56 protein-coding genes, 1 tRNA gene and 1 rRNA gene (1 of these 58 only partly in view) are annotated in these 56,898 nt (G+C 62.6%); 19 read left to right on the forward strand and 39 right to left on the reverse strand.

Annotated elements, in window-relative coordinates; genetic code table 11:
* Both FQ755_RS15615 and FQ755_RS15620 read right to left on the reverse strand, forming a co-directional pair.
* Positions 1-65 (reverse strand): 16S ribosomal RNA (locus tag FQ755_RS15615); the annotation flags it as partial.
* Between the two features lie 481 nt (positions 66-546).
* Complete coding sequence (locus tag FQ755_RS15620; protein WP_144155730.1) at positions 547-1,662, reverse strand: AI-2E family transporter; 1,116 nt, start codon at positions 1,660-1,662, stop codon at positions 547-549.
* Positions 1,663-1,844: 182 nt separating this feature from the next.
* Between FQ755_RS15620 and FQ755_RS15625 the strand changes: the two genes are divergently transcribed.
* The 4 genes from FQ755_RS15625 (at position 1,845) to FQ755_RS15640 (ending at position 5,798) form a co-directional block, all read left to right on the forward strand.
* The gene (locus FQ755_RS15625) at positions 1,845-3,059 is read left to right on the forward strand and encodes a DUF2863 family protein (protein ID WP_144155733.1); all 1,215 of its coding nucleotides are present in this window, start codon (positions 1,845-1,847) and stop codon (positions 3,057-3,059) included.
* A gap of 271 nt (positions 3,060-3,330) precedes the next feature.
* Entirely contained in the window at positions 3,331-4,191 is an 861-nt protein-coding gene (locus FQ755_RS15630) for a response regulator transcription factor (RefSeq protein WP_144155735.1), read from the forward strand.
* Between the two features lie 169 nt (positions 4,192-4,360).
* Entirely contained in the window at positions 4,361-5,035 is a 675-nt protein-coding gene (locus FQ755_RS15635; protein ID WP_144155853.1) for an energy-coupling factor ABC transporter permease, read from the forward strand.
* A 115-nt stretch (positions 5,036-5,150) separates the two neighbouring features.
* Positions 5,151-5,798: a BspC domain-containing protein gene (locus tag FQ755_RS15640; RefSeq protein WP_144155737.1), complete on the forward strand. Its 648-nt coding sequence runs from the start codon at positions 5,151-5,153 to the stop codon at positions 5,796-5,798.
* 174 nt (positions 5,799-5,972) lie between these two features.
* On the opposite strand, the gene FQ755_RS15645 is transcribed toward FQ755_RS15640, so the two are convergent.
* Together FQ755_RS15645 and yaaA are read right to left on the reverse strand one after the other, a co-directional pair.
* A complete protein-coding gene (locus tag FQ755_RS15645) occupies positions 5,973-7,127 on the reverse strand; it encodes a carboxypeptidase family protein (protein ID WP_144155739.1) in 1,155 nt (384 codons plus the stop codon).
* A 5-nt stretch (positions 7,128-7,132) separates the two neighbouring features.
* The gene (gene yaaA, locus FQ755_RS15650) at positions 7,133-7,915 is read right to left on the reverse strand and encodes a peroxide stress protein YaaA (protein WP_144155741.1); all 783 of its coding nucleotides are present in this window, start codon (positions 7,913-7,915) and stop codon (positions 7,133-7,135) included.
* A gap of 56 nt (positions 7,916-7,971) precedes the next feature.
* Between yaaA and FQ755_RS15655 the strand changes: the two genes are divergently transcribed.
* Together FQ755_RS15655 and FQ755_RS15660 are read left to right on the forward strand one after the other, a co-directional pair.
* Entirely contained in the window at positions 7,972-8,499 is a 528-nt protein-coding gene (locus tag FQ755_RS15655) for a putative toxin-antitoxin system toxin component, PIN family (protein ID WP_144155743.1), read from the forward strand.
* A gap of 78 nt (positions 8,500-8,577) precedes the next feature.
* Entirely contained in the window at positions 8,578-9,750 is a 1,173-nt protein-coding gene (locus FQ755_RS15660) for a pyridoxal phosphate-dependent aminotransferase (RefSeq protein WP_144155745.1), read from the forward strand.
* 127 nt (positions 9,751-9,877) lie between these two features.
* Here the strand turns inward: FQ755_RS15660 and FQ755_RS15665 are convergent, their stop codons facing one another.
* Positions 9,878-10,531, reverse strand: a complete 654-nt coding sequence (locus FQ755_RS15665) for a glutathione S-transferase (RefSeq protein WP_144155747.1) — start codon at positions 10,529-10,531, stop codon at positions 9,878-9,880.
* Between the two features lie 132 nt (positions 10,532-10,663).
* Here FQ755_RS15665 and FQ755_RS15670 point away from each other — a divergent pair, with 132 nt between their 5' ends.
* The 5 genes from FQ755_RS15670 to FQ755_RS15690 are packed head-to-tail and all read left to right on the forward strand — an operon-like array spanning position 10,664 to position 16,205.
* On the forward strand, positions 10,664-12,241 hold the full coding sequence (locus FQ755_RS15670) for a 3-hydroxyacyl-CoA dehydrogenase (protein WP_144155749.1): 1,578 nt from the start codon (positions 10,664-10,666) through the stop codon (positions 12,239-12,241).
* Entirely contained in the window at positions 12,238-13,026 is a 789-nt protein-coding gene (locus FQ755_RS15675) for an oxepin-CoA hydrolase, alternative type (RefSeq protein ID WP_144155751.1), read from the forward strand. The genes FQ755_RS15670 and FQ755_RS15675 overlap by 4 nt, the downstream gene beginning before the upstream one ends.
* Before the next feature lie 39 nt (positions 13,027-13,065).
* The gene (locus FQ755_RS15680; RefSeq protein ID WP_144155753.1) at positions 13,066-13,785 is read left to right on the forward strand and encodes a histidine phosphatase family protein; all 720 of its coding nucleotides are present in this window, start codon (positions 13,066-13,068) and stop codon (positions 13,783-13,785) included.
* A gap of 22 nt (positions 13,786-13,807) precedes the next feature.
* Positions 13,808-14,914, forward strand: a complete 1,107-nt coding sequence (locus FQ755_RS15685) for a phosphotransferase (protein ID WP_144155755.1) — start codon at positions 13,808-13,810, stop codon at positions 14,912-14,914.
* Positions 14,915-14,945: 31 nt separating this feature from the next.
* A complete protein-coding gene (locus tag FQ755_RS15690; RefSeq protein ID WP_144155757.1) occupies positions 14,946-16,205 on the forward strand; it encodes an acyl-CoA dehydrogenase family protein in 1,260 nt (419 codons plus the stop codon).
* 51 nt (positions 16,206-16,256) lie between these two features.
* Here FQ755_RS15690 and FQ755_RS15695 read toward each other — a convergent pair whose 3' ends face one another.
* The 28 genes from FQ755_RS15695 to FQ755_RS15830 form a co-directional block, all read right to left on the reverse strand.
* Positions 16,257-16,721, reverse strand: a complete 465-nt coding sequence (locus FQ755_RS15695; protein ID WP_144155759.1) for a MaoC family dehydratase — start codon at positions 16,719-16,721, stop codon at positions 16,257-16,259.
* Positions 16,718-17,176 carry a MaoC family dehydratase gene (locus FQ755_RS15700; RefSeq protein ID WP_144155761.1) on the reverse strand — a complete coding sequence of 153 codons (459 nt, stop codon included), beginning with the start codon at positions 17,174-17,176 and terminating at the stop codon, positions 16,718-16,720. The genes FQ755_RS15695 and FQ755_RS15700 overlap by 4 nt, the downstream gene beginning before the upstream one ends.
* Positions 17,177-17,210: 34 nt before the next feature.
* The gene (locus FQ755_RS15705) at positions 17,211-18,341 is read right to left on the reverse strand and encodes an acyl-CoA dehydrogenase family protein (RefSeq protein ID WP_144155763.1); all 1,131 of its coding nucleotides are present in this window, start codon (positions 18,339-18,341) and stop codon (positions 17,211-17,213) included.
* Between the two features lie 10 nt (positions 18,342-18,351).
* Complete coding sequence (locus FQ755_RS15710) at positions 18,352-19,548, reverse strand: acyl-CoA dehydrogenase family protein (protein WP_144155765.1); 1,197 nt, start codon at positions 19,546-19,548, stop codon at positions 18,352-18,354.
* A 49-nt stretch (positions 19,549-19,597) separates the two neighbouring features.
* Entirely contained in the window at positions 19,598-20,023 is a 426-nt protein-coding gene (locus FQ755_RS15715; protein WP_144155767.1) for a DUF1178 family protein, read from the reverse strand.
* A 267-nt stretch (positions 20,024-20,290) separates the two neighbouring features.
* Positions 20,291-20,881: an NUDIX domain-containing protein gene (locus FQ755_RS15720; protein ID WP_144155769.1), complete on the reverse strand. Its 591-nt coding sequence runs from the start codon at positions 20,879-20,881 to the stop codon at positions 20,291-20,293.
* Between the two features lie 41 nt (positions 20,882-20,922).
* Positions 20,923-21,219, reverse strand: coding sequence for a DUF2818 family protein (locus tag FQ755_RS15725; RefSeq protein WP_144155771.1), 297 nt, complete (start codon positions 21,217-21,219; stop codon positions 20,923-20,925).
* Complete coding sequence (gene nuoN / locus FQ755_RS15730) at positions 21,219-22,700, reverse strand: NADH-quinone oxidoreductase subunit NuoN (protein WP_144155773.1); 1,482 nt, start codon at positions 22,698-22,700, stop codon at positions 21,219-21,221. The genes FQ755_RS15725 and nuoN overlap by 1 nt, the downstream gene beginning before the upstream one ends.
* A 25-nt stretch (positions 22,701-22,725) precedes the next feature.
* Positions 22,726-24,216 carry an NADH-quinone oxidoreductase subunit M gene (locus FQ755_RS15735; protein WP_144155775.1) on the reverse strand — a complete coding sequence of 497 codons (1,491 nt, stop codon included), beginning with the start codon at positions 24,214-24,216 and terminating at the stop codon, positions 22,726-22,728.
* Between the two features lie 17 nt (positions 24,217-24,233).
* Complete coding sequence (gene nuoL / locus FQ755_RS15740; protein WP_144155777.1) at positions 24,234-26,315, reverse strand: NADH-quinone oxidoreductase subunit L; 2,082 nt, start codon at positions 26,313-26,315, stop codon at positions 24,234-24,236.
* Positions 26,316-26,326: 11 nt separating this feature from the next.
* On the reverse strand, positions 26,327-26,632 hold the full coding sequence (gene nuoK / locus FQ755_RS15745) for an NADH-quinone oxidoreductase subunit NuoK (RefSeq protein WP_013339863.1): 306 nt from the start codon (positions 26,630-26,632) through the stop codon (positions 26,327-26,329).
* Between the two features lie 20 nt (positions 26,633-26,652).
* Positions 26,653-27,363 carry an NADH-quinone oxidoreductase subunit J gene (locus FQ755_RS15750; RefSeq protein ID WP_144155779.1) on the reverse strand — a complete coding sequence of 237 codons (711 nt, stop codon included), beginning with the start codon at positions 27,361-27,363 and terminating at the stop codon, positions 26,653-26,655.
* Between the two features lie 169 nt (positions 27,364-27,532).
* Positions 27,533-28,021: an NADH-quinone oxidoreductase subunit NuoI gene (gene nuoI / locus FQ755_RS15755; RefSeq protein WP_007588142.1), complete on the reverse strand. Its 489-nt coding sequence runs from the start codon at positions 28,019-28,021 to the stop codon at positions 27,533-27,535.
* Between the two features lie 15 nt (positions 28,022-28,036).
* Positions 28,037-29,095: an NADH-quinone oxidoreductase subunit NuoH gene (gene nuoH / locus FQ755_RS15760; RefSeq protein WP_144155781.1), complete on the reverse strand. Its 1,059-nt coding sequence runs from the start codon at positions 29,093-29,095 to the stop codon at positions 28,037-28,039.
* Complete coding sequence (gene nuoG, locus FQ755_RS15765) at positions 29,096-31,429, reverse strand: NADH-quinone oxidoreductase subunit NuoG (RefSeq protein WP_144155783.1); 2,334 nt, start codon at positions 31,427-31,429, stop codon at positions 29,096-29,098. It lies immediately after the preceding gene.
* Positions 31,430-31,532: 103 nt separating this feature from the next.
* Positions 31,533-32,861: an NADH-quinone oxidoreductase subunit NuoF gene (nuoF, locus tag FQ755_RS15770; protein ID WP_144155785.1), complete on the reverse strand. Its 1,329-nt coding sequence runs from the start codon at positions 32,859-32,861 to the stop codon at positions 31,533-31,535.
* Positions 32,858-33,343: an NADH-quinone oxidoreductase subunit NuoE gene (gene nuoE, locus FQ755_RS15775; RefSeq protein ID WP_074301868.1), complete on the reverse strand. Its 486-nt coding sequence runs from the start codon at positions 33,341-33,343 to the stop codon at positions 32,858-32,860. The genes nuoF and nuoE overlap by 4 nt, the downstream gene beginning before the upstream one ends.
* Before the next feature lie 134 nt (positions 33,344-33,477).
* Positions 33,478-34,731 carry an NADH-quinone oxidoreductase subunit D gene (locus FQ755_RS15780; RefSeq protein ID WP_144155787.1) on the reverse strand — a complete coding sequence of 418 codons (1,254 nt, stop codon included), beginning with the start codon at positions 34,729-34,731 and terminating at the stop codon, positions 33,478-33,480.
* A gap of 9 nt (positions 34,732-34,740) precedes the next feature.
* Entirely contained in the window at positions 34,741-35,343 is a 603-nt protein-coding gene (locus tag FQ755_RS15785; RefSeq protein ID WP_144155789.1) for an NADH-quinone oxidoreductase subunit C, read from the reverse strand.
* A 19-nt stretch (positions 35,344-35,362) separates the two neighbouring features.
* On the reverse strand, positions 35,363-35,842 hold the full coding sequence (locus FQ755_RS15790; RefSeq protein WP_006052903.1) for a NuoB/complex I 20 kDa subunit family protein: 480 nt from the start codon (positions 35,840-35,842) through the stop codon (positions 35,363-35,365).
* Positions 35,843-35,905: 63 nt separating this feature from the next.
* Positions 35,906-36,265, reverse strand: coding sequence for an NADH-quinone oxidoreductase subunit A (locus tag FQ755_RS15795; RefSeq protein WP_074265311.1), 360 nt, complete (start codon positions 36,263-36,265; stop codon positions 35,906-35,908).
* A 158-nt stretch (positions 36,266-36,423) separates the two neighbouring features.
* Positions 36,424-36,508: transfer RNA gene (locus FQ755_RS15800), tRNA-Leu, on the reverse strand.
* Positions 36,509-36,619: 111 nt separating this feature from the next.
* Positions 36,620-36,997 (reverse strand): preprotein translocase subunit SecG, encoded by a 378-nt coding sequence (gene secG, locus FQ755_RS15805; protein ID WP_144155791.1) that lies wholly within the window; start codon positions 36,995-36,997, stop codon positions 36,620-36,622.
* A gap of 81 nt (positions 36,998-37,078) precedes the next feature.
* Positions 37,079-37,852 (reverse strand): triose-phosphate isomerase, encoded by a 774-nt coding sequence (tpiA, locus tag FQ755_RS15810; protein WP_144155792.1) that lies wholly within the window; start codon positions 37,850-37,852, stop codon positions 37,079-37,081.
* A 217-nt stretch (positions 37,853-38,069) separates the two neighbouring features.
* Positions 38,070-39,083 (reverse strand): NAD(P)H-quinone oxidoreductase, encoded by a 1,014-nt coding sequence (locus FQ755_RS15815; protein ID WP_144155794.1) that lies wholly within the window; start codon positions 39,081-39,083, stop codon positions 38,070-38,072.
* A gap of 126 nt (positions 39,084-39,209) precedes the next feature.
* Positions 39,210-41,357, reverse strand: a complete 2,148-nt coding sequence (gene pnp / locus FQ755_RS15820; RefSeq protein WP_186308542.1) for a polyribonucleotide nucleotidyltransferase — start codon at positions 41,355-41,357, stop codon at positions 39,210-39,212.
* A 318-nt stretch (positions 41,358-41,675) separates the two neighbouring features.
* Positions 41,676-41,948 carry a 30S ribosomal protein S15 gene (gene rpsO, locus FQ755_RS15825; protein ID WP_074265315.1) on the reverse strand — a complete coding sequence of 91 codons (273 nt, stop codon included), beginning with the start codon at positions 41,946-41,948 and terminating at the stop codon, positions 41,676-41,678.
* 133 nt (positions 41,949-42,081) lie between these two features.
* The gene (locus tag FQ755_RS15830) at positions 42,082-43,386 is read right to left on the reverse strand and encodes a branched-chain amino acid ABC transporter substrate-binding protein (protein WP_144155796.1); all 1,305 of its coding nucleotides are present in this window, start codon (positions 43,384-43,386) and stop codon (positions 42,082-42,084) included.
* A 172-nt stretch (positions 43,387-43,558) separates the two neighbouring features.
* Between FQ755_RS15830 and FQ755_RS15835 the strand changes: the two genes are divergently transcribed.
* Entirely contained in the window at positions 43,559-44,128 is a 570-nt protein-coding gene (locus tag FQ755_RS15835) for a hypothetical protein (protein WP_260858617.1), read from the forward strand.
* 96 nt (positions 44,129-44,224) lie between these two features.
* On the opposite strand, the gene FQ755_RS15840 is transcribed toward FQ755_RS15835, so the two are convergent.
* From FQ755_RS15840 to FQ755_RS15865, 6 genes are all read right to left on the reverse strand, one after another.
* On the reverse strand, positions 44,225-45,778 hold the full coding sequence (locus FQ755_RS15840; RefSeq protein ID WP_144155797.1) for a 2-isopropylmalate synthase: 1,554 nt from the start codon (positions 45,776-45,778) through the stop codon (positions 44,225-44,227).
* Positions 45,779-46,144: 366 nt separating this feature from the next.
* Positions 46,145-47,014 (reverse strand): CDP-diacylglycerol--serine O-phosphatidyltransferase, encoded by an 870-nt coding sequence (gene pssA / locus FQ755_RS15845; protein WP_144155798.1) that lies wholly within the window; start codon positions 47,012-47,014, stop codon positions 46,145-46,147.
* 24 nt (positions 47,015-47,038) lie between these two features.
* Positions 47,039-47,683, reverse strand: coding sequence for a phosphatidylserine decarboxylase (locus FQ755_RS15850; protein ID WP_144155799.1), 645 nt, complete (start codon positions 47,681-47,683; stop codon positions 47,039-47,041).
* Positions 47,684-47,819: 136 nt separating this feature from the next.
* Positions 47,820-48,836 carry a ketol-acid reductoisomerase gene (ilvC, locus tag FQ755_RS15855; protein WP_144155800.1) on the reverse strand — a complete coding sequence of 339 codons (1,017 nt, stop codon included), beginning with the start codon at positions 48,834-48,836 and terminating at the stop codon, positions 47,820-47,822.
* 104 nt (positions 48,837-48,940) lie between these two features.
* Positions 48,941-49,432: an acetolactate synthase small subunit gene (ilvN, locus tag FQ755_RS15860; protein WP_144155801.1), complete on the reverse strand. Its 492-nt coding sequence runs from the start codon at positions 49,430-49,432 to the stop codon at positions 48,941-48,943.
* 122 nt (positions 49,433-49,554) lie between these two features.
* Entirely contained in the window at positions 49,555-51,318 is a 1,764-nt protein-coding gene (locus tag FQ755_RS15865; protein WP_144155802.1) for an acetolactate synthase 3 catalytic subunit, read from the reverse strand.
* 349 nt (positions 51,319-51,667) lie between these two features.
* Here FQ755_RS15865 and FQ755_RS15870 point away from each other — a divergent pair, with 349 nt between their 5' ends.
* The 7 genes from FQ755_RS15870 to FQ755_RS15900 all read left to right on the forward strand — a co-directional run.
* Positions 51,668-52,231 carry an RNA polymerase sigma factor gene (locus FQ755_RS15870; protein WP_144155856.1) on the forward strand — a complete coding sequence of 188 codons (564 nt, stop codon included), beginning with the start codon at positions 51,668-51,670 and terminating at the stop codon, positions 52,229-52,231.
* Positions 52,228-52,662, forward strand: coding sequence for a DUF3619 family protein (locus FQ755_RS15875; protein WP_144155803.1), 435 nt, complete (start codon positions 52,228-52,230; stop codon positions 52,660-52,662). The genes FQ755_RS15870 and FQ755_RS15875 overlap by 4 nt, the downstream gene beginning before the upstream one ends.
* Positions 52,663-52,678: 16 nt before the next feature.
* Positions 52,679-53,431, forward strand: a complete 753-nt coding sequence (locus FQ755_RS15880; RefSeq protein ID WP_144155804.1) for a DUF3106 domain-containing protein — start codon at positions 52,679-52,681, stop codon at positions 53,429-53,431.
* Positions 53,432-53,495: 64 nt separating this feature from the next.
* The gene (locus tag FQ755_RS15885; RefSeq protein WP_144155805.1) at positions 53,496-54,014 is read left to right on the forward strand and encodes an RDD family protein; all 519 of its coding nucleotides are present in this window, start codon (positions 53,496-53,498) and stop codon (positions 54,012-54,014) included.
* Between the two features lie 163 nt (positions 54,015-54,177).
* A complete protein-coding gene (locus FQ755_RS15890; protein WP_144155806.1) occupies positions 54,178-55,122 on the forward strand; it encodes a UDP-2,3-diacylglucosamine diphosphatase in 945 nt (314 codons plus the stop codon).
* Between the two features lie 62 nt (positions 55,123-55,184).
* A complete protein-coding gene (locus tag FQ755_RS15895; protein WP_144155807.1) occupies positions 55,185-56,219 on the forward strand; it encodes a glycosyltransferase family 4 protein in 1,035 nt (344 codons plus the stop codon).
* A 20-nt stretch (positions 56,220-56,239) separates the two neighbouring features.
* Positions 56,240-56,898 carry the 5' portion of a diacylglycerol kinase gene (locus FQ755_RS15900; protein WP_144155808.1) on the forward strand. Its footprint extends 10 nt past the window's final position, so 659 of the gene's 669 nt are visible here — the first part of the coding sequence; its start codon is at positions 56,240-56,242; its stop codon lies off the right edge, out of view.

Genomic DNA, 56,898 nt, shown 5'->3' on the forward strand with positions numbered 1-56,898 from the left:
TCGACTTGCATGTGTAAGGCATGCCGCCAGCGTTCAATCTGAGCCAGGATCAAACTCTTCAGTTCAATTCCTGTTACTGTTTTCTATTCTTCCGAATAGGTCGCTCACTCAACGTACTGACGAATGATTCTTCCATCTCTCGACAGAAAAACCTTCCTTTCATTACTGTGTGAGACTTGATACTTTCGCTTGTGCAGCAGGCCCCGAAGAGCCCGCCGCCGCGTCGCGCATCAAGCGCCCACACTTATCGGCTGTTAATTTTTAAAGATCGATTACGCATCCACCACCAAAACCGCACCAGGTTACCAACCTCACCACCCGGCACCGCTTCGTTCTGCGTCGCTGCATCAGCAGCAGAGAAACGAGATTATGAAGAACTTTCGCTACGTCGTCAACAGGTTTTTTATCACTGCCTGAGCCTGCCCACCCCGCCGAAAGCCTTGCCACTGCTGGCTCTCCCGTTCCTCGCGCCCCGTCATCCGGAACGCGAAAGAACGAGATTCTAGCGAGCCCAACCGGGGCGCGCAAGCGTTATCGGGATTTATTTCAAGGCGCCTTTTGAACCGGCCGCGTTTCGTCAATCGGTACAGGTTCGGACTTCGGCGCCAAGGCCGCTGCAGTCGAAGAACCAATCGTCCAGTCATGCAAAACGGTGTACGCGACCGCCAGCAGCGTGGGTCCAATAAACACGCCTAGAAAGCCGAACGCAAATGCCCCGCCGAGAATGCCCAGCATGACGAGGATCAATGGCATGTCGCTACTCTTGCCAATCAGGATCGGCTTGATGACGTTATCTGACATCCCCACTGCGACCACGCCCCAGATGACCAGAAAAATCGCCCATCCGGTCGCGCCGCCGTGGTAAAGCCAGATTGCGGCGGGCAGCCAGACAATCACCGGACCACCCGGGATGACGGATAGAAAGAAGGTCGCCAATCCAAGCAACGCAGGCGCCGGCACCCCGGCGATCCAGCAGCCAAAGCCCGCCAGAACGCCTTGCACGAGCGCCGTCCCGAGAATGCCGTAGACCACGCCGCGAATCGTGCTGCCCGCGAGTGCCAGCAGATAATCGGCACGTTCACCGGCGACGCGGCGCATCCCCGCATTCAACCAGGCCGCCGCACCCTCGCCGCCCGTATAGAAAAAGAACGCCAGCACGATACTCAGCGCGAGCAGTCCCAAACCATGCGTCACCGCAATGGCGGCGGTCAGAATCCATCTGCCGGCCGGCGCCGCGAGCGTTCTCATCTGCGCGATCAGCTCCGAATTGCCGCTGGTCAAATGCTCCCAGAACGCCTCAATATTGGGACCCACCAGCGGGATGCGCACAACCCAGGGCGGCAGATCAGGCAAGCCATCTTCAAAAAGCCTTTGCACGAGCGCGACAATTTCGTGCACATGCGCGCCGAATGCAAATCCGGCATACACAAACGGCCCCAGCACCACAATCAAAATAATCAGGACGATTAACAACGCCGCGAGCTTGCGACGACCGCCCACCACAACAGTCAGCCTGCGATACAGGCCCCACGAGCTATAGCTGAGAATGGCGCCCCACAGCAACGCCGTCGTGAACGGCGCCAGCACCAGCAACGAACCGCCTACCAGCACGATCAATGCAAATACGGCGGCGAGCCGTTCGATCAATTGGTCCGATTTCATTATGAATCCCCCTCGTTGTGTCAGACCACGGCGACGCTACGGCAAACGCCCGTCGGCACGGCGCTCCTTTCACCCGCCCACGCGCTTGCGCGCAGCCTTATTCACCCGCCATTACGCGTAAATGATAGGACGCCGCAGAAAAGACTAGAATATACGGTTCTGTGCACCCCACCCTTGGATTTATGCGCTCGCGAATCGCCAAACGTCTCCCTCCCGATGCCGACAAGCTCGTCGGTCTCTCGCTCGCGCTATTCGCGTCGGGCAGCCGCACCGAAGACCGCTTCTGGGAAGCGAAGCTCGACGCGCTGCTGACCAAGATCGTTCGCAACGCCAACCAGACCACACTGGATGCCGCGCTCGACCATCTTCAGCAGAATCATCCAGACGCCTACGGTGCGCTCGCCGACATGGCGGAAACGCATAGCGAGTCGTTCACCGTCGAGCACGAAGGTGTGCCGCATGAAGCCTTGCTGATCGCCGCGCCCGTGCTCGCCTGGACACGCTACGCAATCCCCTCGGGCCCGCTCAAGAACGACGCGGCCGACGCACTGCGCGCCCATCTGCAGGCCCACGTGCTCGCGGCCGGCACCCGGGTGGCAATGGCGCCGTTCCTGTACAGCATCGACCAGTTGCCGCGCCATCACGTCGAAACATGGCGTATCGCGCAACAGCTGACGCAGGCAGCGCTCGGCGGCGGCGCGGCGAAAATCAACTTCGGCGAACTGCCGGAAACCTCGCCGATTCTGGCCGATCCGCGCTTCCTGCTGGCCGTGGTCGCCGCGCCCGTCGGCGCGCCGGTGTTTCGCTGGCAGGAAGAGGAGCATGGCAACCGCATCGAACGCGGCCAGTGCCTCGAACAGTGGGCCACGCAAGGCGGCGCCAATCTGTCGCTGGCGTTGCCCGGCTGCGAATTCGAATGCCTGTTGCCGGACGCCTACTACTCGGCTTGCCGCGACGCCGACGAGCGCGTGCGCCCGCACACCGTCCGTACCGCCGTGCGCTATCTGTTCGACACCATCAGCGCGGCGCCGGGCGATCTGCGCGCCGTGGTCGCGGGCTTTGGCGAGCGCCGGATCGACGAATATCGCGTCGGGTTCACCCGCCGCGGCAGTAACGAAGTGATCTACGGCGTCGTCTGGCCGTTATACGGCCGCGAAAACGGCGAATCGGGCATCGACGAAGAGCCGCAGGAAGCATCCACCTCCGACGGCCCGCTCGAAGAAATCGTCGCGCTGCTGAAGGAAACCGGCATCACGGACATCCGTCGTCATGCGGGCCGCTTCGAGCCTGAATATTGCGATGACTGCGGCGTGCCGCTTTACGCTGATCCACTCGGTGAAATTGTGCATGCCGAAATGCCGGAAGACGCCGAACCCGCGCAACCGCATTTCCATTGAGGCCGACGCTGCAGTCCGCCGCCGGCCCCGCCGGCAGCGGACTGCAGCGAGTTGACCCGCCAGAACTGAACGGCCCAATCGGCTCATGCTGACTGGGCCGTTTCCTTTTTGGGATAGCGAACCATGCCAGTTGTCCTATGCCTTCTGGCCAGGCCGTCAAGACGCCTGGAATTTGTCATCATTAGGCGGTGGCGCATCGCACTGCAACTGGCCCCCTTCGCCGCCGGCTAGCATCGCGCCACTACTATTGATTGATCTGGAGGAGCAAGGCATGCGTATCTCGGTACTCAACGCCGACGCGGAACGACGCGACGGACTCAAGGCGCTACTGCGGCAAATCGACCGCCAGGCACGCTTTAACGAAGCACAGGACTGGCGCCAGGTGGACCGCGCCCTGCGTCGGCAACAACCCGATCTGCTTGTGATCGACTGGCAAGACTGGATGTCTCCGCTCGAAATTCGTCGGCTGCTGCTCGAACATCCCAGCCTGCGGATTGCCGTGCTGACCGACGATACCTCGCCCAAAGGCGTGCGCAATTTGATGGACAAAGGCGCGCTCGGGGTGGTCCGGCGCGACACGGACCCGCGTTTGATCGTGCGGGCGCTCGAAATCGTGCTGCTCGGCGGTTATTACGTGCCGGCGGGCGCGCTGAAGCTCCCGCCAGCGCCGCAGCCTCCCGAACCCGCGCCCGATCAACAGCCGGATGCGGCAGCCAAGCCGCCGGCCCGCCGCACGCGCTTCGCAATTGATCTCTCGCCGCGCCAGGAGCAGATCATGCGCTGCGTGCACATGGGCAGCACCAACAAGATGATTGCCCGCACGCTTGGGATCAGCGAGGGCACCGTCAAGATCCATCTGGCCAGCATCTTCCAGCAACTCGGCGCGCCCAACCGGGCGGCCGCCGTGGCGCTCTACAACGGCTGGCTGTCGGCCCAGCTCGAAGTGCTGCGCAGCGACCACGAGGCCGCGCCGCGACCGGTGATGGGCGAGCCCGGCGTCGTGCCGTTGCGCGCCCGCAACCCGTCATCCTTCAAGTATCCGTTGCCGGCTAACGACACCACCGAGGACTTGCCCATGGCAGCCGAAGCCACGGTTCCATACGGCGACCCAGGTTCCGAGGAGTCGAGCTGAGCGGCAAAATCCGCCCAAAGCGCGCCCAAACCACGCCCGAAGCGCGCCGGCCTCTGCGCCGGCGCGCTGTTTGATCGCCCGCATGAAACCCGTTCGTATTCGTTCGCTCAGCGCAGCTGGCATGGATTCCGCTCACACCTTTTTCCGTCCAACGAGTAATATGAGACGTATGGGTTTCCTCTATACACCGCTTCCGCTATGGGTCGCTGTCGGTGGCTGGATCGCCACCGCGCTGCTGCTCGCGCTCGCGCTGTGGAAAAATCCTTTCAAACGGCTGCAGGACGCCACCCTCCAACATGTCTGGCTTGCCATCATCGTGGCCGTCGCGGTGCTGTGGGCCAGTAACGCGTGGCTCGATGACGGCACGGTCATGCATCTGCTCGGTGCAACCCTGGTGGTCACGCTCTTCGACTGGGCACTAGCGCTCGTCGCCATGGCGGCGGTCACCGGGCTCGCGGCGGTCGTCTTCGATGCGCCGTGGCAAGGCATCGCGCTTACCTTCGTCATTTACGGCGCATTGCCGGTCGGCATCTCGGCATTGTTGCAGCGCGCGTGCGTTGCGTGGTTGCCGCGCAACCTGTTCATGTTCATCTTCGGCCAAGGCTTCGTCTCGCCCGCCATTGCGGTCGCGCTGACAGCCGGTGCAGCCGTCGGCACTCACGTCGCCATCGCCGGCGGCTCGTTGACCGTGGTGCCGGTAGGCTATGCGTTCAGCGTGTTTTTGCTGGCAACCGGCGAGGCCTGGTTCACCGGCATGTCCACAGCCTTGATCGCCGTCTACCGGCCGGCCTGGGTCACGACGTATGACGTACGTCGCTATCGGCTCGGCGGCCCGCGCATCTGAAGCCGGGGCGAGACCCCGTACCACGACAAAGCAAAAAATTTGTGTCAGGATTGAACTCCTTCCTGCCGTCAGGCATCTTACGTGCCTGATGTCTCAATAGCGCTCACCGAACTTGATGGATCGCACTAACGTACCGCGCCGATTGCTGCGGGTGGTCGGCCGGTTAGCAGCATGTGCAGCGAGTGTCTCGCTCATATGTACCGCTCCCGCATTCGCCGATCAGCTCGAACAGCACAACGAACTCGTCGATAAATTCGTCAATGATATGCACGCCGATCCCCTCGTGGCGGATTGCGCGGCGCATGGCAATTTTGTCGCCAGCACCTCCAGCGCTTTCGACCACGTCGAATTTCCACCCAGCTCTTTCGACAGCGCCCATGCCTCTGTCACGCCTTGGAACGATTCATTCGACGAAGGCAAACAGCGCGTCAAGGTCGACAACATCGTCACGGTGGAAGGCCTCGGCGTACACCAGAATGGCGACGGCGATCCGGCCGATCTGAAATTCCGCTGCGGCTATGTGGGTAACCAGATGCTCGCCTTTAGCTGGAACGACCCGGTGCCGCCGGCCAGACCGAGCGCCGCGAAGTCCTCGGGCAGTCATAAGGCCGGCAACGGTGGTAAAGGCGGCAAAGGCAAGCACCCGAGCAGCAACAAATCGTCGACCAAGAAATCGTCCGGTAAGAGTTCGGCCAAAACCTCGTCGAGCAAGTCGAGCAGCAAATCGGCCGGCAAGAAGACCGCAACGAAGAAGCCGCACTGACGCGCTCGCGCCGTGGCGCCTGTGCCTTAACCCGGCGGTTAGGGTTCCAGTCGCGGCATCCGTCCTGACTAACAAAAAAAGCGGGGCCCGCACTCAATGCGCGGCCCCGCTGTTTCCCTACAACAAATCCCACCTAAAGACGGCAGCAAATGCCCCGCTGCTCGCCTAACCGCGTTACGCGAACCGCTCGACGTGCCATAGAATCGCCTGCAGCATCGCCGCGCCCAGCGACGCGCTGCGCTCGCCGTTCCAGCCCACCCGTTCGTCCGGCAGATTCGCGTTGTCCTTGAACGGCATCTCCAGCGTGAGTGACAGGCAACCGAATTTGTTGCCGATGTATTTCGACGCCAGCTTCAGCGCATCTTCACGGTACTTGCTCGCCGCGTAGCCGTACTTGTCCTGGAAGTCCGGGCTCGCCTGTTTGAACGCTTCGATGAAGGCCTTCTGTTCTTCGCCCTGGCGCTCGGTGAAACCCGGCAGCATCTCCGAGCCCGCCACGAACACATAAGGCAGCGCCTCGTCGCCATGGACATCGAAGAACAGATCGCAACCGGTCGCGTGGATCGCGTCGCGCACCACCAACACCTCGGGGCTGCGCGCCGCGTCAGGCTCCATCCATTCACGGTTCAGGTTCGCGCCCGTCGCATTGGTGCGCAGGTTGCCGCGCACGCTGCCATCGGGATTCATATTGGGCACGATATAAAACACCGCGTGATCGTAGAGCTTGCGCGCCACCGGATCGCCCGCCCAGTCGCCCCAGCCGGCCAGACGCTTGACCATGCCTTCGACGAACCATTCCGCCATGGTCTCACCAGGATGCTGGCGCGCAATGATCCAGATCTTCTTTTTCGGCGTATCGCCGGTTTGCGGGGTGCCGAGCGTGAGCAAGGACATCGGCCGGCCTTCGACGGTCTGGCCCAGTTCGGTCAGCGTCGCCTGTGGCATCTGCTGCACGGCGCCAAGAAATTCCGAGTGACGCTCTTCGCTGTACGGCTCGAAGTACGCGTAATAGATACGGTCGAACTCGGGCGTATGGTCGATGGTCAGCACGCGGCCGTCGTAAGACGTCGGCACGCGAAACCAGTTGACACGGTCGTAGCTCGCCGCTGCCTGATAGTTGCGCCAGCCTTCGGCGAAGGCGCAGTCGGCGGCATTCTCGAAGGTCATCACGCAGCGTTCGCCCTGCGCGCCCGACAGGCGGAAATAGAACCATTGCGCAAAGTCCGCATGGCTGTCGCGCCGCACGCGCAGGCGGATATTGTCGGCCTGCTCGCAGGACAGGACTTCGATCGCGCCTGCGTCGAAGTTGCTCGAAACGGATAGTGTCATGGTCTTTACTCGGCGATGCGGCGGCGAAACACGTAAGTCGAATCGTTCGACGCGTGGGCGTCGAACCCATACCCTTCGGCATCGAAGCCCTGCAACTGCTCCGGCGCGTCGAGGCGGTTTTCCACCGCATAGCGCGCCATCAGGCCGCGGGCGCGCTTCGCGTGGAAGCTGATGATCTTGTAGCGGCCACCCTTAAAGTCCTCGAACACGGGCGTGATCACCGGCGCGTCGAGCAGTTTGGGCTTGACCGACTTGAAGTATTCCTCCGAGGCGCAATTGACCAGCACCTGCGCCGCGCCGGCGTTCTTCCTCAGTTGCGCGTTCAGCGCCTGGGTGATGCGCTCGCCCCAGAACGCGTACAGATCTTTGCCGCGCGCGTTGGCAAAGCGCGTCTTCATCTCGAGCCGGTACGGTTGCAGCAGATCGAGCGGGCGCAGCAGGCCATACAGCCCCGACAGCACACGCACGTGCTTTTGCGCGAAGTCCAGATCCGCCGACGACAAGGTCTTCGCGTCGAATCCCTCGTAGACGTCGCCATTGAAGGCCAGTACCGCCTGTTTGGCGTTTTGGGTGTCGAACTTCGGCGACCACTCGGCGTAGCGCTGGAAATTGAGTTGCGCGAGCGGGTCGGAAATGCTCATCAGCGTGCTGATCTGCTGCGGCGACAGACGGCGCAAGCCGCCGATCAACTCGGCGGCGTCATCGACAAAATCGGGGATCGTGTGCTTTTTGACGTGCGGAGGGGTTTCGTAGTCGAGCGATTTCGCCGGCGACAGAACGATTATCATAGAGGCTTGCAGGCACGCCGTGCCTGGCATTAATGACGAAAGCACGATTGTAACGAATGCCCGCCTCCCCTGCCGCACGCGCCCTGCGCGTGGTCCTCGATTCGAACGTGTGGATCGACATTCTCGTCTTCGACGACCCGCACACGCGTCCGATCCTCGCCGCGCTCGAAAGCGGTGTGCTCGAAGCCTTGATCGACGCCCGCTGTCTCGCGGAACTGACCTACGTGCTCGATTACCCGCAGTTTGCGAAGCGCGCGGTCGACAAGACGGCGGCGCTCGCTTCCATCGCCCGCCTCACGCAATTCGTCGAGCCACAACCAGAGCCTGCGCCGGCCTCAGCGGCCGAATCAACCTCCGCATCAGCCGAAGCCGCGCCCCGTCCTCTGCCGAAATGCAAAGACCGCGACGACCAGAAATTCCTCGAACTCGCATACACCGCGAAAGCCGACTGGCTGGTCTCGAAGGACCGCGCGGTGCTCAAACTCGCGCGCCGCATTGCCCGTGACTTCGGTTTCCAGATCGCCCAGCCGGCACCGTTCGTCGCCGCCTGCGCACTGCAGGCCGGGGAACCCGCGGCCGTCTGACGTACACACCGCGTCGCGATTCCCTACAATCGAACCTCATCCCGTCTTTCAGACCATCGTACAAGCACCGACAGCGCCATGAATGCACCGCACGATACGCCCACGATTCCGTCGTTTCCGTCCCGTCTGCCGAACGTCGGCACCACCATTTTCACCGTGATGAGCGCGCTCGCCGCGGAAAAAGGGGCCGTGAACCTGGGCCAGGGCTTCCCGGACTTCGGCTGCGATCCGCGCATCGTCGACGCGGTGTCGCAGGCCATGCGCGACGGCCACAATCAGTACCCGCCCATGGCAGGGGCCGCGCCGCTGCGTCAGGCGATCTCCGACAAGATCGCAAGCCTGTACGGCCGCCGCTATGACGTGAACAGCGAAATCACCGTCACGGCGGGCGCGACGCAGGCGCTGCTGACGGCGATTCTCTGCACGGTGCATCCGGGCGACGAAGTCATCGTGGTCGAGCCGACCTACGACAGCTACGTGCCGTCCATCGAACTCGCGGGCGGCAAGCCGGTGTTCGTCACGCTCGACGCGCCCGACTACGCCATCCCGTTCGACAAGCTCGCCGCCGCCATTACGCCGAAAACCCGTCTGCTATTGATCAACACGCCGCACAATCCAACCGGCACGGTTTGGCGCGCGGAAGACATGCGCAAGCTCGAAGACATCGTGCGCGGCACCAACGTGCTGATTTTGTCCGACGAAGTGTACGAGCACATGGTCTACGACGGCGCGCCGCATGAAAGCATGGCCCGTTATCCGGAACTGGCGCAGCGCAGTTTCGTGGTGTCGAGTTTCGGCAAGACGTATCACGTGACCGGCTGGAAGGTGGGCTACGTGGCCGCGCCCGCTGCTCTCACCGCCGAATTCCGCAAAGTGCATCAGTTCAACGTGTTCACGGTGAACACGCCGATGCAGGTCGGCATCGCGCAGTACATGCGCGACCCCGCGCCTTATCTGGATCTGCCGGCGTTCTATCAGAAGAAACGCGATTTCTTCCGCGCCGGTCTGGCGAATTCGCGCTTCAGGCTGCTGCCCTGCACGGGGACATACTTCCAGTGCGTCGATTACTCGGCTATCAGCGATCTGCCCGAAGCCGAATTCGCGCAATGGCTGACGGGTGAAATTGGCGTGGCCGCGATTCCGGTTTCGGCGTTCTATCACGAGTCGCACGAATCGGGCGTGGTGCGCTTCTGCTTTGCCAAGCAGGAAAGCACGCTCGCCACCGCGCTCGAACGGCTGGCGCGTCTCTAGGATGACGCCCGCGATGCCGCGAACGAACCTGCGTTCTGCGCCATCGCATCGAGCCGCGGCGCGCATGGCGGGCGCGCCGCGGCTCTTGTCCGGCCACTCATGTCATGTGCCGTGCCGCCTCGGCTTCTCACTGCTTGCTCGCTGCCGCCGCCGCGCTGTATGCCTTGCGGTCCGCCGTCACGCGCTGCGCCGCCGGCCGCTCGTTCAGCAGCTTCACGTAACGCTTCCAGTCCATGCCGGCGTCGAGCAGAAAATCGCGGCCGTAGATGATCTGCGTGGTCATGCCGACGAGCGGCAGATTCACGTAAGCCGCCGCGTCGGCCACGCCGAATTCCGCGCCGCGCAGATACGGCCCGAACTGCGCGAGCCGCGCGAAGCCGGCTACATGACGCGTCAGCAGCTTTTCGACGTGTGCCCTGGTCGCGTCGCTCACCGTGCCGCCGAAAAAGGCTTCCTTGTACAAAGGGCGCACGACCAGTTCCAGATGCAGGTCGAGGAACGTGATCAGTTCGCGCTGCTTCGCGGCCTCCCATGGGTCGGCCGGAAAAATGACCTTGTCGGGAAAGCGCGCATGCAGATATTCGATGATCGCCTGCGACTCGCACAGGTCGCCATGTTCAGTCCGGATAAACGGCACCTTGCCGAGCGGCGAATGCACCAGCAGCGCTTCCTCCTGGCTCATCATCACAAACTCTTCCTCGAACGGAATGCCGTATTCGAGCAGTACGAACTTGACCTTGTTGTAGTAGTTGGACAGTGCGAAGCCGCACAGCTTGATCATCGGATGTCTCCATCTGGCAGGTGTGACGGGTGGGTCGAGCCGCTTATGACGACGCCGGCGGCCGGTGAATCAATCATCCAGTAAATTGCACGAGCGTGCTATTCTAAAATAACCATGGAGTCGAGCAACCCAATGACCTCTCGCAATTACAGCATCGAGACTATCGGCATTGTCGGCACAGGCGCAATGGGGCGCGGCATTGCGCAGATCGCGTCGCTCGCGGGGCTGACAGTACGCCTGTTCGACACCAACCCGGCCGCAGTGGGCGCGGCGCGCGACTATCTCGCCGACACGTTCGCCAAACTCACGGCCAAAGGCAAGCTCGACCAGGCTCGTTCGCTGGCGGCGCTGGCCAATGTCAGCGGTGCGCAGGCGATCGGCGATCTGGTGGACTGCGATCTCGTGATCGAAGCGATCGTCGAAAAGCTCGAGGTGAAGCGCACGTTATTTCGCGAACTCGAAACCGTCGTCAGCGACCGCTGCGTTCTGGCGTCGAACACCTCGTCGCTGTCGATCACCGCGATTGCCGCCGGCTGCTCCGATCCATCGCGCGTGGTCGGCTATCACTTCTTTAACCCGGTGCCGCTGATGAGAGTCGTCGAAGTGATCGACGGCCTGCGCAGCGACCCCTCCGCGGGCGATGCGCTGATGGACCTCGCGCGCCGCATGGGGCACACGCCGGTGCGCGCGAAGGATATGCCGGGCTTCATTGTCAATCACGCCGGCCGCGGCATGAATACCGAAGGGCTGCGCATCGCGGGCGAAGGTGTCGCCAGCTTTGTCGAGATCGACCGCATCATGCGCGAGCAGGCGGGCTTTCGTCTGGGGCCGTTCGAACTGCTCGATCTGACCGCGCTCGACGTCTCGCATCCGGTGATGGAATCGATCTATCACCAGTTCTATGAAGAGCCGCGCTTCACGCCCTCGCCGATCACCGGCACGCGTCTCGCGGGCGGCCTGATCGGCCGCAAGAGCGGCGAAGGCTTCTATCGCTACGATGACGGCAAACAGCAGGTGCCCGAAGAGGCGCCCGCTCCCACTGAACTGCCCACTCGCGCGTGGGTCAGCAGGCGTTATCCCGAAGCGCGCCAGGCCGTGGTGGAGCTCGTCGCCAAAGCAGGCGTCGCGCTCGATGAAGGCGCCACGCCCGCCGCGGACTCGCTCATCATCGTGACGCCGTTTGGTCACGACGCGACGACCGCCGCCGTGGACGAGGCGCTCGATGCGAGCCGCACCGTCGCCGTCGACGCCTTGTTCCCGCTCGTCGCCGCACAGCGCCGGACGCTGATGACAACGCCCGCCACGACGCGCGCCGCGCGCGACACCGCGCACGCATTGCTGGCCGCCGACGGCATCCCCGTTACCGTGATCCGCGATTCGACCGGCTTCGTCGCGCAACGCGTGGTGGCGACGATCGTCAACATTGGCTGCGATATCGCGCAGCAACAGATTGCCACGCCGCAGGACATCGACCTCGCCGTGACGCTGGGCCTGGGTTACCCGCGCGGGCCGCTCGCGCTCGGCGACGCGCTCGGGGCAAAAACGCTGCTGACGATTCTGCGCAATATGTTCGGCGTGCTCGGCGACCCGCGCTACCGACCGTCGCCGTGGCTGGCGCGGCGCGCGCAACTCGGCATGTCGCTCACCCAGGGCGACGTCGCCGAGGCGACAAGCATGGCAACCGACACCCACGTGGAGAACCCGTCATGAGCGCCGAGCTGCTGACCTCACGTCCGGCCGAAAGCGAATCGACGCTCGTCCTCACGTTGTCGAATCCCGGCGCGCGCAACGCGCTGCACCCCGACATGTACGCGGCGGGCATCGAAGCACTCGACAGCGCCGAGCGCGATCCGTCGATCCGCGCCATCGTCCTCACCGGCGCCGACCAATTCTTTTGCGCGGGCGGCAATCTCAATCGCCTGCTGGAGAACCGCGCGAAAGATCCCGCCGTGCAGGCGCAAAGCATCGACCTGCTCGGCGAATGGATCGGCGCGCTGCGCTCGTCCTCGAAACCGGTGATTGCCGCCGTCGAAGGCGCGGCGGCCGGCGCCGGTTTCTCGCTGGCGCTCGCGTGCGACCTGCTGGTGGCCGCCGAAGACGCGAAGTTCGTCATGTCGTATGCGCGTGTCGGTCTCACGCCGGATGGCGGCGGTTCGTGGTTCCTCGCGCAGGCATTGCCGCGCCAGCTCGCCGCCGAAGTGCTGCTGGAAGGCAAGCCGATCGGCGCCGCGCGTCTGCACGAACTCGGCGTGGTGAACCGCCTGGCAAAGCCGGGCGCGGTGCGCGACGCCGCCGTTGCGTGGGCGGAACAACTCGGCCAGATCTCGCCGAACGCCTCCGCGCGCATCAAGACCTTGCTCGCCGCTGCCGGCACGCAGCCGCTCGCCGAGCATCTGGTGGCGGAGCGCGACCACTTCGTCGCCTCGCTGCATCACGGCGACGCGCTCGAAGGCATCACCGCATTCCTCGAAAAACGCGCCCCGAAATACAAATGATCCACCCGCGAGTCACCTGAGCCAGCGAGCGAGTCCGTCATGCCTGAATTCCAACTGCCGAAGCGCCGCCGCATCTATCTGATGCGCCACGGTGACGTGACCTACTTCGACGCCACCGGCCGCGCCATCGATCCGGAAACCGTGCCGCTGAACGCCCAGGGCCGCGAACAGGCGAGCGCCGCCGGCCAGGCCTTCGCGCTGCAGCAGATCCGCTTCGACCGCGTGATCGTCAGCGGCCTGCCGCGCACGATCGAAACCGCGCAGCGCGTGCTCGCCGAAACCCATCAGCATGTCGAACTGGAGATCGAACCGGCGCTGCAGGAAATCCGCGGCGGCAAATTGAGCGCCATTCCCGCCGCCGATATCGAAGCCGCGTTCCTCAGCGCGTTCGACGGCGTGGTGCCCGAGAGCACGCGCTTTCTCGGCGGCGAGACGATTGGCGCACTGTTCGACCGCGTGCTGCCCGCAGTCGCCACCCTGCGCGCCGACACTTCGTGGGACACCGTGCTGCTCGTCCTGCATGGCGGCGTGAATCGCGCCATCCTGTCACACGCCATCACGGCAGGCGGGCGCACTTTTTTCGGTCATCTGTCGCAGGCCACCGGCTGCATCAACGCGCTGGATGTCGGCGCCGCGCCGCGCGACTGGGTATTGCGCACGCTCAATTACTCGCCGCCGTCGCCGCTGCATCGCGACGTGCGCCATACGACGATGGAAATGCTCTACGCCCAGTTCATTCAGTACAGGCATCCGGCGTAGTCGATACTCACAGGAGGAGACAATGGGCGAAGCCACGAAGACGGGCGAACCTGAACAGAAGCCGGATTACTCCGCATTCGAAGGCACGCGCCCCGTCGCCGAGCGGCAACGCTTCGACACGGACGCGCTCGCGGCCTGGCTGACACAGCACGTCGACGGTTTCTCAGGACCGCTTGCGATGGAGCAGTTTGCCGGCGGCCAATCGAATCCCACCTTCAAACTGATCACACCCTCGCGCACTTATGTGATGCGGGCGAAGCCCGGCCCGACGGCGAGGCTGCTGCCGTCCGCGCATGCCGTTGAGCGCGAGTATCGCGTGATGCACGCGCTCGCCGGCACCGGCGTGCCCGTCGCGCAGATGCTCGCGCTGTGCGAGGACGAAAGCGTGATCGGCCGCGCGTTCTATGTGATGGAGTTCGTCGAAGGCCGGGTGTTGTGGGATCAGTCGCTGCCCGGCATGAACCCGCAAGAACGCGCGGCGATCTACGATGAAATGAATCGCGTGATCGCGGCACTGCATAGTGTCGATGTCGCGGCCGTCGGCCTCATCGACTACGGCAAGCCCGGCAACTACTTCGCGCGACAGATCGGCCGATGGAGCAAGCAATACGTGGCGTCGGAAACCGAGCCGATCGACGCGATGCACCGGCTGATCGACTGGCTGCCGCAGCACATGCCGGACGAAACCGGCGAGCGGGTCTCGATCGTGCACGGCGACTACCGGCTCGACAACCTGATCTTCCATCCACATGAACCGCGCGTGCTGGCCGTGCTCGACTGGGAACTGTCGACGCTCGGCGATCCGCTGGCTGACTTCGCCTATCACTGCATGGCCTGGCACGTCGACCCGGTGCAGTTTCGCGGCATCGCGGGGCTCGATTGGGCCGCGCTCGGCATCCCGGACGAAGCGAAATACGTCGAACGCTATTGCGCGCGCACGGGCTTCGAAATCCACGGCGACTGGAACTTCTATCTGGCGTACAACATGTTCCGGATTGCCGCGATCCTGCAAGGCATCATGAAACGCGTCGTCGACGGCACCGCGGCCAGCGCACAGGCGCTCGACGCCGGCCGGCGCGCGAGGCCCATGGCGGAACTCGCCTGGCGCTACGCGCAGAAAGTGCGTTAATCGACATCCCCCGACATCCGCGAGGTCTTAGATGAATTTCGACTACACCCCGAAGGTTCAGGCACTGCGCGAGAAACTGCTCGCCTTCTTCGACGAACATATTTATCCGAACGAACGCGCCTTCGCCGGGGAAATTGCCCGCAACCGCGCCAATGGAAACGCGTGGCTGCCGACCGAACTGGTCGAGCAGCTCAAGCAGAAAGCCCGCGACGCCGGCCTGTGGAATCTGTTCCTGCCCGACTCCGAACGCGGCGCCGGCTTGACCAACCTCGAATATGCGCCGCTGTGCGAGATCATGGGCCGCGTGCCCTGGGCGCCGGAGGTCTTCAACTGCAACGCGCCCGACACCGGCAACATGGAAACCATCGAGCGCTACGGCAGTCCGGACAACAAGCGTCAGTGGCTCGAACCGCTGCTGCAAGGACAGATCCGTTCCGCCTTCCTGATGACCGAGCCGGAAGTGGCGTCATCGGATGCGACGAACATCCAGACGCGCATCGAACGCGACGGCGACGACTACGTGATCAACGGCCACAAGTGGTGGTCGTCGGGCGCGGGCGATCCGCGTTGCAAGGTCTATATCGTGATGGGGAAAACCGATCCGGACGCACCGCGCCACTCGCAGCAATCGATGATTCTGGTGCCCGCCGACGCCGCCGGCATCACCGTGCATCGTCCGTTGACGGTGTTCGGCTACGACGACGCGCCGCACGGCCACATGGAAATCACGCTCGAAAACGTCCGCGTGCCGGCAGCGAACATGCTGCTAGGCGAAGGACGCGGCTTCGAGATTGCGCAAGGACGGCTTGGACCGGGACGGATTCACCACTGCATGCGCCTGATCGGACTGGCAGAACGCGCGCTCGAATTGATGGCGAAACGCACGCTGCAACGCGTCGCCTTCGGCAAGCCGGTTGCCGCACAAGGCGTCACGCAGGAACGGATCGCCGAGGCGCGCTGCATGATCGAACAGGCGCGACTGTTGACGCTCAAGACCGCTTACATGATGGACACGGTCGGCAACAAGGGCGCGCGCGGCGAGATTGCGATGATCAAGGTAGTGGCGCCAAACATGGCCTGCCAGGTGATCGACTGGGCGATGCAGGCGCACGGCGCGGCGGGTCTCAGCGAGGATTTCCCGCTCGCCTATGCCTACACGTCGGCCCGCACGCTGCGTTTTGCCGATGGCCCGGATGAAGTGCACCGCAACGCCATCGCCAAGCTCGAACTGGCGCGGCACATGGACGCCGGCGCAGCGGCGAAGGTGGAGATGCCGATTACGCGTTCGTGATGGGATACGGGGCGTGAGGGAACAGCCTCATGCCCCGTATCACCTGAGCGACTAGAAATAATGCCGCGTGATGAATTCCGCCACGCACACCGGCCGCTCGCTACCCTGCCGTTCCAGCGTCACGTTCCACACCACCTGCACACCGGCGTCGTCCACATCGTCCACGCTGGCTACCGCAAAACGCGCGCGTACCTGTGAATCGACCGGCACCGGCGCGGTGAATCGCACGCGGTTCAGGCCGTAGTTGACGCCCATCCGCTGCTTGAGCGCGACGGTCTGCCCGAGCAAGGCGGGGATTAGCGACAATGTCAGAAAGCCGTGCGCAATTGGCCCGCCGAACGGCGACTCGCGCCGCGCGCGTTCTGCGTCGACGTGGATCCATTGATGGTCGCCAGTTGCTTCGGCAAAGCCGTTCACGCTCGCCTGATCGATCAGCAGCCACGCGCTGACGAGCGGCGCGCCGCCCACCAGCGATCGCAGCCCCTGAGCATCGAGGCCTTCCACGTCGCGCTTCATGCGCCGGCTCCCGGATTACGCAAACCAAACAGCGCCTTCGAGCGCACCGTGACCACGGTCTCGCCGTGCTGGTTGATGCCGGCCCATTCGGTTGAGACGATGCCGCGATCCGGCTTGCTCGACGACACGCGCTTGTCGAGCACCGAGTTCGTCATGCGGATCGTGTCGCCGACCCGCACCGGCTTGAGCCAGCGGATGTCGTCGATACCCGGCGAGCCCATCGACGTCGATCCGGCCAGCACGTTGCGCACCAGCAGTCCCATCATCACCGAACAGGTATGCCAGCCGCTCGCAACCAGGCCGCCGAACGACGAAGCGGCGGCCGCGGCGTCATCTATGTGAAACGGTTGCGGATCGAACCGCTCGGCGAACGCGACGACCTCGTCGCGCGTGAACGTATGTTCGCCGCATTCCGTGACCGAGCCGACTTCCATATCTTCGAAACTCAATCCCATCGTGACACCTCATTCGTTTGTGACGGACGGCCGCTCAGACTTCGGCGGTAGCGAAACCGGGCAGCGCGGCAAAGCGCTCGAGATGATGATCGACGTCGCCGAGCGTGGTCTCGATGATCGCCAGACGCTTGAACAGATGCGCCGCCGCCACTTCGTTCGTCACGCCCATACCGCCATGCAGTTGCACCGCCTGCTGACCGACGAAACGCGCGGCCTGCCCCACCCGCACCTTGGCGGCCGACACCGCGCGGCGCCGCTCGTCGGCATCGACGCTAGCGTAACGCACCGCCGCCAGATACGTCAGCGAGCGCGCCTGTTCCGCGTGAATCAGCATTTCGACCATGCGATGCTGCAAGGCCTGAAAACGCGCGATAGGCTGACCGAACTGCTGACGCGTTTTCGTGTACTCGGCGGTGGCGTGATTCAGCGCGTCGAGCGCGCCGACGGCTTCCGCGCACAGCAACACGGTGCCGTAGTCGGCAATCTGCTCGAGCGCCGCCGCGCCGGCGTGCTGGCTGCCCAAACGCCGCGCCGTCGTACCTTCGAACGTGAGCGACGCGGCCCGCTGGCCATCGATTGTGCGGTAATCGGTGACCTGCGTGCCGGCTGCGTCGCGCGCCACCACGAACAGGGCAATTTCGCCATTCAGACGCGCCGGGACGATCCAATAATGGGCCTGCGCGCCATGCAGCACGATGGATTTCTTGCCGCTCAGCGCGTAGTGCTCGCCTTGTTGCCTGGCCGTGGCTTCCACCGCAAACAGGTCGTAGCGGGCATGCGGCTCGTGGAACGCGACCGCGAGCTTGATCTCGCCTTGCGCCGCGCGTTCGAGCAAGGCGGCGTCTTCGGCATCCTGGCTGGACCCGGCGATCCGCAAAGCCTCGACACCCACCGCCGTCGCCCAATACGGCTCAACCACCAGCGCGCGGCCCAGTTCCTGCATCACCACCAGCATGTCGACAGGACTGCCATTGAAACCGCCCTGCTCTTCCGGCACCGGCAGCGCGGTCAAGCCGAGTTCGGCGAATGCCGCCCAATGCGGGTCCGAAACACCTGCGTCCGAGTACACGATAGCCTGACGCGCCTCGAAGCCGTAGCTCTTGTCCAGATAACGGCGCAGTGCGTCGGCGAATTGTTGCTGTTCGTCGCTAAAAGTGAAGTCCATGCGCCGCTCCTCAGAGTCCGAGAATCATCTGCGCGATGATGTTCTTTTGAATTTCGTTCGAGCCGCCGTAGATCGACGTCTTGCGGAAGTTGAAGTAGTACGCGGCGAGCGGCGCGGCGTCATCGTCGCCGGCCGAGCTGTGGGCGTGTTCGCCTTCGAGGAACGGCACATCGAAGGGCGCCGCCATCGGCCCGATGGCTTCGACCATCAGTTCCGTCAGACCCTGCTGCACTTCCGTGCCCTTGATCTTCAGCATCGATGCTTCCGGTCCCGGTCCGCGTCCGCCTGTCTCGTTAGCGACCACGCGTTGCACCGTCACTTCGAGCGCCATCAATTCGATTTCGAGATTGGCGACCTTCGCGGCGAACACCGGGTCGTGGAGCAACGGCTTGCCGTTTTTCTTCTGGTCGAGGGCGAGGCGCTTCAGGAACACAAGCTCACGTTTCGACTGGCCGACGCGTGCAATGCCCGTGCGCTCGTGGCCGAGCAGATACTTGGCGTAAGTCCAGCCGCGATTTTCCTCGCCAACCAGATTCTCGACCGGCACCTTCACGTCCTCGAAGAACACTTCGTTGACTTCGTGATCTTCGTCGAGCGTGATGATAGGACGCACGGTGATGCCCGGTGTCTTCATGTCGATCAGCAGAAACGAGATGCCCTCCTGCTTTTTCGCGCCGCTGTCGGTGCGCACAAGGCAGAACATCATGTCGGCGTGCTGGCCGAGCGTGGTCCACGTCTTCTGGCCGTTGACGACATAGTGATCGCCGACCCGCTCGGCGCGTGTGCGCAGCGACGCCAGATCCGAACCCGAGCCGGGTTCCGAATAGCCCTGGCACCACCAGTCCGTGCCATCCAGAATGCGCGGCAGGAAGTGACGCTTCTGCGCTTCGCTGCCGTATTTCATCAGCACCGGCGCGACCATCGACACGCCGAACGGCAACACCGAGGGCGCGCCGATCCGCGCGCACTCTTCGTCCCAGATATGGCGTTGCGTAGCATCCCAGCCAGGACCGCCATATTCCGTAGGCCAGGCGATCACCGACCAGCCGCGCGTGCCGAGCAGCTTGTGCCAGTTCGCGAAGTCTTCGCGATTCAGACGTTTGTGATTGAGGACTTTGTGGCTCAGCTCGCGCGGCAAATTCGCTTCGAGCCAGGCGCGGATGTCGGCGCGGAACGCGTTGTCAGCGGGGGAATAATCCAGATTCATACGCAGTGTCTCCTGGCCGCGGCTACCCCGCCGCCAGTGAGCCGCTGCGCTATTGCAGCGGTTCCTTCAGCGCGGCCGGGATCGGCAACGGCATCACTTCAATGCCTTCTTCGACCAAGGCTTGCGCATCTTCGGGCGTGGTGACACCGCGAATGTTGCGCGCCGGCGCTTCGTTGTAGTGAATGCGCCGCGCTTCCTCGGCGAAGCGGTCGCCCACGTTCTCGGTCTTTTCCAGTACCTCGCGCAGCGCACGCATGACGCGCGCCTGCAATTCACTGTTACCCGCGCTCGCTTGCGCCTCGGTCGCGCCGGACAGATTCAACCGGGGCGCCGACGGCAAACGGCTCACTTCGGTCGCACTGCAAACCGGACATTCGACCAGCTTGCGGGACAACTGCGACTCAAATTCTTCGGCGGAAGCGAACCAGCCTTCGAACCGATGGCCATGCGGGCACTGTAAATCGAGGACCTTCATGTGGAATCAGGGCTTGCGTATGAGTTTAGCGCAAAATCTAAATTTGTGAACGGTCGTTCGTAAATTTTGCTGTGGGCGACTTTGGCACGCGAGGGGGGCGCATTGTCGCGTCCGGGATCAAGCGAGCGTGCGCGATTCTAACCCGTCGCGCCGACGCCCGCCCGGCGCGATAAGGGGCGCGATGGCGGCCGTCGAGCCCGCAAACGACAACGGCAGCCGAAGATGGGCTGCCGTCGCGGTCGTTTCCGGCCTGGCGCGAAAAAGAGATCAGTTCGGCTCGGGCTCGGGACTCGGCCACGCGCCGGACAACACCTTCTCCAGCCAGAACGTGCCGATGATCGTCTTCACGTCGCTGATCTTGCCGGTGCGCACCCACTCCGACACCTCGGGAACGGTCGCGGTGAACAGTTCGAGAAACTCGCCTTCGTCGAGCTTGCGCTCGCCGGCGGTCAGGCCGCGCGCGAGGTAGATGTCGATGAATTCGGTGGAGTATGAAATGATCGGATGGATCCGCGTCAGGTAGACGTACTCGCGCGCCGTGTAGCCGGTCTCTTCGTGCAGTTCGCGCTTGGCGCAAACGAGCGGGTCTTCGTTCGCATCGAGCTTGCCGGCCGGATATTCGTACATCACCTTGCCGATCGGATAGCGGTACTGGCATTCCAGCAGCACGCGGCCGTCGTCGAACAGCGGGATCACCATCACGGCGCCCGGATGCTTGACGTACTCGCGCGTCGCGCTCTTGCCGTCCGGCAGGCGCACGGTGTCGCATTTGAGCGTGAGGAACGGGCCTTGGTGGATCGTTTTGCTCTCGAGACAGGTCTCGGTAAGCGCGGCGTCATGATCGGGAAGTTCAGCCATGTGCAACCTCAAGACAGCGTGGGGCGCGACGGCTGGAACCGTCAGCGCCGTTTGAAGAGATACTGGAAGGTGAAACCGGGAAACGCGAACACCAGAAACAGACTGAAAGTGATCGCATAGAACTGCCAGCCCTGCTCGAAGCGGTTACCCGCCCGAGCCTCGAGCATAAAACCCAATGCGCCGACCACGAAATACAGCACGATCAACTCGGCGATTCGCAGCCAGGCGCTCTTCTTCACCGGCTTGAGCGGCGCGACGGCGAAGAGGCGTTGATTCACGAACGGCAGGTTGGCGCCCGCCAGCGCCAACAACACGATAAACCAGCCAGCAGCAGACATCAGAGCGCGAGCGTGTTGAGCGTATGGGTGATTGCCTGCAGGCAAGCACTCAGCAGGTGTCCCGGCACCAGACCGAGCACCAGCACGGCCACGCCGTTGATGGTCAGCAGCGCGCGGTTGCACACGTCGGCCTTGATCGGATTGCTGTCGAGCGGCTCGTCGAAGTACATCAGCTTGACGATACGCAGGTAGTAGAACGCGCCGAACAGCGAGGTGATCACCGCCAGCACGGCCAGCCACGTGAGACCCGAATTCATGGTTGCCTGCAGCACGGCCAGCTTGGCGTAGAAACCGACTGCCGGCGGCACGCCCGCGAGCGAGAACATCATGATCATCATGACGAACGCGAACACCGGGCTGCGTTGATTCAGGCCCTTGAAGTCGTCGAGCGTCTCCGCTTCGAAATCGCGGCGAGCCAGCAGCATGACGATGCCGAACGTACCCAGTGTGGTGATGAGATAGACGATGCTGTAGAACATGGCCGAGCCGTAGGCGCTTGCCGCCATGCTCGTCTTGCCGTCCACCACGCCGGCGACCAGACCGAGCAGCACGAAGCCCATGTTCGAGATCGCCGAGTAAGCCAGCATCCGCTTGACGTTACGCTGCACGATACCGGTGATGTTGCCGACGATCAGCGACAGCGCCGCGAAGATCACCAGCATTTCCTGCCAGTCGACCGCCAGCGGCAGCAGGCCGATCACGAGGAAGCGCAGGCCCCACGCGAAAGCCGCAACCTTCGGGCCGCCGCCGGTAAGCAGCGTCATGGCGGTCGGCGCGCCCTGGTACACGTCAGGCACCCACATATGGAACGGCACCGCGCCCATCTTGAACGCCACGCCCGCCACGATGAAGATCACGCCGAACAGCAGCACGACATCATTGATGCGGCCCGACGCCACGGCCTTGAACACTTCGTTCAGGTCCAACGAGCCGGTTGCGCCGTACAGCATCGAAATGCCGTACAGCAGGAAACCCGACGCCAGCGCGCCCAGCACGTAATACTTCATGGCCGCTTCGTTCGACTGCGGCACTTCGCGGCGCAGCGCGATCACGGCGTACAGCGACAGCGACATCAGTTCCAGACCGAGGTACAGCGTCAGGAAGTTGTTGCCGGAAATCATCACCAGCTGGCCGAGCAGCGAGAACATGCCGAGCAGGAAGAAGTCGCCGCGGAACAGGTCGCGGTCTTCCAGATACTTGCGCGAGTAGACGATCGACACGGCATAACCGAGCGACACCACCGCCTTCATCATGCTGCCGAAGGCGTCGACCACGTACATGTGTCCGAAGAAGTAATGCGCCTGCGGGTCGAACGCATTGGCGGCGAACCAGATGCCGGCAACCAGCGTCGAAAGCAGCGCGATCAGGTACGTGGTGCGTCGACCGGCCTCGCCGAAGAACGTGTCGTTGAGCCACGCGACGACAACGGCGAGCATCAACAGGGCGTCGGGCGCGAGAGCAGTCATAGGTGCGTTTTGCATGATCTTTTAATTCCTCCGCTCTGCGTTACTGAGGCAACGGCAGTTTTGACTGCGCAACGTGGGAGAGGAGGTTTTCCACGGATACGTGCATCACATCGGTAAAGGGCTTCGGATACAGGCCCATGAACAAGGTCAAGGCAGCCAGCACGATCAACATGAAGAACTCGCGATTGTTGATATCGAGCAGTTTCTTCACGTGGTCGTTTGCTACTGCGCCAAAGTACACGCGCTTATACATCCACAGCGTGTAGGCCGCGCCGAGAATCAGCGTGACCGCGGCCCCGCCCGCAATCCAGAAGTTGTACTGGACCGCAGCCAGAATCACCATGAATTCGCCGACAAAACCGGAGGTACCCGGCAAGCCGCAGTTGGCCATCGAAAACAGCATGACCAGCGCCGCGAATTTCGGCATTACGTTGACGACACCGCCGTAATCGGCGATCTGGCGCGAGTGCAAACGGTCATACAGCACGCCGATGCACAGGAACATCGCGCCCGAGACGAAACCGTGCGAGATCATCTGCACGATCGCGCCTTCCGCGCCAAGCTGGTTGAAGATGAAGAAGCCGAGCGTCACAAAGCCCATGTGCGCGATCGACGAATACGCGACCAGCTTCTTCATGTCCGCCTGCACCATCGCAACCAGACCAATGTAGATAACCGCGATCAGCGACAGCGTGATGACGACGGGCGCGAGGAAGTGGCTCGCGTCCGGCGTGACCGGCAGCGAGAAGCGCAGGAAACCATACGCGCCGAGCTTCAGCATGATCGCCGCCAGCACCACCGAGCCGCCGGTGGGCGCCTCGACGTGAGCGTCAGGCAACCAGGTGTGGACCGGCCACATCGGCACCTTCACCGCAAAGGCGAGGAAGAAGGCTATGAAGAGCAGGATCTGCGGCGTCATGGCGATCTTCGTGGTCTGCCACGTGGCCAGGTCGAAAGTGCCCGTCTGCGTGTACAGATAGAGCAGCGCGACCAGCATCAGCAGCGAGCCCATCAGCGTGTACAGGAAGAACTTGAACGCCGCATACACACGGTTCGGGCCGCCCCACACGCCAATGATGATGTACATCGGGATCAGGGTGGCTTCGAAGAACACGTAGAACAGCATCCCGTCCGCGGCGCTGAAAACGCCCACCATGATGCCGGACAGGATCAGGAACGAGGCGAAGTACTGCGCCACGTTCTTCGTGATGACCTGCCAGCCGGCAATCACGACAATCACGGTGATCAGCGCGGTCAGCACCACGAACCACATGGAAATGCCGTCGACACCGAGGTGATACGTGATGTTGAAACGCTCGATCCAGGTCGCCTTTTCGACGAACTGCAGATCGGCCGTGCTCGAATCGAAGCTGGTGAACAGCGGAATCGTCACGATGAAGCTGAGGACCGAACCCACCAGCGCCAGCCAGCGAGCCGGACCAGGATTTTTGTCAGAACCGATAGCAAGGACCAGGAGGCCGAACAGAATCGGCAACCAGATCGCGATACTTAAAATCGGATACGTGTGCATGAATGGTGTCCCTCGCCTTATTTGCCGCCGAGCGTTACAAACAGGGTCAGGAGCCCCAGCATGCCAATAATCATGGCAAACGCGTAGTGATAGATATAGCCGGACTGGAGGAAACGGATCACCCCGGCGAACCAGCCGATGAAGCGCGCGCTGCCGTTGACGATACCGTCGATGACCACCACGTCGCCTTCCTTCCACAGACCACGGCCGATAGCCACCGCACCGCGGGCGAACACCACCTCGTTGATCTTGTCGAGGTAGTACTTGTTATCCAGCAGCGTGTAGATCGGGCCAAACGCGCGGCGCACCACCGGCGGCAGATCCGGACGCTTCAGGTACAGGAACCACGACACCACGACACCCGCCAGCGCCAGCCAGACCGGAATGCCCGATACTGAGTGCAGGCCCATCAGCGCCCAACCCTGGAATTCTTCGGCCAGTTCCGACACGGCCGGATGGTTCGCGCCGATGTAGATCACCTTGTCGAACACCACGCCGTGAGCGAAGTAATCGCCGAACAGCAGCGGTCCGACCGCAATCGCGCCGATGATGACCGAAGGAATCGCCAGCAGCACCAGCGGCACCCACACCACCCACGGGCTTTCATGCGGCTCGTGCGCGTGGCCGTGATCGTCATGGCCATGCGCGTCGTGACCGTGACCATGGTCGTCGTGACCATGCGCGGCGTGTGCGGCGGCTTCGATGCCCATCGGCGATTCCGGATGCTTCGGCTTACGGAAGCGCTCTTCACCGTGGAACACGAGGAAGTACATACGGAACGAGTACAGCGCCGTGACGAACACGCTCGCCACCACCGCGAAGTATGCGAAACCCGAACCCGGCAGATGCGACAGCTTTACCGCGTCGATGATCGAGTCCTTCGAGTAGAAGCCCGAGAAGAATGGCGTGCCGATCAGCGCCAGCGAACCGATCAGCGAGGTGATCCACGTGATCGGCATGTATTTGCGCAGGCCGCCCATGTTGCGCATGTCCTGATCGTGGTGCATGCCCATGATCACGGAACCGGCGCCGAGGAACAGCAGCGCCTTGAAGAACGCGTGCGTCATCAGGTGGAACATGGCGACCGGATAAGCCGACACGCCGAGCGCCACCGTCATGTAACCGAGTTGCGAGAGCGTGGAGTAAGCCACCACTCGCTTGATGTCGTTCTGGACGATTCCGAGGAAGCCCATGAACAGCGCGGTAATAGCGCCGATGACCGTGACGAACGACAGCGCCGTATCCGACAGTTCGAACAGCGGCGACATGCGCGTGACCATGAAAATACCGGCCGTCACCATGGTTGCCGCGTGGATCAGCGCGGAGATCGGCGTCGGGCCTTCCATCGAATCGGGCAGCCAGACGTGCAGCGGGAATTGCGCCGACTTACCCATCGCGCCGATGAAGAGGCAGATACACGCCACCGTCAGCAGACCCCAGCTCGTGCCGGGGAAGGTCAGCGACGCGAGTTCATGGCTCTTCGCGAAGATGTCGCCGTAGTTCAGCGAGCCGCCGAACGCCAGCAGCAGGCCGATACCGAGCAGGAAACCGAAGTCGCCCACGCGGTTCACGATGAACGCCTTCATGTTGGCGTAGATCGCGCTTTCTCGGGTGAAGTAGAAGCCGATCAGCAGGTACGACACCAGGCCCACCGCTTCCCAGCCGAAAAACAGCTGCAGCAGGTTGTTGCTCATGACGAGCATCAGCATGGAGAACGTGAACAGCGCGATGTACGAGAAGAAGCGCTGGTAGCCGTCGTCGTCGGCCATGTAGCCGATCGTGTAGATGTGCACCATCAGCGATACGAAGGTCACCACGCACATCATCAGCGCCGTGAGCGAGTCGACGAGGAAGCCGACTTCGAACTTCAGCTTGCCGACCGACATCCATTCGTAGACCGTCGCGTTGAAGCTCGCGCCGTTCATCACGTCGAAGAAGACGATGGCCGACAGGATGAAGGAAATCGCGACGCCGAGGATCGTGACCGTGTGTGCGCCCGCGCGCCCTACCGCCTTGCCGAACAGCCCGGCAATCAGGGAGCCGGCCAGCGGTGCGAGCGGAACCGCCAGCAACAGGTTTTCGTTGAGAGTCGTAGACATGTGTTGCCCCATTAACCTTTGAGCTGATCGAGATCCTCGACGTTGATCGTGTCGAGACTACGGAACAGGGTCACCAGAATCGCCAGCCCGATGGCCGCTTCCGCCGCTGCAACCGTCAGCACGAAGAAGACGAAGATCTGGCCATGAACGTCGCCCAGGTAGTGCGAAAACGCGACGAAATTGGTGTTTACCGCCAGCAGCATCAGTTCGATTGCCATCAGGATAATGATGACGTTGCGGCGGTTCAGGAAAATGCCCACAACGCTGATCGCAAACAGGATCGCGCCGAGTACAAGGTAATGAGCAAGGGTCAACATAATTTCTCTCCTGTCTCCTCTCAGCTATTTTTAGCAGTGGCCGGATCTGCAGCAGCGGCGGCGGCGGCCGCTGCTTGCGCAGCCGCTGCTGCTTCTTCCGCCGCGATCGTAGCCGCGGTCTTTTCCGAAGGCATCTTCACAACGCGCACCCGGTCCTGGGCGCGCACCTTGACCTGATCGCTCACGTTCTGGCGCTTGCTGTCTTTGGCGTGGCGCGTGGTCAGCGCGATGGCGGCGATGATCGCCACCAGCAGCACCAGCCCCGCCACTTCGAACGCGAAGATGTAATCCGTGTAGATCACTTTACCGATCAGGCGCGTATTCGACCAGCCCGCCATGGCGCTGCCGGCGGCCACCGTGGTGTCGCGCAGCGGCGTGACCGTGGCGCCGAAGCCGTGCCACAGGATCAGCGCGGTTTCGATCACGATGATCGCTCCCACCACCGTCGCCATCGGCACGAAGCGTTTGAAGTCGCGGCGCAGCACGTCGAGGTTGATATCCAGCATCATCACCACGAACAGGAACAGCACCATCACCGCGCCCACGTAGACGAGCACCAGCAGGATCGCGAGGAACTCGGCCTGCAGCAGCATCCAGATGGCGGCCGCGTTGAAGAACGCGAGCACCAGGAACAGCGCGGACGCCACCGGATTGCGGGAGGTGATCACCTTCAGCCCTGATACCACCAGCAGCAGAGCGAAGATGTAGAACAGTACGGTCGTGAATTCCATGATTACCGGTTCATCGTTAGGCCATCGTCAGGCATTGTTCTTTGGCGCACACGCGCCACGCTACAGCGTGTGAAGCAGCAGCCTACGGCCTGACTGCAGGCCGGTACAACGTGATACGTCAAACAAAATCGTTTCGACGCGTGGTTCGATGCGCGCTGGAACGCGCATCTCACCGATAAGGCGCATCCGCTGCCTTATTTGCAGCGATTTCCGTTTCATAGCGATCGCCCACCGCCAGCAACATGTCCTTCGTGAAGTACAGGTCGCCGCGCTTTTCGCCGTGATATTCGAGGATGTGGGTCTCGACGATCGAATCGACCGGGCAGCTTTCTTCGCAGAAACCGCAGAAGATGCACTTGGTCAGGTCGATGTCGTAGCGCGTCGTGCGGCGTGTGTTGTCCGCGCGCGTTTCCGATTCGATCGTAATGGCGAGCGCCGGGCACACGGCTTCGCACAGCTTGCAGGCGATGCAGCGCTCTTCGCCGTTTTCATAGCGGCGCAGCGCGTGCAGCCCGCGAAAGCGCGGCGAGATCGGCGTCTTCTCTTCCGGGAACTGGACGGTGATCTTGCGCTGGAACGTATAACGTCCGGTCAGCGCGAGACCCTTGAGCAGTTCCGTGAGGAAGAAGGTCTTGAAGAAGTTTTGAATTGCGGTCATAGGTTCATCCGCCCTTTATTTCCAGATATTCCACGGCGACATGATCCAGAAGCCGACCACCACCAGCCACACCACGCAGACCGGAATGAACACTTTCCAGCCCAGACGCATGATCTGGTCATAGCGGTAGCGCGGGAATGTGGCACGCGCCCAGATGAATACCGACAGCAACAGGAACACTTTCAGCACCAGCCAGAAAATGCCCGGAATGAACGACAGGAAGCCGAACGGCGCACTCCAGCCGCCGAGGAACAGCGTAGATGCCAGTGCCGAAATCACGATCATGTTGATGTACTCGGCGAGGAAGAACAGCGCGAACGCCATCCCCGAGTAATCGATCATGTGGCCCGCGACGATTTCCGATTCGCCTTCCACCACGTCGAACGGGTGACGGTTGGTTTCGGCGATGCCCGAGATGAAGTACACGACGAACATCGGCAAGAGCGGCAGCCAGTTCCACGACAGAAAGTTCAGACCGTGGGCGGCGAAGAAACCGCGCTCCTGCGAACCGACGATGTCCGACAGATTCAGCGTGCCCGCCGTCATCAGCACGACGACGAGCGCGAAGCCCATCGAAATTTCGTACGACACCATCTGCGCCGCGGCGCGCATGGAGCCGAGGAAGGCGTACTTCGAATTCGAGGCCCAGCCGGCCAGAATCACGCCGTATACGCCGATCGACGAAATCGCCATGGCGTACAGCAGGCCTGCGTTGATGTCGCCGAGCACCGCGCCCGCCTGGAACGGAATCACCGCCCACACCGCGAAGGCCGGCACCACCACCATGATCGGCGCGATCAGGTAAGTCCAGCGGCTCGCCTGGGTGGGCTGAATCACTTCTTTCAGCAATAGCTTCAGCACGTCGGCGATCGGCTGCAGCAAACCTGCCGGGCCGACCCGGTTCGGACCGAGACGCACGTGCATCCAGCCGATCAGCTTACGTTCCCAGAGGATCAGGTAAGCCACGCACAGCAGGATGACGACGGCCACCACCAGGATGCGCACCAGTGCCCACACCGTGGGCCATGCCGCACCGAGAAGTTGAGTGCCGCCCGAGTTGATCGATTCGAACATTTACGCCTTCTCCACCAGCAGTTCACCGAACAGGCTGCCCAGCGCTGCACCGGCAGGCGTGGCCGCCGATACGCGGACGACTGTCTCCGCAAGATTTGCATCGCGCACGGCCGGCAACTGGACCGAGTGCTCACCCTGGCGCACGCGCACCGCGTCGCCGTCTTTCAGACCCAGCTTGTCGAACAGCGCAGCCGGCAGGCCGACGGTGTTCGCGGCGCGGGCGGCCGCCGTCAGATGCAGCGATTCCGCGCGACGCACCAGCGGGTCGGCGTGGTAGATCGGCACATTGGCGAGCCGCTCGAAGGCGCCGTCAGCGGCCTTCGGCGCCGTACCGCGCGCCACGGCGGCGCCGGTCTGGTTCGACAGACGCGCGCTCAGGTCGCCGTCGCCGAGCGCCGCCGTGCGCACTTCTTCCGAGGTATCGAATTCGAAACCGGGCAGACCGAGCAGGCTGCCCAGCACACGCAACACCTTCCATGCCGGGCGCGTATCGCCGAGCGGACGCACCACGCCGTTAAAGCTCTGCACGGTGCCTTCCGCGCTGACGAAAGTGCCGGCCGTTTCCGTGAACGGCGCGATCGGCAGCAGGACGTCGGCGTATTCGGCGCCGGTCTGGAACGGCGACAGCACCACCACCATTTCAGCCTGCTTCAAGGCGGCCAGCGCCTGCGCCGGATTGGCCGTGTCGAACTCCGGTTCGACGTTGAGCAGCACATAACCCTTGCGCGGCTGTTCGAACACTTCGCGCGCGTTCAGACCGCCCTCGCCCGGCAGCGCGCCGACGAGATGCGCGCCCACCGTATTCGCTGCTTCCGTGAGGAAGCCGAGCGTGGCGCCGGTGGCGTCCGCGATCCATTGGGCCGCGGCGTGAATCCGGGCAAAGTCAGGGTGACGCACGGCGGCGTTGCCGAGCAGCACGAGGCGCAACTCACCGGCTACGAGCGACGCAGCGGCCTGCTTGTGCGCGTCATTCGGTTGCGCGCCGGCAAAGGCTTCGGGCAAGGCCGTACCGCGAGCTTCGGAGACCGCGCCGGCGATTCCGGCCAGCTCAGCCAGCCATGCGGAGGGTGCCGCGACCACACGTTCAGCTTGCGGGATCAAGGCGTCGTCGGCGGTAGCCTGCAGCAGCGTCAGTTGCGCGCCGCCCTTGGCAGCCTGGCGCAGACGCGCGGCCAGCAGCGGGTGATCGCGGCGCAGATCCGAGCCGATGATGAATGCCGCGTCGACGTTCGACAGATCGGCGACCTTGCTGCCGAGCCACGGCGCACCGTTGAGCGGCGCCGAGAAATCGGCCTGACGCAGACGGAAGTCGACGTTAGGCGTGCCGACCGCTTGCGCCAGTTGCTTCAGCAGGAACAATTCTTCAACCGTGCTGTGGGCGCTGCCGAGCGCGCCCAGCGCGTCGGCGCCGTGGTCGTCCTTGATGCCCTTCAGACCCTTGACGACATAGTCGAGCGCGGTTTGCCAGTCGGTTTCGATCCACTGGCCGCCCTGCTTGAGCATGGGCTGCGTAAGACGTTCCGGGCTGTTCAGGCCTTCGTATGAGAAGCGGTCTTTGTCCGAGATCCAGCATTCGTTGATGGCTTCGTTCTCGAACGGCAGCACGCGCATCACGCGGTTGTTCTTGACCTGCACCACGAGGTTCGCGCCGACCGAATCGTGCGGGCTCACCGACTTGCGGCGCGACAGTTCCCACGTGCGGGCGCTATAACGGAACGGCTTGCTGGTCAGCGCGCCGACCGGGCACAGATCGATCATGTTGCCGGACAGTTCGGAGTCGACCGTCTTGCCGACGAACGAGGTAATTTCCGAATGCTCGCCGCGGCCCAGCATGCCGAGTTCCATGACGCCGGCGATTTCCTGGCCGAAGCGGACGCAACGCGTGCAGTGAATGCAACGCGTCATTTCTTCCATCGAGATCAGCGGGCCGACGTTCTTGTGGAACACCACGCGCTTTTCTTCGCTATAGCGCGAGGCCGACTTGCCGTAGCCCACCGCCAGATCCTGCAACTGGCATTCGCCGCCCTGGTCGCAGATCGGACAATCGAGCGGGTGGTTGATCAGCAGGAATTCCATCACGGCTTGCTGACCCTGCACGGCCTTGTCGGACTTCGTGCGCACGATCATGCCCGCCGACACCGGCGTGGCGCATGCGGGGACGGCCTTCGGCATCTTTTCGACGTCGACCAGACACATCCGGCAGTTGGCCGCAATCGACAGCTTCTTGTGATAGCAGAAGTGAGGAATGTACGTGTCGACCTTATGCGCAGCCTGGATCACCATGCTGCCTTCCGGTACCTCTACTGTCTTGCCGTCTATTTCAAGTTCAACCATGATGGTCAATCTTCCTTAACCTGTTACCGCTCAATCGTTCGCCCGTTCATTCGCCACACGGCGAAGAACCCCGCGGTTGATGCTTCTGGTGACGCGGCCGCTTTTAAGCCGCCACCGTTTCGGAAGCCGTTGCTGCGCCGGCATGACCGCCCACGAGGCAGTGCTTGTGCTCGACGTGATATGCGAACTCGTCCCAGTAATGCTTGAGCATGCCGCGCACCGGCATGGCCGCGGCGTCGCCGAGCGCGCAAATCGTGCGGCCCATGATATTGCCGGCCACCGAGTTCAGCAGATCCAGATCTTCCTGGCGGCCGAGGCCGTGCTCGATCCGATGAACCACGCGATACAGCCAGCCCGTCCCTTCGCGGCATGGCGTGCACTGGCCGCAGGACTCTTCGTAATAGAAGTACGACAGACGCAGCAGCGAACGGACCATGCAGCGCGTTTCGTCCATCACGATGACCGCGCCCGAACCGAGCATCGACCCCGCCTTGGCGATCGAGTCGTAGTCCATGTCCGTGTGCATCATCATCTCGCCCGGGATCACCGGCGCAGACGAGCCGCCAGGAATCACCGCCTTGATCTTCTTGCCGCCGCGCATGCCGCCGGCGAGCTCCAGCAAGGTGGCGAACGGCGTGCCGAGCGGCACTTCGTAATTGCCCGGCCGTTCGACGTCGCCCGACACCGAGAAAATCTTGGTGCCGCCGTTGTTCGGCTTGCCGATTTCAAGGTAATTCTGCGGGCCGACCGTCAGCAGGAACGGCACGGCCGCGAACGTCTCGGTGTTGTTGATGGTGGTCGGCTTGCCATACACGCCGAAGCTCGCCGGAAACGGCGGCTTGAAGCGCGGCTGGCCCTTCTTGCCTTCCAGCGATTCGAGCAGCGCGGTTTCTTCGCCGCAGATATAGGCGCCGTAACCGTGGTGCGCATGAAGCTGGAACGAGAAGCCCGAGCCCATGATGTTGTCGCCGAGGAAACCGGCGCGGCGCGCCTCTTCCAGCGCCTCTTCGAAGCGGCGGTACTCGGCGAAAATTTCACCGTGGATGTAGTTGTAGCCCACCGTGATGCCCATCGCGTAGGCGCCGATGGCCATGCCTTCGATCAGCGCATGCGGGTTATAGCGCAGGATGTCGCGGTCCTTGAACGTGCCCGGCTCGCCTTCGTCCGAATTGCAGACGAGGTACTTCTGCCCAGGGAACTGACGCGGCATGAAGCTCCACTTCAGACCGGTCGGAAAGCCCGCACCGCCACGACCGCGCAAACCCGACGCCTTGACGTCCGCAATTACCTGCTCGGGCGGAATTTTCTCTTCGAGGATACGGCGCAGCTGGGCGTAACCGCCGCGCGCCACGTAGTCTTCGAGATGCCAGTTGTCGCCGTTCAGGCCGGCGAGAATCAGCGGTTTGATGTGACGATCGTGGAGAGACGTCATTTCGAGAGCTCCTCGAGAAGCTGGTCGATCTTCGCGCGGCTCATGAAGCTGCACATGCGATGGTTGTTCACCAGCATCACCGGCGCATCGCCGCACGAGCCCATGCATTCACCTTCTTTCAGGGTGAATTTGCCGTCCGCGGTGGTTTCGCCGAAGTCGATGCCGAGCTTCTGCTTCAGGTATTCGGCCGCGCTTTCCGAGCCGCCGTCCGGACCCAGCTGGCATGGCAGGTTCGTACAGAGCGTGATCTTGTGCTTGCCGACCGGCGACGTCTCGTACATCGTGTAGAAGGTTGCCACCTCCTGCACGGCGACGGCGGGCATGCCGAGATAGTCCGCCACGAACTGCATCAGTTCGGGCGACAGCCAGCCATGCTCTTCCTGAGCCACGGCCAACGCCGCCATGACGGCGGACTGTTGTTGACCGGCGGGATACTTCGCGATCGCGCGATCGATTTCTTTCAGGCCTTCAGCTGAGATCATTTTCAGACACGACTCTTTCAATTCCTACCGAACGAAAACCTGTCGCGCGTTGCATGTTGCGACAGACCCGGCGTTCCTTTGCTTGACGCGCGCATGCTACGGCTGCAACGCGCACGCCACGATGAAAACCGCTCTTAACGATCGATTTCGCCGAACACGATGTCCTGTGTGCCGATAATCGTCACGGCGTCGGCGATCATGTGCCCGCGCGCCATTTCGTCGAGCGCGGACAGATGCGCATAACCCGGCGCCCGAATCTTCAGGCGATACGGCTTGTTCGCGCCGTCCGAGATCAGATAGATGCCGAACTCGCCCTTCGGGTGTTCGACTGCCGCGTATGCCTCGCCTTCCGGCACGTGGAAGCCTTCCGTGAAGAGCTTGAAATGGTGAATCAGCTCTTCCATGTTCGACTTCATGCCGACGCGCGACGGCGGCGCAATCTTGTGATTGTCGATCATTACGGGGCCAGGATTCTTGCGCAACCATTCAATGCACTGTTTCGCGATTCGAGTGGATTGACGCATTTCTTCGACGCGTACCAGGTACCGGTCGTAACAATCGCCGTTCACGCCGACCGGAATGTCGAAGTCCAGCTTGTCATAGACTTCATACGGCTGCTTCTTGCGCAGGTCCCACTCGATGCCAGAGCCGCGCAGCATCGCGCCGGTCATGCCCAGTTGCAGCGCGCGCTCCGGACTCACCACGCCAATGCCGACCAGACGCTGCTTCCAGATCCGGTTGTCGGTAAGGAGCGTTTCGTATTCGTCTACGCAATGCGGGAAGCGCGTGAAGAAGTCGTCGATGAAGTCGAGCAACGAACCCTGGCGGGTCTCGTTCATCCTCGACAGCGCCTTGGCGTTGCGAATCTTCGATGCCTTGTACTGCGGCATGGCTTCCGGCAAATCACGGTACACACCGCCCGGACGGTAGTAAGCCGCGTGCATCCGGGCGCCGGACACCGCTTCGTACACGTCCATCAGGTCTTCGCGTTCGCGGAACGCATACAGAAACACCGCCATGGCGCCGACGTCGAGCGCGTGCGAGCCGATCCACATCAGGTGGTTCAGCACGCGCGTGATTTCGTCGAACAGCACGCGGATGTATTTGGCGCGCACCGGCACGTCGATGCCAAGCAGTTTTTCGATGGCCATCACGTAGCCGTGCTCGTTGACCATCATCGACACGTAGTCGAGGCGGTCCATGTACGGCACGGACTGGATGAACGTCTTGGTTTCCGCGAGCTTTTCAGTGGCGCGGTGCAGCAGGCCGATATGCGGGTCGGCGCGCTGGATCACTTCGCCGTCGAGTTCGAGCACGAGGCGCAGCACACCGTGCGCGGCCGGGTGTTGCGGGCCGAAATTGAGCGTGTAGTTTTTGATCTCTGCCATGGCGTTCCCTTAGTGTTTCAGACCGCCATAGCGATCCTCGCGGATCACGCGCGGCGTGATTTCGCGCGGCTCGATCGTCACAGGCTGATAGACGACGCGCTTCTCTTCCGGGTCGTAACGCATTTCGACGTAGCCGGAGATCGGGAAATCCTTGCGGAACGGGTGACCGATGAAACCATAGTCGGTCAGGATACGGCGCAGGTCGGGGTGGCCTTCGAAGACGATGCCGTACAGGTCGAAGGCTTCGCGCTCGTACCAGTTGGCCGAGTTCCAGACGTCGACGATCGACGGAATCAGCGGCACATCGTCGTCTTGCGCGAACACGCGCACACGCAGACGCCAGTTGTTCCTGACCGACAGCAAATGCAGGACGGCGGCAAAACGCGGACCGTCGTAGGCGCCTTCGCCGTAGGTCTGGTAGTCGACGCCGCACAGGTCGACCAGTTGCTCGAAGCCCAGCGACAAATCGTCGCGGAGCCGCGTCGCAATATCTTGATATTCTCTTGCACTCACGACGATAGTGAGCTCACCGATTGCTTCGGTGACGCTCAGCAGGCGGCCGCCAAAGGCCGCCTCGAGGTTCGCTTTCAGGGTCTCGAGTTTGCTTGCCATATTGTGGGGGGGCTTTGCCTTATTGACGGGCGATAGTGTTGGTGCGGCGGATCTTGGCCTGTAGCTGGATCACGCCGTAGACCAGTGCTTCTGCGGTCGGCGGGCAGCCCGGCACATAGACATCGACCGGCACGATCCGATCGCAACCACGTACCACTGAATACGAATAGTGATAGTAGCCGCCGCCGTTCGCGCACGAACCCATCGAGATCACCCAGCGCGGTTCGGCCATCTGGTCGTAGACCTTGCGCAGGGCGGGCGCCATCTTGTTGCACAGCGTGCCGGCGACGATCATCACGTCCGACTGACGCGGACTGGGACGAAACACCACGCCGAAACGGTCGAGGTCATAACGGGCAGCGCCCGCATGCATCATCTCGACCGCGCAACACGCGAGACCGAACGTCATCGGCCACAAGGAGCCGGTACGCGTCCAGTTGATCAGCTTGTCAGCCGTGGTGGTGACAAACCCTTCCTTCAAGACCCCTTCGATACTCATTTGCTTTCCACTCCAGACGGGGCGGCAAGCACTCGCCACCCACGCAAACCGGCGATTAATCCATCATTCCCAGTCCAGCCCGCCCTTCTTCCAGATGTAGGCGAAGCCCAGCAGGAACTCGAGCAGGAAAATCATCATTGCCATGAAGCCGGGCCAGCCGATGTCGCGCAGGGCAACGCCCCACGGGAACAGGAACGCGGTTTCAAGATCGAAAATGATGAAGAGAATGGCGACGAGATAGTAGCGCACATCGAATTTCATGCGCGCATCTTCGAATGCTTCGAAGCCGCACTCGTACGGTGCGTTCTTCTCGGTATCGGGCCTGTTCGGACCGAGGATCTTGCCAATACTGACCAGTGCTACGCCTAAACCAGTGCCCACCAGGAGGAACAACAAGACGGGGTAATAGGCTGCGAGGTTCAAGACTGTCCTCAATCGGTTGGTTCTGAGTGCCGCCAGGGATACGATCACCCGGCACGAAATCACTTCGGCGCGCTTGACGCTGCAACTTTAACGCAAACACCAGCCAGAAGCGAAAATGCCAGCCGAAGCGAAGCAAGCGGCTGGCATTTAGATAACATTGGTGCCGACGGCGAGACTCGAACTCGCACAGCTTTCGCCACTACCCCCTCAAGATAGCGTGTCTACCAATTTCACCACGTCGGCACTACTGCAATCCGGGAAATCAACTTGTAAAACCCGCGAATCGCTTCAAGACTTGAATTGTAACTGGTTTAAACAGTTTGTTCAACGCACCACGACCACTTTTGCCGAAAATTATTTCGGCACATCCTGGCCCGGCGTCGATGCAGCGACGGCCGGAACCGCGCCCGATGCACCCGCCGGCGCCGCTGCCGACGAGGCCACGAGCGGCGCTGCCGGAACCGCGCCGAGCAAGCCAGCAGAAGGCTTCGCGTGATACGAGCCGAGGTACGTGAGGGTCAACGTGGTGACAAAAAAGATAGCTGCGAGCACCGCGGTGCTACGCGACAAAAAGTTCGCCGAACCGGTCGCGCCGAACAGGCTGCCCGATGCGCCGCTACCAAAAGCAGCGCCCATATCCGCGCCCTTGCCGTGCTGCAGCAACACGAGGCCAATGACCCCAAGCGCCGACAACAACTGAATGACGATAATCAATGTTTTCAAAACCAGCATCACACTCACCTGAGTCTTTATTTAATCGTGCGGCACAAGGCGCACCGCACGCAATGGGTCTTCCTCACCCGGGCAATCCGCTTACTGCGTGACGCTTACCGCGCCGGCCGCACCGCAGATTGCCAGGAAATCCTGGTCATGCAACGACGCGCCGCCAATCAGGCCACCGTCGATATCCGGCTGGCGGAACAACTCTTCCGCATTGTCCGGCTTCACGCTACCGCCATACAAAAGTGGTACTTCGCCCGCGCCCTTCGCGACGAGACGCGCGCGCAGAAACGCATGAACATCCTGCGCCTGTTGCGCCGTGGCGCTCTGGCCGCTGCCGATCGCCCACACGGGCTCGTAAGCGACTACCAGCCGCGCCGCCTCCCCGGACGACAACTTCGCGAGCACCGTATCCAGCTGCTCACCGACCACCTGCTCGGTCTTACCCGCATCGCGCTCTTCGGCTGTTTCACCGAGGCAGACGATGGGCGTCAAACCTGCTTCGAGCACACGCTGCGCCTTCACGGCCACCAGTTCCGCGCTTTCGCGGTGATACGCCCGGCGCTCCGAGTGCCCGACGATCGCCAGCGACGAACCGAAGTCCGCCACCATGGGCGCCGCCACTTCGCCGGTGTAAGCGCCCTCGGTGAGCGCCGAGACGTCCTGGGCACCCCACGTGACGCGGCTGCCTTGCAGCAGGGCCTGCGCCTGCGCCAGATACGGAAACGGCACGCAGACGCCAACCCGCACGCTCTCCGGCAACGCGCCGGCACCTTGCGCGACGGCTTCGAGCAGAACCGCGTTCTCGGCCAGACGCCCGTGCATCTTCCAGTTACCGACTACCAGCTTGGCTCGTTGTTTCGACATCGTTTCGTCTAGTCGTTCGTCTTGCTGTGGTGGCGGATCCGGTTTGCGCCGGAAATTTGCAGCCTCATTGCAACCTTACTGTCCGCCTTTCAGAATCATGCGACGCACGCAAAACACGCAATTTTACTGTGATGAGGCGGATCGGGTCAAACCTGTACTGTCAGCGCGCGCCCAGACACATGAAGGATGCCCGCGAGGCGCTCCCCGCAGCGCCCCACTACACACCGGCCCAGTCCAGCATGATCTTGCCGACGTGCGTGCTGCTTTCCATCAACGCATGCGCCTCGGCGGCCTGCGCGGCCGGGAACACCTTGTAGATCACCGGTTTGATCCGGCCATCCTCGAGGTGGGGCCACACCCTGTCTTTCAGTTGCGCGGCAATCTTCGCCTTGAATTCGACGGGCCGCGGCCGCAGCGTCGAACCGGTGATCGTCAGACGGCGACGCATGATCTCGGGCAAATTCAGCTCGGCCTTCGCGCCACCCAGCGTCGCGATCAGCACCAGCCGCCCGCCGTCGGCCAGCGCGGCCAACTCGCGCGGCACGTAACTGCCGGCCACCATGTCGAGGATGACGTCGACACCGCGATCGTTCGTCAGCGACTTGAGGACTTCGACGAAATCCTCAGTTTTATAGTTGATCGCCCGCTCGGCGCCGAGTTGCTCGCAGGCGCGGCACTTGTCGTCCGAGCCCGCCGTGGCGAACACGCGAAAGCCGAGCGCGTGAGCAATCTGGATCGCCGTCACGCCAATCCCGCTCGAGCCGCCCTGCACCAGCAAGGTTTCGTTTGGACCGCCCTCGCCCGCGCCGAGATGGGCGCGTTCGAACACATTGCTCCAGACCGTGAAGAAGGTCTCCGGCAACGAAGCCGCCTCGATATCCGACCACCCTTTCGGCACCGGCAGACATTGCGCGAGCGGCGCGGCCACGTACTCCGCGTAACCGCCGCCCGCCAGCAACGCGCACACGCGATCGCCGGTTTTCAGCCCGAACGGATTGTGCTTCCCGTCGATTGTCCCGCCGACGATCTCGCCCGCCACCTCCAGCCCCGGCAGATCCGACGCGCCCGGCGGCGGCGCGTAGCCGCCCTTGCGCTGGAACACGTCCGGACGATTCACGCCCGAGGCCGCCACCTTGATCAGCACTTCACCCGCTTTCGGCTGCGGCGTGGGCCGCTCCGCGAGCTTCAAGACGTCCGGCGCACCGAATTCGGTAATTTCGATCGCTTTCATCTGCGTTACCTCCAAGGTTTGGATTGGATTGCCGACGCGGCCGGAGCCCGTTCGCAATGCGATCCACCCTGCAAGAAAAACGGCCGGCGCGCATTTACGCTGCCGGCCGCTCACTACCTTACTGCATTACTGCGGAGTCGGTTCGCTTTGCGGCGCGCCCGACGCGGTGTCGTTCAGCAACGCCTTGGCCGACAGACGCACGCGACCCTTCTCGTCCGTCTGGATGACCTTGACCTTCACCTGCTGGCCGTCCTTCAGATAGTCGTTGATGTCCTTGATGCGCTCGTTGGCGATCTCGGAAATGTGCAGCAGACCATCCTTGCCCGGCAGGATATTCACGATCGCGCCGAAATCGAGCAGCTTGAGCACGGTGCCTTCGTAGACCTGGCCCACTTCGACTTCCAGCGTGATGTTCTCGATCCGCTTCTTCGCTTCGGCCATGCCTTCGCTGCTGGTGCTGGCGATGGTGACGATGCCGTCGTCCGAAATATCGATTGTCGTACCGGTTTCTTCCGTCAGCGCGCGGATCACCGAACCACCCTTGCCGATCACGTCGCGAATCTTTTCCGGATTGATCTTGATGGTGATCATGCGCGGTGCGAATTCCGACAGTTGCGTGTTCGCGCCGGACACAGCCGAAGTCATCTTGCCGAGGATGTGCAGACGGCCTTCCTTCGCTTGCGCGAGGGCGACCTGCATGATTTCCTTGGTGATGCCCTGGATCTTGATATCCATCTGCAGCGCGGTCACGCCGTTTTCGGTACCCGCCACCTTGAAGTCCATGTCGCCGAGGTGATCTTCGTCGCCGAGGATGTCGGTCAGCACAGCAAATTTGTTGCCTTCGAGGATCAGGCCCATGGCGATGCCGGCGACGTGCGCCTTCATCGGCACGCCGGCGTCCATCAGTGCGAGGCAACCGCCGCACACCGAAGCCATCGACGACGAACCGTTCGATTCGGTGATTTCCGACACCACGCGAATCGAGTAGCCGAATTCGTCGGCGCTCGGCAGGCAGGCAGCCAGCGCGCGCTTGGCGAGGCGGCCGTGACCGATTTCACGGCGCTTCGGCGAACCGACGCGGCCCGTTTCGCCAGTCGCGAACGGAGGCATGTTGTAGTGGAGCATGAAGCGTTCGCGGTACTCGCCTTCGAGCGCGTCGATGTTCTGCTCGTCGCCTTTGGTGCCGAGCGTGGCCACCACCAGCGCCTGCGTTTCGCCGCGCGTGAACAGTGCCGAGCCGTGGGTACGCGGCAGCACGCCGGTACGGATCTCGATGGGACGCACGGTGCGCGTGTCGCGGCCGTCAATACGCGGTTCGCCGTCGAGAATCTGGGTACGGACGATCTTCGCCTCGATGTCGAACAGGACGTTGCCGACGCTCGCCTTGTCTGCGGCAACCGTGCCGGCTGCCGAAGCTTCTTCTTCCAGCTTCGCCTGGGTGGCTGCGTAGACTTCCTTCAGCTTGCCCGAACGCGCCTGCTTGTCGCGGATCTGGTACGCGGCGAGCAGGTCGGCTTGCGCCAGTTCCGTCACGCGAGCGATCAGCGGCTCGTTCTTCGCGGCCGGCTGCCAATCCCATTCCGGCTTGCCGCCTTCACGGACCAGCTCATGAATCGCGTCGATCGCGATCTGCATTTGCTCATGACCGAACACCACGGCGCCGAGCATCACTTCTTCGCTCAGTTGCTGCGCTTCCGATTCCACCATCAGCACCGCGCGTTCCGTACCGGCGACGATCAGGTCGAGCGCCGATTCCTTCATTTGCGGACGCGTCGGGTTCAACACGTATTCGTTGTTGATGTAGGCGACGCGTGCAGCGCCCACCGGGCCGTTGAACGGCAGGCCCGACACGGCGAGTGCCGCCGACGCGCCGATCAGCGCGGGGATGTCAGCCGGGATTTCCGGATTCAGCGACAGGACGTGGATCACGACCTGCACTTCGTTGTAGAAGCCTTCCGGGAACAGCGGACGCAGCGGACGGTCGATCAGGCGCGAAATCAGCGTTTCGCCTTCCGACGGACGGCCTTCGCGGCGGAAAAAGCCGCCGGGGATCTTGCCTGCGGCGTAGGTCTTTTCGAGGTAATCGACGGTCAGCGGGAAGAAGTCCTGGCCCGGCTTGGCGGTCTTGGCGCCGACCACGGTGGCCAGCACAACGGTGTCTTCGACGTCGACGATCACAGCGCCGCTTGCCTGACGGGCGATTTCGCCCGTTTCGAGGCGAACGTTATGTTGGCCCCACTTAAATTCTTTGACGATTTTATTGAACATAGTCATTTTTTCACTCCATCGTTATGCCGCGCGGCCCAAAAGCGGCGCGGCAACGCAAGGACCAGCGCGACAGGAGAAGAGGAGTGTTATTTATGCCATTCCAGAGAACCACGCCTTACGTTAAGTACGCGCGAACCGCTGGAATGACACAAAGCTCTGCCCTGAAGCCCGGCTGTGTTGAGGGTTGGCCGCCGCATGAACCGTCACGCTACCGCGGTCAACCACCGGCGCACCTCACATGAAGCGCACCGTGCAAAAACAAAATGCCTGCATCAGTGAAACTGACACAGGCATCTTGCTGAGAGCGCCCTACTGCGCGCCCAATTACTTACGCAGACCCAGCTTCTCGATCAGTGCGCGGTAACGGTCCGCGTCCTTACCCTTCAGGTAGTCGAGCAGCTTACGACGGCGGCTCACCATGCGCAGCAGACCGCGGCGGCTGTGGTGATCCTTCGTGTGGGCCTTGAAGTGAACGGTCAGTTCGTTGATACGGGTGGTCAGCAGAGCGACCTGAACTTCGGGGGAGCCGGTGTCGTTAGCAGCGCGTGCGAATTGCGCAACGACTTCGGACTTCTTGCTTGTTTCAACTGCGGTCATTTCGATTTTCCTTGAGAACTAAACAGGCGGTCACGGAAGAAAGGCCGTGCCGTGGGTTACAACGAGGGGCGTATTGTAGCACAGGCTGCAGAGCCCGCGAAGCCGCTTGTGCGGCCCGGAATACGAGGCAACGTCACGGCCGGGGCATGTGGCAGGTGCCCGGCTGCACGGTCTGCTCGGGCGGCAGCGCCAGCACCGTGCGAAAACCGTACCCCGAGCCTTCGTTGTCGAAGCGCACGCCGGGCGTGCCGGCGTGGTCCATCTCCATCACGTAAAGGGGCTGGATCATCTGGTGGTCCGCGGCGCGCATCCACGCAGGATGGAAGCCGTTGTCGAACTTCATGCCCTCCAGCTGCTTCGCCACCGCCTCCGGGTCGGCGCTGCCGGCCCGGTTCATGGCGGCGGCGAGCATTTCGATCATCAGCTCCATGCGCAGCACCGGGTAATCGTCCTGGGCGGCCGGGTAGCGGGCGCGAAACGCCTTGTACCAGGCGTCCGAGGCCGCGCCGCCGACGTTCGGATGCCAGTCGGCCACCGCGATCACGCGCTTCACACCGGCGTCGCCGAGCGCGGCCGGCGCGCCGAGGCTGTTGCCGTAGAACGTATAGAACCTGGTGTCGAGACCCTGCTCGCGCGCGGCCTTGACCAGCAGCGTCAGGTCGTTGCCCCAATTGCCCGTCACGACAGCGTCCGCGCCGCTCGCGCGAATCTTGGCGATATAGGGTGCGAAATCCTTCACGCGGCCAATCGGATGAAACTCGTCGCCGACAATCGCGATATCCGGCCGTTTCGCTGACAGCGTCGAGCGTGCCAGCGCGCTGACATCGTGACCGAAGCTGTAGTCCTGATTCAGCAGATACACCTTCTTCACCGACGGATCGCGCTCGATCACGTCAGCCAGCGCGTCCATGCGCATGCCGACGTGCGCATCGAAGCGAAAGTGCCAGAAGCTGCAGGCCGCATTGGTCAACGCGGGATCGTCGGCGGAATAGTTGAGGAACAGTTCGCGGTTGTCGGGCTCGCGGGCATTCTGCCTGTCGATTGCGCCAAGCAGCGCCGCCGCCACCGCCGAGCTATTGCCCTGCAGGACGTAGCCGATATGCCGGTCCGCGGCCGCGCGCAGCTGCAACAGCGCCTCTTCCGGGCTGCCCTTGCTGTCCAGCACGACGAGTTGCAGAGGATGCGCGCCGTCGGCCAGCTTCACGCCGCCGTGTGCATTAACGGTTTCGACACCAAGCCGCAGATTGCGCTCCACTGCCGCGCCGGCATTGGCGAACGGACCCGACATGCCTTCGATCAACGCCAGTTGAACCGCTTTGCCGGCCGGCGCCGCGCTCGACGGCGCCACTGCCTCGCCGGCCGCGGACGCGGCACACGCCGCCGTCATCGCCACCGTCGCCAGCGCCGCTGCCACGACGCGCCCCCACTTCGCCGCCATGTGCAGCTCCTCTGAATCGTCCGAAGCGCGGATCATAGGGCGCGCGGCGTGGAATAAGCAAGCCGCGCGCGGCGTTAAGTTAAGCGTGGTTGCACAATCTTTTGCCGCTTCGCGTGTCAAAATATTGCGTCTCGATGATAAAAACCACCATCAAATGCCATCGGAGGAAGTCATGCTTACCCGCCTCACATCCGTATTCGCCAAGCGGGTTGCCTCGCGCGCAGCTTCGGCGCAGCGGCGCGTCAATCTGCGGCGCGCCGCGCTCGCCGGCTTCGGCGCGCTTCTGCTCGCGGGTTGCGCGCAGCCGTGGCAGCAGTTCCAGCAGGGCCAGGACGGCTCCGCCATCGTCGCCAAACTCGGCCCGCCGCGCGAAGTCTACGATCTGCCCAACGGCGGCAAGCGTCTGATGTGGCCCACCCAGCCAATGGGCGAAACCACCACCGCGGCCGATCTCGACAGCACCGGCAAGGTCGTCAACGTGCGCCAGGTGCTGCAGCCCAACGAGTTCTACAAGGCGCAAATCGGCACGTGGACCAAGAGCGACGTGCTGGTCAATTTCGGCCGGCCGGAGGAAACCTCGTACTACCCGCTGATGAAACGCGAGGTCTGGACCTATCGCTATCTGGAAGACAACGTCTGGTACATGATGTACAGCTTTTATTTCGACGATCAGGGCCTGCTGAGAACCACGCAGAAATCACCCGATCCGCTGCACGATCCGGATCGCCGCAGCTTCTTCTAAACGTGGCGCGAAGGTCGGCGCGGATGTGACAAGGCCCTCGTCATTGTGTGACGAGGGCCTTTTTCGTGGCGCGCGGCGCGGGTTACGCCGCTGGCCTCAGACGACTTCCGAACGTTGCGGGTTGACCTTCTCCACGTTCGAATACAGTTTGTTGAGCGCCGATATATAGGCTTTCGCGGAGGCCGCGACGATATCCGGATCGGTGCCGACGCCATTCACGATGCGCCCGCTCTTCGATAACCGCACGGTCACTTCGCCTTGCGCCTGGGTGCCGGTGGTGATCGCGTTGACCGAATACAGCAGCAGTTCGGAGCCGCTGCCGACTTCCGTTTCGATCGCGTTTAGCGTGGCATCCACCGGGCCGTTGCCGCGCGCTTCGCCGGTCACTTCTTTACCTTCGACCGTAAACACGACGCGCGCATGCGGTTGCTCGCCGGTTTCCGAATGCTGCGCAAGCGACAGGAACTGGTAATACTCCTTCTGCTGCGCCTCCGCCGATTCTTCGGTGACGATCGCGATGATGTCTTCGTCGAAAATTTCTGCTTTGCGATCGGCCAGTTCCTTGAAGCGCGCGAAAGCCGTATTCAATTCCGCTTCGCTTTCGAGCGACACCCCGAGTTCCTGCAGCCGCTGCTTGAACGCATTGCGCCCCGAGAGCTTGCCGAGCACGATCTTGTTTGCACTCCAGCCCACATCTTCGGCACGCATGATTTCGTAGGTGTCGCGCGCCTTCAGCACGCCGTCCTGATGGATACCGGACGCGTGCGCAAAAGCATTCGCGCCGACCACGGCCTTGTTCGGCTGCACCACGAAGCCGGTGATCTGCGAGACCAGCTTAGAGGCCGGCACGATCTGCGTTGTGTCGATGCCGAGATCGAGACCAAAGTAGTCCTTACGGGTCTTCACGGCCATGACGATTTCTTCGAGCGAGGTATTGCCCGCGCGCTCGCCGAGACCGTTGATGGTGCACTCCACCTGGCGCGCGCCGCCAATCTGCACGCCGGCGAGCGAGTTCGCCACCGCCATGCCGAGGTCATTGTGGCAATGCACGGAAAACACCGCCTTGTCCGAATTCGGAATCCGCTCGCGCAGCGTCCTGACGAGTTGACCGTACAGTTCCGGCACGCCGTAGCCGACCGTATCCGCGATATTGATGGTGGTCGCGCCTTCGGCGATCACCGCCTCCAGCACACGGCACAGGAAATCCATGTCCGAGCGGCTGCCGTCTTCCGGCGAGAACTCCACGTCATCGGTAAATTTGCGCGCAAAACGCACCGCCAGCTTCGCCTGCTCGAACACCTGGTCCGGCGTCATGCGCAGCTTCTTTTCCATGTGCAGCGGCGAGGTGGCGATGAAGGTGTGGATGCGGAAATGATCGGCGGGCTTCAATGCGTCGGCGGCGCGCTGGATGTCTTTGTCGTTGGCGCGGGCGAGCGAGCAGACCGTGCTGTCCTTGATCAACCCTGCAATCGTGTGGATCGAATCGAAGTCGCCGTTCGAGCTGGCCGCAAAGCCGGCCTCGATGATGTCCACCTTCATCCGCTCCAGCTGTTTGGCGATGCGGATTTTTTCTTCCTTCGTCATCGACGCACCGGGCGATTGCTCGCCATCGCGCAACGTCGTGTCGAAAATGATCAGTTTGTCTGCCATCTCGGGTCTCCTCGGAGGATTCGGTCAAATGCGGGATCGAAAAACGGAATTCGGGTGTTTGCGCCACCGCAGGCGACGCCAAACAACGAACGAGGCAGACGGAGGGCGAAAACGGTCAGCGCGTTAGGCGCGCTAGCGCTAGCACGCATAGGAGCGCGCTGGCTTGAAGAGGCTGGAAGGGGAACTGAAGAGTAACCATTCGATGACTATAGCGGCATTCCGAAAATCCTGCAATTGGGCCGGTACAGGGCGCGATGGGCCGCCGCACGGCAATCCGGATAGCGCGACGGCGGCCGCCGTGCAACGAAAAACGGCAGCCCGCAGGCTGCCGTGTTACTTCATGCCATAGCAGTGAGGCGACGCCGCTCAGCGCTCGCGCTGGATCGAGCGGGCCGGATTGGCCCTGCCCCGCACGAGCTGATAGCCCCAAAACGCGTAACCCGACAAGCCGTACAGGACGAATAGCCCGAACAGCATCAAGGGCGGATCGGACGACACCAGCACGAACGCCATCACCACCAGCAGGATCACGCCGAACGGCACCCGATGCCGCACGTCGAGCGCCTTGCCGCTGTAAAACGGCGCGTTCGATACCATCGTCACGCCCGCGTAGATGGTCAGCACGAACGCCACCCACGGCAGCCAGACCAGCTTGACGGGCACGCGGTTATCCGTGGCAAGCCACACGAAACCGGCGATCAATGCAGCCGCGGCCGGGCTCGGCATCCCCTGGAAGAAGCGCTTGTCGACCACGCCGATGTTGGTATTGAAGCGCGCGAGCCGCAGCGCCGCGCCCGAGCAATAGACAAACGCCGCGAGCCAGCCCCAGCGCCCGAGGTCCTTCAGCACCCATTCGTACATGACGAGCGCCGGCGCGACGCCGAACGACACCATGTCCGAGAGGCTGTCGAACTGCTCGCCGAACGCGCTTTGCGTATGCGTCATCCGCGCGACCCGGCCGTCCATGCCGTCGAGCACCATGGCGACGAAAATCGCGATCGCAGCGACCTCGAAGCGCACGTTCATGGCTTGCACCACGGCAAAGAAGCCGCAGAACAGCGCCGCGGTGGTAAACGCGTTGGGCAGCAGATAAATGCCGCGCTTTCTCAGAAACTGCTGGCGCGCAGCGCGGCGGCTGTCGATCGGCCCGGCTTCCTGCACGATTGGCTTGTTGCGGCGAAACGGCCGCGGCTGCGCCGCAGCGGTGTTACGGGGACGACGCTTGAATGCGGCCATCGGAACAACCTCCCTTATGCCGCTTTATAGTTCGAGTTCAGCCAGAATCGTCGACGACGCCGAAACCTTCTCGCCAATCGACACGCGCGGACGGCTGCCCACCGGCAGATACACATCGACCCGCGAACCGAAGCGAATGAAGCCATAACGCTGGCCGCGCGTGAGCGGCTCGCCCGAGCGCACATAGCAAAGAATGCGCCGCGCAATCAGGCCGGCGATCTGCACCGAGGTCACGGTATGGCCGCTGGCGGTTTCGATCACCAGCGCGTTGCGTTCGTTTTCGGTGGAAGCCTTGTCCACGGCGGCATTGAGGTACGCGCCCGGGAAATATTCGACTTTCGAAATCGCGCCATCCACCGGCGAGCGCTGCGAATGGACATTGAACACATTCATGAACACGCTGATTTTCAGCGCTTCACGGTTGGCGTAAGGATCGTGCGTGGTTTCGACAGCGACGATGCGTCCGTCAGCCGGGCACAGCACGGCATTGGCCTGGGTAGGAATGGGGCGAGCCGGATCGCGGAAGAACTGCACGACGAAAATCAACAATAGCCAGAACAGCCAGGCAAAGCCAAATCCCGCGAAGGCCTGGATCAACAACGCAACGACGGCCGCGATGGCAATGAAAGGCCAGCCTTCGCGCGCGATGATCGGATGAGGGTAATTCATGGATGGATGAGCTTCTGTATTTTTGTAAAACCGTAGGATAGCAAAAGCCGCCCAGGGTTCAGCACCCTTGGGCGGCTTTTTGACATATCAGGCGCACGCGACGATGTGCCGCGCCCGGCATGAAGCGCAGACTGGCTTAGTTCTTCGACTGGTCGACCAGCTTGTTCTTGGCGATCCACGGCATCATCGCGCGCAGCTTCGCACCGACCGTTTCGATCTGGTGCTCAGCCGTCAGGCGACGGCGCGACTGCAGCGTCGGCGCGCCGGCCTTGTTTTCGATGATGAAGCTCTTCGCGTATTCGCCGGTCTGGATGTCGGTCAGAACCTGCTTCATCGCCTTCTTCGTTTCGGCCGTCACGATCTTCGGACCCGTCACGTACTCGCCGTACTCGGCATTGTTCGAGATCGAGTAGTTCATGTTGGCGATGCCGCCTTCATAGATCAGGTCGACGATCAGCTTCAGTTCGTGCAGGCATTCGAAGTACGCCATTTCCGGCGCGTAGCCCGCTTCCACCAGCGTTTCGAAGCCGGCCTTGATCAGGTCGACGGTACCGCCGCACAGCACGGCCTGCTCGCCGAACAGGTCGGTTTCGGTTTCTTCGCGGAAGTTGGTTTCGATGATGCCGGCACGGCCGCCGCCGTTCGCGGCCGCGTATGACAACGCGATGTCACGTGCGGCGCCCGACTTGTCTTGCGCCACGGCGATCAGGTGCGGCACGCCGCCACCTTGCGAGTACGTGCCGCGAACCGTATGGCCCGGCGCCTTCGGCGCGATCATGATGACGTCCAGATCGGCACGCGGAATCACCTGGCCGTAGTGCACGTTAAAGCCGTGCGCGAAGGCGAGCGCCGCGCCTTCCTTGGCGTTGGCGTGCACTTCCTTGGCATAGACTTCGGCGATCTGCTCGTCCGGCAGCAGCATCATGACGACGTCTGCGCCCTTCACGGCTTCCGCCACTTCCTTGACCGCGAGGCCGGCGTTCTCTGCCTTGCTCCACGATGCGCCGCCCTTGCGCAGACCGACCGTCACGTTCACGCCGCTTTCCTTCAGGTTCAGCGCGTGAGCATGGCCTTGCGAGCCATAACCGATGATGGTGACTTGCTTGCCCTTGATGAGGGAGAGGTCGGCGTCCTTGTCGTAGAAAACTTTCATGTCTGTTCCTTGGCAAAATTCAGTGAAATCGGTGAAATTCAATTAATACGTGGATGCTGCATGGCCGGGTGGGTGCAGGCACTGCCCGGCCTCGATCGATGGCGTCAAACCTTCAGAATGCGTTCGCCGCGCCCGATCCCCGAACTGCCCGTGCGGACCGTTTCGAGAATCGCGGTGGCGTCGAGCCCTTCGATGAAGGCATCGAGCTTCTCGCTCGCGCCCGTCAGTTCAATCGTATAGGTTTTTTCGGTGACGTCGATGATGCGGCCGCGGAAGATATCCGACATCCGTTTCATTTCCTCACGCTCCTTGCCGACCGCCCTCACCTTGATCAACATCAGCTCGCGCTCGATATGGGCGCCCTCGGTAAGGTCGACCACTTTCACCACCTCTATCAGGCGGTTCAAATGCTTCGTGATCTGTTCGATCACGTCGTCCGAGCCAATGGAAACGATGGTCATGCGCGACAGCGAATGGTCTTCGGTCGGCGCCACCGTCAAGGTTTCAATGTTGTACCCGCGTGCGGAGAAGAGACCCACGACGCGCGATAACGCGCCCGGTTCGTTTTCCAGCAGGACGGAAATAATGTGTCTCATGTTTCGCTTCTTCCAGATGTGTGATGTATGCGAGCCGGTTTGCGCCGCGCGGTCCGCCGACGCCTTTTTTGAAAGCGTGCGTGACCGGGCCGGCGCTGCATTCGTGCAAATGCAAACCGTCGTTATAGATCTTCCGCCCCGAGCAGCATCTCGGTGATGCCCTTGCCGGCCTGAACCATCGGCCAGACGTTTTCGGTCGGATCGGTCTGAAAGTCGAGAAACACCGTGCGGTCCTTCAGGCGCAGCGCTTCCTTGAGCGCCGGCTCGACGTCCGCCGTCTTCTCAATTCGCATGCCCACATGGCCGTAAGCCTCGGCGAGCTTGACGAAATCCGGCAGCGCATCCATGTACGAATGCGAATAGCGCTTGCTGTATTCGATCTGCTGCCACTGGCGCACCATGCCCAGATAGCGGTTGTTCAGCGAAATGATCTTGATCGGCGTCTCGTACTGCTTGCAGGTCGAGAGTTCCTGGATGCACATCTGGATCGAGCCTTCGCCCGTGATGCAGAGCACGTCGTCGTCCGGATGCGCCATCTTCACGCCCATCGCCGCCGGCAGGCCGAAGCCCATCGTGCCGAGACCGCCGGAATTGATCCAGCGGCGCGGCTTGTTGAAGCGATAGAACTGCGCCGCCCACATCTGGTGCTGCCCGACGTCCGAACACACGAAGGCATTGCCGTCGGTGAGCTCATACGCCTTTTCCACCACGTACTGCGGCTTGATGATGTCGCTCTTGCGATCGAACTTCAGGCAGTCTTTGGCGCGCCAGGCTTCGATGTCCTTCCACCAGGACGCAAGCGCCGCGGTGTCCGGGCCGTGCTCGGCCGTCTGCAACTGCTCGATCAGCTCCTTCAGCACTTCCTTGACGTCGCCCACGATCGGAATGTCGACCTTGACGCGCTTGGAGATAGAAGACGGATCAATGTCGATATGGATGATCTTGCGCGGCACCGACGCGAAATGCACCGGGTCGCCGATCACACGGTCGTCGAAGCGCGCACCGATGGCGATCAGCACGTCGCAGTGCTGCATGGCCATGTTGGCTTCATACGTACCGTGCATGCCGAGCATGCCGAGGAATTTCTTGTCGCTCGCGCGATAGCCGCCCAGGCCCATCAGCGTATTCGTGACGGGATAGCCGAGCAGGTCGGCGAACTGGTTCAGCTCGCGCGCCGCATCCGCGAGGATGATGCCGCCGCCGGTGTAGATGTACGGACGCTTCGCCGAGAGCAGCAGGGACACAGCCTTGCGGATCTGGCCGGAGTGGCCCTTCGTCACCGGGTTGTACGAGCGCAGCGAGACGCTCTTCAACGGTTCGTACCGGCAGGGCGTCTTCGACACGTCTTTCGGAATGTCGATCAGCACCGGACCGGGCCGGCCAGTACGGGCAATGAAGAAGGCTTTCTTGACGGTGGCGGCGAGGTCGCGCACGTCCTTCACGAGGAAGTTGTGCTTCACGCAGGGACGCGTGATGCCGACCGTATCGCACTCCTGGAACGCATCCTGGCCGATGGCGGCCGTCGGCACCTGGCCGCTGATCACCACCAGCGGAATCGAATCCATGTAGGCGGTGGCGATGCCGGTCACCGCATTGGTGACGCCGGGGCCGGAGGTCACGAGACAGACGCCGACCTTGCCGGTGGAACGCGCATAGGCGTCGGCGGCATGGACTGCGGCTTGTTCGTGGCGCACGAGGATGTGCTGGAATTTGTCCTGCTTGTACAGCTCGTCGTAGATGTAAAGTACCGAGCCGCCGGGATAGCCCCAAACGAATTCAACGTCTTCGTCAGCCAGTGCCTTCATGAGCACGGTGGCGCCGATAGATTCGCTTTCGAGATGGGGAGTCGTATCCGACGTGGAGAATTCCGCGCTGGGCATATTCATACATTCACCTTTCGAATTTTCGGCAAAAAATTGATCGGGTGCTCTCTGCCGGGCTTGTGGCTCGGGTTCAAGCGGCGCGTCCAGTTTGACAGGTGAGCCTCTTGGGCCACACCTCAAATGAGACAGTCACATATGTTGCGAACCGTTGAAGATATCTGCTGACAGCCTGACGGTCAAGAAAATATTTCCTGGATTACGGCATGCCCGCAGATATTGGCCGTAAAAGTTGTCATAAGTATCGATGCGGCTTCGTGTTTTTCCCCAGCAGGGCGAAAGTTTGTTAGCATCCGCCAGTTTTACGACAATTTCGATCGATTACGCGCACGCTCGCTGCGCCGACCCCCAACGGATGGCATCAGACAAGGAACTCGCCGATTTTCTGGCGGGCGTCGAAAGGCGCGCGTTCAAGCAGACGGTCTACGCCGTGCGGGACGACGACGCCTCGCTCGACATCGTGCAGGACGCGATGATCAAGCTCGCCGAAAAATATGGCGACCGTCCAGCAGCCGAACTGCCGCTGCTGTTTCAGCGTATTCTGCAGAATGCGATGCACGACTATTTTCGTCGGCAGAAAGTACGCAATACCTGGGTCAGCCTGTTCTCCTCGCTCGGCAGCTCCGAGGACGACGAATTCGACCCTTTGGAGACATTCGAAGCGCAGGAAGGCTCGGTAGGGGCCGAAAGTAGCGAACAGAGGCTTGAGCGCGAGCAAGTCTTACAGTTGATTGACGACGAGATCCAAAAATTACCGGCACGTCAACGGGAGGCGTTTCTCATGCGTTATTGGGAAGATATGGATGTCGCCGAGACTGCCGCCGCGATGGGCTGCTCCGAAGGCAGTGTGAAAACGCACTGTTCGCGGGCCACTCATACGCTGGCGCAAGCGCTCAAGGCCAAAGGAATCACGCTATGAGCTCCTCTCTCGATACAAAAGAACTCGAGTTCGCGCGGCAAGTGCGCCGCGCGCTCGACGAAAACGCCGCCAATATTTCTCCCGCCGCTGTCGACCGGCTCGCGGTGGCGCGCCGTGCCGCGCTCGCCCGCAAGAAACCCGAGCCGGTGAGCGCGCCCGTCTTCGTGCCGGCCTTTGCCGGCGCCGCCGGCGCGCTGTCCGGCATGCCGCAGCTTGAAGCACCGCAACGCCGCCGCTCGCCGCTGCGCCGTTTCGCGCTCGCCTGGCCGCTGGCCGCGCTGGTCGTGAGCCTGGTGGCGATCGCCTACTGGGAAGACCAGCAACGCACCGCTGAACTCGCCGATATTGACGCCGCCATGCTGAGCGACGATCTGCCGCTCAACGCATATCTCGATCACGGCTTCAACGCGTATCTGTCGCGCGCGCATTGAGCGGGAGGCTCCTCGGGTGAGTTACAAGCGCGGCCTCGCCGTTGTCTCCGGATGCGCCATCGCGGCCCTCGTGTCGTTTGCCGCGACGTATCCACGCTTCTACCCGAGCCCCTCGTCCTCGGTTACGGCGCCCGCCGGCGGCACGCCTGTGAAGACGGCCGCGCCGGCGCTCAGCGTCGAACTGCCGGGGCTGCCCGATACCAGCCCGCTTTCCTGGTCGCATCTCACCGACGCGGAGCACGTCGCGCTCGCGCCGTTCGCCGCCGTCTGGGATACCTTCAGCGACGAACGAAAGCGCAAATGGATCAAGATCGCATCACGTTACTCGAAGTTAACGCCTGAACAGCAAAAAGGCCTACACGACCGCATGGCCGAGTGGGTTCGCCTGACGCCGGATCAACGGCGCGTTGCACGCGAAAACTATCAGGTTTCGAAGGGGTTGCCGCGCGAAGCCCGCCAGAAAGCGTGGAAGGCGTATCAGCAACTGCCCGAAGATCAGAAAGAGCGGCTTGCCGCCAGCGAGCGCAAGCATCGGCCGACGGTCGTCAGCGCGCCGCCCTCCGGCAAAATCGAGCTAAAGGACATCGAACGGCTCGTCAACGGACGCGAACATGCAGCCAGCGGGACTGTCGCCACGGCAAGCGCCGCGAGCAGCGCCGCCGTCATGCCGGTAGCGCCCGTCGCGCCTACACCGGCGAGCGCTCCGTCTACCCCGCCGGCCCTGCTCTCGCCGCGCGAAACACCGTCGATCTATAACGGCGGTTCCTGAACCCGGCGTCCGGATCGCCGTCGTCTACGAACGTGCATATCTAAACGAGCCTACTGCGCCCAACATGCCCGATCCGCTCGCCATCTCCTCAGTTGACGCAACGCCCGCCCTTACGCCTTCGATTCGCCGCCGTCTGGCGACGATGCTCTACGAAGGCGTGATCCTGTTCGGAGTGGTCTTCCTCGCCGGCTACCTGTTCAGCACCTTGACGCAGCAGCGCAACGGTCTCACCCATCACAATCTGCTGGCCGCATGGATCGGTTTCGTGGTCGGCCTGTACTTTGTGTGGTTTTGGACCCACAGCGGGCAAACCCTACCCATGAAAACCTGGCGGCTGCGGGTCGTCAGCGCAGACGGCTCGCCCTTGTCTACCACGCGGGCCATCGCGCGCTATGTGCTCGCGTGGCTCTGGTTTCTCCCGCCGCTCGCGCTGCACCCGCTTTTCGGCATTTCGGTGCCGCACACGCTCGTGCTCGCCGCCGTCTGGATCGTGCTGTGGGCCGCCACCAGCCGCTTCGACGCCAACCGCCAGTTTCTGCATGACCGGCTGGCCGGCACGCGGGTCGTCGCCGTGGCGGGTTGAGCCGGCTGAATCAGGTCAAACTCGCGGGACGCGCCCGCAAGGGCGAATTCCCCAGACCGCAAACCGGCTTAAGCGGACCCCGTAATAAGAACTTCTCGTGACTGTCACGGCACAGACACACGCGGATGGCGCAATACGCTCACTGCAACTCGACGCGTGAGCCATGGACCCCAAAACGTCCGCGACTTCCTTGTTCCGCCAGACTGGCCCGAGCGTCGACCCCGTCGCTTTCCGGCCGGACTCTGCCTCCTTCGGCGCCGGCCTGCCGCTGCCCCTGCCGCCGCTCTCCCCGGAATCGCAACCCGGCCGTCACGACGACGACCATGAGGAGCCGCACCGCTATCGCACGATCTGGCTGTCCGACATCCATCTGGGGTCGAGCGGCTGTCAGGCGACGTACCTGCTCGACTTTCTGCGCCACAACGACTCGGAGTACCTGTACCTGGTCGGCGACATCATCGACGGCTGGCAGTTGAAAAAGGGCTGGTACTGGCCGCAAGCGCACAACGACGTGGTGCAGAAAATCCTGCGTAAAGCCCGCAAAGGCACCCAGGTCGTCTACATCCCCGGCAATCACGACGAAGCCGCGCGCCAGTTCTGCGACCTCGCGTTCGGCGACATCCACGTGCGCGGCGAGGCGTTCCACACGACGCTCGCCGGCAAGCGCCTGTGGATCGTGCATGGCGATCTGTTCGACGGCGTGATCCAGCACGCCAAGTGGCTGGCTTACCTCGGCGACACGCTCTACACGCTGATCCTCGTGCTGAACCGCTGGTTCAACCGGATCCGCAGCCGTCTTGGTTTCCAGTACTGGTCGCTGTCGCAGTACCTCAAGCATCAGGTGAAGAACGCGGTGAATTTCATCTCCTCGTTCGAACGTGTGATGACCGACGAAGCGCGCCGCCGCGGTTGCGACGGCGTGGTGTGCGGCCACATCCACAAGGCGGAAATTCGTGACATCGACGGCGTGCTGTATTGCAACGACGGCGACTGGGTGGAAAGCCTGTCGGCGCTGGTCGAGACCTTCGAAGGTGAACTCAAGGTGATCTACTGGACCGTGATGCGCTCGCCTGAAGTCAGCGCGCAAAAGGCCCGCGCCACCGCCTGAGGCTGGTTGGCCATGTAAGCAGTCCCCGCGTCATCCTTTTAACTTCTATTGGGCCAAAACCGATGAAGATCATGATCGTCACCGATGCATGGGAGCCGCAGGTCAACGGCGTGGTCCGCACGCTGAAGAACACGACCCGCGAGCTCACCGCGCTTGGCCACCGTGTCGACCTGTTGACGCCGCTCGAATTCAAGACGATTCCCTGCCCGACCTATCCGGAAATCCGCCTCTCGCTGTTCCCGAAGCGCAAGCTGCACGAGCGCATCGACGGGTTCGCGCCGGACGCGCTGCACATTGCCACCGAAGGCCCGCTCGGCATGGCCGCGCGCGCTTACGCCATCAAACACAAGCTGCCGTTCACGACCGCCTATCACACGCGCTTTCCGGAATACGTGCAGGCGCGCTTCGGCATTCCGCTCGCCGCCACGTACAAATTCCTGCACTGGTTCCACAAAGCCTCGCTGGCGGTGATGGCGCCGACGCCGGTCGTCAAGACCGACCTGGAAAAATTCGGCTTCACGAATGTGGTGCTGTGGACGCGTGGCGTCGACCTTGATATCTTCCACCAGATGGATTCCAAGGTACTCAACACGGCACGGCCCATCTTCCTCTACGTCGGACGCGTGGCGGTGGAAAAGAACGTCGAAGCGTTTCTCAAGCTCGATCTACCCGGTTCGAAGTGGGTGGCCGGCGAAGGCCCGGCGCTTGCCGAACTGAAATCGCGCTACCCGAGCGTGAACTATCTGGGCGTGCTGACCCAGGCCGAGCTGGCCAAGGTGTATGCCGCCGCTGACGTGTTCGTGTTCCCGAGCCGCACCGATACCTTCGGCCTCGTGCTGCTCGAGGCGCTCGCCTGCGGCACGCCAGTGGCGGCCTATCCGGTCACCGGCCCGATCGACGTGCTGGGCGACGGCGGCGCCGGCGCCATGAACGAAGACCTGCGCGAAGCCTGCCTGGAAGCGCTGAAAATCGACCGCAATCATGCTCGCGCCTGGGCTGAGCGCTTCTCGTGGACGGCGGCGTCCGAACAGTTCGCCGCTCACCTGAAGCCGCTGCCGCGTCCTTCCTCGTTCAGCGAGGAGAGCGCGGCCGCGTGATGCGCCCCGCCAAGCCGCCCATGCGAGCGAGAACTTCCAGCGTCCGGCGAGCCCCGCGCGGCGCGCTGCATTCCGTCGAGACGAACGCCAGCAGCGTCGAGCCATTCGACGACGTGCACGACACGGATGCGCCGCCGGACGGCACACCTGACGGCCGGGTGAACGGCGCGGCACGGCCGCCGCAAGCCGTGCCGTCGTCCCGCCATAGCGCGTCCGCCACGGCATCGGCCAACTCGTCACATGCGGACGCCCACGAACCGCTCGGTCCCGACGATCCGCTCGCGCCGCTGCCGTTCAATCCGTACAAGGGCAATCGCGGGCTCACGCGCGCCTGGCACGCGATGAAAAACTCGCTGGCGGGTTTTCAGGTCGCAATCCGCGAAGAAAGCGCGTTTCGCCAGGAATTGACGCTCGCCGCGATTCTCGTGCCGTGCGGCGTGCTCGTCCCCGTCGACCCGGTGAGCCGCGTGCTGCTGCTCGGCTCGGTGCTGCTGGTGCTGATCGTCGAACTGCTGAATTCGAGCGTCGAGGCCGCCATTGACCGGATCTCGCTCGAACGTCACGAGTTGTCGCGGCGCGCCAAGGACCTCGGCAGCGCGGCCGTGATGGTGGCGCTCGGTATGTGTCTGATGACGTGGGTGCTGATTGTCGGGCCGCTGCTGGTGCACTGGATCAGGGC

This window comes from Paraburkholderia sp. BCC1885 (assembly GCF_900996235.1).
In the GTDB taxonomy this organism is placed as follows: domain Bacteria; phylum Pseudomonadota; class Gammaproteobacteria; order Burkholderiales; family Burkholderiaceae; genus Paraburkholderia.

Coding starts and splice junctions, on each gene's coding strand:
- FQ755_RS15620 (WP_144155730.1), bottom strand. CDS start 1,662: ATGAAATCGGACCAATTGATCGAACGGCTCGCCGCCGTATTTGCATTG.
- FQ755_RS15625 (WP_144155733.1), top strand. CDS start 1,845: ATGCGCTCGCGAATCGCCAAACGTCTCCCTCCCGATGCCGACAAGCTC.
- FQ755_RS15630 (WP_144155735.1), top strand. CDS start 3,331: ATGCGTATCTCGGTACTCAACGCCGACGCGGAACGACGCGACGGACTC.
- FQ755_RS15635 (WP_144155853.1), top strand. CDS start 4,361: ATGGGTTTCCTCTATACACCGCTTCCGCTATGGGTCGCTGTCGGTGGC.
- FQ755_RS15640 (WP_144155737.1), top strand. CDS start 5,151: ATGGATCGCACTAACGTACCGCGCCGATTGCTGCGGGTGGTCGGCCGG.
- FQ755_RS15645 (WP_144155739.1), bottom strand. CDS start 7,127: ATGACACTATCCGTTTCGAGCAACTTCGACGCAGGCGCGATCGAAGTC.
- yaaA (WP_144155741.1), bottom strand. CDS start 7,915: ATGATAATCGTTCTGTCGCCGGCGAAATCGCTCGACTACGAAACCCCT.
- FQ755_RS15655 (WP_144155743.1), top strand. CDS start 7,972: ATGCCCGCCTCCCCTGCCGCACGCGCCCTGCGCGTGGTCCTCGATTCG.
- FQ755_RS15660 (WP_144155745.1), top strand. CDS start 8,578: ATGAATGCACCGCACGATACGCCCACGATTCCGTCGTTTCCGTCCCGT.
- FQ755_RS15665 (WP_144155747.1), bottom strand. CDS start 10,531: ATGATCAAGCTGTGCGGCTTCGCACTGTCCAACTACTACAACAAGGTC.
- FQ755_RS15670 (WP_144155749.1), top strand. CDS start 10,664: ATGACCTCTCGCAATTACAGCATCGAGACTATCGGCATTGTCGGCACA.
- FQ755_RS15675 (WP_144155751.1), top strand. CDS start 12,238: ATGAGCGCCGAGCTGCTGACCTCACGTCCGGCCGAAAGCGAATCGACG.
- FQ755_RS15680 (WP_144155753.1), top strand. CDS start 13,066: ATGCCTGAATTCCAACTGCCGAAGCGCCGCCGCATCTATCTGATGCGC.
- FQ755_RS15685 (WP_144155755.1), top strand. CDS start 13,808: ATGGGCGAAGCCACGAAGACGGGCGAACCTGAACAGAAGCCGGATTAC.
- FQ755_RS15690 (WP_144155757.1), top strand. CDS start 14,946: ATGAATTTCGACTACACCCCGAAGGTTCAGGCACTGCGCGAGAAACTG.
- FQ755_RS15695 (WP_144155759.1), bottom strand. CDS start 16,721: ATGAAGCGCGACGTGGAAGGCCTCGATGCTCAGGGGCTGCGATCGCTG.
- FQ755_RS15700 (WP_144155761.1), bottom strand. CDS start 17,176: ATGGGATTGAGTTTCGAAGATATGGAAGTCGGCTCGGTCACGGAATGC.
- FQ755_RS15705 (WP_144155763.1), bottom strand. CDS start 18,341: ATGGACTTCACTTTTAGCGACGAACAGCAACAATTCGCCGACGCACTG.
- FQ755_RS15710 (WP_144155765.1), bottom strand. CDS start 19,548: ATGAATCTGGATTATTCCCCCGCTGACAACGCGTTCCGCGCCGACATC.
- FQ755_RS15715 (WP_144155767.1), bottom strand. CDS start 20,023: ATGAAGGTCCTCGATTTACAGTGCCCGCATGGCCATCGGTTCGAAGGC.
- FQ755_RS15720 (WP_144155769.1), bottom strand. CDS start 20,881: ATGGCTGAACTTCCCGATCATGACGCCGCGCTTACCGAGACCTGTCTC.
- FQ755_RS15725 (WP_144155771.1), bottom strand. CDS start 21,219: ATGTCTGCTGCTGGCTGGTTTATCGTGTTGTTGGCGCTGGCGGGCGCC.
- nuoN (WP_144155773.1), bottom strand. CDS start 22,700: ATGCAAAACGCACCTATGACTGCTCTCGCGCCCGACGCCCTGTTGATG.
- FQ755_RS15735 (WP_144155775.1), bottom strand. CDS start 24,216: ATGCACACGTATCCGATTTTAAGTATCGCGATCTGGTTGCCGATTCTG.
- nuoL (WP_144155777.1), bottom strand. CDS start 26,315: ATGTCTACGACTCTCAACGAAAACCTGTTGCTGGCGGTTCCGCTCGCA.
- nuoK (WP_013339863.1), bottom strand. CDS start 26,632: ATGTTGACCCTTGCTCATTACCTTGTACTCGGCGCGATCCTGTTTGCG.
- FQ755_RS15750 (WP_144155779.1), bottom strand. CDS start 27,363: ATGGAATTCACGACCGTACTGTTCTACATCTTCGCTCTGCTGCTGGTG.
- nuoI (WP_007588142.1), bottom strand. CDS start 28,021: ATGACCGCAATTCAAAACTTCTTCAAGACCTTCTTCCTCACGGAACTG.
- nuoH (WP_144155781.1), bottom strand. CDS start 29,095: ATGTTCGAATCGATCAACTCGGGCGGCACTCAACTTCTCGGTGCGGCA.
- nuoG (WP_144155783.1), bottom strand. CDS start 31,429: ATGGTTGAACTTGAAATAGACGGCAAGACAGTAGAGGTACCGGAAGGC.
- nuoF (WP_144155785.1), bottom strand. CDS start 32,861: ATGACGTCTCTCCACGATCGTCACATCAAACCGCTGATTCTCGCCGGC.
- nuoE (WP_074301868.1), bottom strand. CDS start 33,343: ATGATCTCAGCTGAAGGCCTGAAAGAAATCGATCGCGCGATCGCGAAG.
- FQ755_RS15780 (WP_144155787.1), bottom strand. CDS start 34,731: ATGGCAGAGATCAAAAACTACACGCTCAATTTCGGCCCGCAACACCCG.
- FQ755_RS15785 (WP_144155789.1), bottom strand. CDS start 35,343: ATGGCAAGCAAACTCGAGACCCTGAAAGCGAACCTCGAGGCGGCCTTT.
- FQ755_RS15790 (WP_006052903.1), bottom strand. CDS start 35,842: ATGAGTATCGAAGGGGTCTTGAAGGAAGGGTTTGTCACCACCACGGCT.
- secG (WP_144155791.1), bottom strand. CDS start 36,997: ATGCTGGTTTTGAAAACATTGATTATCGTCATTCAGTTGTTGTCGGCG.
- tpiA (WP_144155792.1), bottom strand. CDS start 37,852: ATGTCGAAACAACGAGCCAAGCTGGTAGTCGGTAACTGGAAGATGCAC.
- FQ755_RS15815 (WP_144155794.1), bottom strand. CDS start 39,083: ATGAAAGCGATCGAAATTACCGAATTCGGTGCGCCGGACGTCTTGAAG.
- pnp (WP_186308542.1), bottom strand. CDS start 41,357: ATGACTATGTTCAATAAAATCGTCAAAGAATTTAAGTGGGGCCAACAT.
- rpsO (WP_074265315.1), bottom strand. CDS start 41,948: ATGACCGCAGTTGAAACAAGCAAGAAGTCCGAAGTCGTTGCGCAATTC.
- FQ755_RS15830 (WP_144155796.1), bottom strand. CDS start 43,386: ATGGCGGCGAAGTGGGGGCGCGTCGTGGCAGCGGCGCTGGCGACGGTG.
- FQ755_RS15835 (WP_260858617.1), top strand. CDS start 43,559: ATGCTTACCCGCCTCACATCCGTATTCGCCAAGCGGGTTGCCTCGCGC.
- FQ755_RS15840 (WP_144155797.1), bottom strand. CDS start 45,778: ATGGCAGACAAACTGATCATTTTCGACACGACGTTGCGCGATGGCGAG.
- pssA (WP_144155798.1), bottom strand. CDS start 47,014: ATGGCCGCATTCAAGCGTCGTCCCCGTAACACCGCTGCGGCGCAGCCG.
- FQ755_RS15850 (WP_144155799.1), bottom strand. CDS start 47,683: ATGAATTACCCTCATCCGATCATCGCGCGCGAAGGCTGGCCTTTCATT.
- ilvC (WP_144155800.1), bottom strand. CDS start 48,836: ATGAAAGTTTTCTACGACAAGGACGCCGACCTCTCCCTCATCAAGGGC.
- ilvN (WP_144155801.1), bottom strand. CDS start 49,432: ATGAGACACATTATTTCCGTCCTGCTGGAAAACGAACCGGGCGCGTTA.
- FQ755_RS15865 (WP_144155802.1), bottom strand. CDS start 51,318: ATGAATATGCCCAGCGCGGAATTCTCCACGTCGGATACGACTCCCCAT.
- FQ755_RS15870 (WP_144155856.1), top strand. CDS start 51,668: ATGGCATCAGACAAGGAACTCGCCGATTTTCTGGCGGGCGTCGAAAGG.
- FQ755_RS15875 (WP_144155803.1), top strand. CDS start 52,228: ATGAGCTCCTCTCTCGATACAAAAGAACTCGAGTTCGCGCGGCAAGTG.
- FQ755_RS15885 (WP_144155805.1), top strand. CDS start 53,496: ATGCCCGATCCGCTCGCCATCTCCTCAGTTGACGCAACGCCCGCCCTT.
- FQ755_RS15890 (WP_144155806.1), top strand. CDS start 54,178: ATGGACCCCAAAACGTCCGCGACTTCCTTGTTCCGCCAGACTGGCCCG.
- FQ755_RS15895 (WP_144155807.1), top strand. CDS start 55,185: ATGAAGATCATGATCGTCACCGATGCATGGGAGCCGCAGGTCAACGGC.